The organism is Jeotgalicoccus sp. S0W5 (genome assembly GCF_011634875.1).
Taxonomy (GTDB): domain Bacteria; phylum Bacillota; class Bacilli; order Staphylococcales; family Salinicoccaceae; genus Jeotgalicoccus; species Jeotgalicoccus marinus.
On record NZ_SIRQ01000018.1, the window covers coordinates 1 to 57,671 of the forward strand.

Consider the following 57,671-nt stretch of genomic DNA (forward strand, 5'->3'; position numbering starts at 1 on the left):
GCATAGCGTGTGGTTTATTTGTTTCGCACGTCTACGTGCTCAACCGACTGAAGTCACTAAAAAAACCGGATGTCACTCAAATTGAGCAACATCCGGTTAAAAGTTCTTTTATATTTAACGACCTTTTAATTCAATTTCAGCAGATTTTACATGTTTTGCTGCAATGACTAATAGACCAATTGCTATAGATACACTTAAGAATGATGACCCACCGTAACTTAACAATGGTAATGGGACACCCGTCAGTGGAATAATCTTAGAAATACCACCGACGTTTATAAACACTTGCATGGTAATATACATCGCGACCCCAACACATACAATTTGGTAAAATGTGTCAGTTGACCGTCTAGCATAGGACATCGCTTTAATAATGATTACTAGATATAGACCGACAATCAGCAGTACACCGACCAATCCTAACTCTTCAGCAATTACAGCCATTATGAAGTCTGTGTGTGGTTCAGGTAAATAACCAAGTTTAATAACACCGCTACCGATACCTGTCCCAAAAATGCCACCGTTAGATATTGCCATCAATGAATTTGTCAGCTGATAGCCACTACCTGCTGGATCACTAAATGGATGTAAAAATGTTTCGATTCTCTGCATTTGATAATTAGACAGAATTTGCCCGTTAATCAAATACATTATCCCGCCACCAACTAATAAGGCACCGCCGATTGCAAGTCCAGCTCTAAAAATAAATTTAAACGGTATTCTTAAATACATAAATGTACTGATAATAATGGCTGCAATAACCAACCATGTTCCCGTATCATTGATGATGACAAGTCCAGAAATTGCTAATATAAAAATTAAGGGGCCAGTACTAGATTCATTCGCACTGCCTAAGCGTTTTTCACGTCTTGAATATATATACGCGAGATATAAAATAGAAATTACTTTAAAGAACTCAGATGACTGTAAACCGAATGGTCCAAATCGTATCCAATTTCGCTGTCCATTTACCTCAGTACCAATAACCATAGTTAGAAGTAGAAGTATAACAATTATTGTTATCATGAGTATTTGGACACCCTTCATTTTAAAGAAATTTCCACTCATAAAATACGTCATGAAAAATACAATAATAAAACCGAGTATTAAAAATGCGAGGTGCCTATAATAGTAAAAAGTTGAACTACCTTCATTCATCTCAGCAGGTACCATGCTTGCGCTATAGACCATCACCAGACCAATTAAAGATAGGGCAACATAAGCGATTATTATTAAAAAATCAACATACTTAGAATATGACTTCACGTAGTTGATAAAGTTTTTTATGTACTTCATCTGGGCTGGTCCCTCATTTAAAAAAGTCTAAAGAAATTTTCTTTAGACTTGGTTTTTTTCTCTTTCCATATATGCTTCGTGTACCTTAGATACTTCTACTTCTAGGTGATCTAAAATAGCACGTCCGTCTTGTGCGTCAACTAAGCCTAATCTAACAGCAAAGTTTATTTCTTTCGATAGGCCAAACATCTGAGTGTCAAGAACTTCTTCAAACACAGGACACTGCGGCATCGTTAAGTTTTCCATCTGAACTTCAATCAGCTGAAGAATTCTGTCGGCGTCCTTATCTAACTGGTCATAAGCATTTTTGCTCATTTGTTTTACTTCAGACACGCGGTTCCCCCCTCAATTACTCTTCATAAAAGTTTATCTCAAGACCTTAAAAAAATCAAGCAGATATGTAAGCGAGTATCATGATGTATACTATTCATTCTATAATTTTTCTACAATCTTTGCTATACTTTTTTAATAGAGGGAGCGATTAATTATGATTATTCAATTAAAGGGAAATATTAAGTTTCAAATTACACTAGATCCATCAACGTGGATTTTTGATGATAGAAAGATTAAGTTAGAAGAACTACTTAAAAATGATGCGGATAGTGAAGAAATCACCTTTCAGGATCAGACAGAATGGAACCGACAAATTATTGAAGGTGAAACGAAACCCCCAACTTTAAAATCAGAGAAAAAATATAAAAAAAGAGAATTATTGGATAGTTCTTTCGTCATTTGTCTTAAGCCTTTCCTTGAATACACTGAACCGCACAATGGAGAAGATGCAAAAATCAACTTCATACATAAAGACGGCACGACTCAGTTAGACTACAAGGATCGTCATAGCTTCTATGCTCATTTTTCAAACGAGGGGAAACGACTTTATGACGACAGTATGTTTGACCTACTAGTTGTAACTAATGGTAACCAACAGGCAAAACTATCACATGTTACAGGCATCGAATTCGAATAATAAAAGAAGCTCGGACAAATGTCCGAGCTTCTTTTATTGCCCTGGCGGGTTTTTTGGCGATGCAATTTTACCTGCTTTTCTTTCCTTATGCAGTCTGTAACGATAACCCGCTAGAATGATTGCAATCACAATCAGACATTCCGCTACCGGGTAAAAGGCACCGAAGAATGTTAAAAAGATGACACCAATAAACATCAAAATATAGATCACAATGGTTTGCCACCATTTTACTTTACGTGCGAAGCCTAAGTGATAAACAATCGCACAAAGTACAAATATTGTGATTAACAAGTACCACATTCCAGTATCAGGATTTGAATCCAGACCATATAATCTCCCGAAAAACGTTAATCTCTCTTGGACGTTACTAACATCCGATGCGTTTAGGAGAATGAGTTGGTTTAACAACTGCCTCACTCCACTTCAGATAATTAATTACTCTTCTTATTCGCTTTTTCACGTGCATTTTTTTCAAGAATTTTTTTACGCATACGGATTGATTCTGGTGTAACTTCAACAAGCTCATCGTCGTTAATATATTCTAGTGCTTCCTCAAGCGTTAAAGTTCTTGGTTTCTTCATTGTTGAAGTTTGTTCTTTAGTCGCTGAACGAATGTTATTCGCTGCTTTAACTTTAGTAATGTTTACTGCAAGATCATTTTCACGAGAGTTTTCCCCTACGATCATACCTTCATAAACTTCAGTTCCAGGTTCAGTAAAGTTTGTACCTCGACCTTCTAAAGCTAAGATTGCATAAGTACTTGCTGCACCTTTATCTATTGATACAAGTACACCATTTCTTCTACCACCGATGCGTCCTTTAACTGCTGGACGGTAATCCTCAAATGTATGGTTCATTATACCATATCCACTTGTCATAGACATAAATTCAGTTCTGTAACCAATTAAACCACGAGCAGGAATCATAAATACTAAGCGTGTCTGGCCGTTACCAGTTGACGCCATGTCTAACATTTCACCTTTTCTTTCACCCATGGACTCAATAATGCTACCTGTATTTGAATCTGGCACATCTATTTGTACACGTTCAAACGGTTCACATGTTACCCCATCTATTTCACGGTGAATGACTTCAGGTTTAGACACTTGTAATTCATAGCCTTCACGGCGAAGATTCTCAACTAAAATGGATAAGTGTAGTTCACCACGTCCCGAAACTCTCCATGAATCTGGACGATCAGTTGGATCAACGCGTAGTGAAACGTCAGTTTCTAATTCAAGTTCAAGACGTTCTTCAATTTTTCTAGCTGTAACATGTTTACCTTCTCTACCTGCAAATGGTGAGTTATTTACAGAGAAAGTCATTTGCAAGGTCGGTTCATCAATTCTTAAGACCGGCAATGCTTCTTGGGCATCTACAGGTGTAATTGTCTCACCAACGTTGATGTCTTCCATTCCACTGATTGCAATTAAATCACCAGCTTTGGCACTGTTAACCTCTACACGGTTTAAACCTAAGAAGCCAAAGATCTTAGTGACACGGAAGTTCTTAATCGAACCATCGATTTTAAGTAGTGATACGGTTTGGCCGACCTCAATTGTTCCCCTGAAAACTCTACCTACACCAATACGTCCAACATATTCGTTATAGTCCAGTAGCGCAACTTGGAATTGTAAGGGTTCATCACTATTGTCTATAGGCGCTGGTACATAATCGATAATTGTGTCATAGATAGATTGCATGTTTTCATCTTGCTTATCAGATTCAAGACTTGCAGTCCCGTTCATAGCTGATGCATATACAACTGGGAACTCCAACTGGTCGTCATTTGCATCAAGCTCGATAAATAGTTCTAACACATCGTCAACGACTTCATTCGGACGTGCACTCGGTTTATCAATTTTATTTACTACAACAACTGGTTTTAAGTTTTGTTCTAAAGCTTTTTTAAGTACGAAACGCGTCTGAGGCATTGTACCTTCATAAGCATCTACAACTAAAATGACACCATCAACCATCTTCATAATACGTTCAACTTCACCACCGAAATCGGCGTGTCCTGGGGTATCTAAGATGTTGATACGTGTACCGTTATAGTCAATTGCTGTATTCTTAGCAAGTATTGTGATTCCACGCTCACGCTCAATATCATTTGAGTCCATAGCGCGTTCTTCTACATGTTCATTTTCACGGAAGATTCCTGATTGTTTTAATAGCTGATCTACTAGAGTCGTTTTTCCGTGGTCTACGTGTGCGATAATTGCAATATTTCTTACATTTTCTCTCAGGTTCATCAAGAGGATTTTCCCTTCGTATATAGAGTTACTTTATAACCGTAACATTATATCATATAATTTACATATCTGAATATATTCTCATGCAATTTTTTTATGATATAATTTTAAATAAGACAAAAATTTAGGGGCTACGTTTCAAATGGAGAAAAAGAAATCTAAATCTATATTTTTTATACTTGCCTGCTTAGCAGTGGCAACCATGGTTGCATTTTCTGTTTTTATAGCTGAAGAAATGGTTATAATGGCAATCTTGTCAGTGCTGATTTTCATTGGTATTTTTGGCGTCGGCTTTACATTAAAAAAGAAATATCGTGAAAATGGTTGGTTTTAATACTAATTTTATAAAATTGTGTTCAAAACATAACAGTTTTAAGAATTTATACCGAAATTCTGCTAAAACTGTTATATTTTTTTGCATTTTTTAAATTATTGTCTTTTGACGACAATTTCTAAAAAATTAATAATGGCCTTATCATCAATAAGGAGACTATCTATGAAACCCAAAAATGAAAAATTGAAGGTTTACGAATTTCTTTATAACAGACTACCCTTTAACAACGACGAAACTGAAGAGTACGAAGCCTTGCAAAAAATGGAACTTCTTGAAGAACACTTCGATTTGTATTTAAGAAAGATTGATTTAACAAATATTGAGGTTCACTGGCACTCTGAAATCTACATTGGTTCACAACATGAACTTATAAATGTGCTACTCGCAACAGAATACTGCTATTACTTATTTATACTCCATGATTTCTCTGGTGAACATTATATTAATCCATTCAATATATTAGTTAATCAAGCCCACGAGCCAGTCTATGATCTTAACAGATCTATATCAATCTATGAGAAATTTAAGGAAACCTTAATTGATGAAGGCAATTATCAGCGTCCTATCATCGTTAAACATGTCGTATTAAATGAAACATTTAAGTTAAACAGACGCCCTAGTGAGAACTTCCTTTCCTTAAAAAACTTACCCTTCTATTTAAGAGCCATAGAACATAGTGCAGTCATTAGAAAAAAGCACTTGCAGCCGGATTTAACAAAGTAAAGACTCCCCTTAATCTACCGGCTGCACGCCATAGAGAATTCAAACATGGTTTAAAATGTACAGATTGCCACAACTTTAATCTCTCGACGCTCAGTAGCAAACTAGTAATCTGTTCAGCTTGCCATACAATTCATAATCTTAAAGCACTCATCGTTGACTATTTCACTACGCTTTCCACAACAAACATCTCACTCTCTTTTTCAAAAAAGGAGGTAAAGACTCATATCGGATTACCACTCAGTAAATACACGCTCTTAAAATACATTACGTCTTTGTTTTATAAGGAATCAAAATATGGACAACACTATCACTATAAGTTATGAAAGTTATCGTGATACTCATGGAGGGCCTTATCGTCTTTAAAATACTGTAAAATTTCCTCGTGAATTTTAGGGTTACCACTGATTACACTTGTTGAATTAAATAGCGGTAATGATGCGCCGTAAATATCACTTGAGATATAGCCTAGTTCATTAGTAAGAATAATGCCGCCTGCATAATCCCAAGGGTACAATCTAAAGAACAAGAGCGCTGAGATTTGTCCTTTGGCTAACATCGCAAATTCTAGAGCTGCAGAACCGTATGATCGTACACTTCTTGACTCCGCCATAATATTGAAAAATGAGTCTCTTGTTGCCTCTCCTAAGATTCGTTTAGGATTTACTGCTATCAAAGAACTGTTTAATGGTTCATTTTTTGCTCGGTGTAATGGTTCATCATTTAAATAAGCACCTTCACCGAATTTAGCATGATATAAGTCGTGTTTCATGCAATCATAGATCAATCCACAATAAGGTTTACCATCAATGAATACACCAATTGAAATGGCAAAATGCTCAGCTTGATGAACGAAATTTAAAGTGCCGTCGATCGGATCGACAATCCAAATAACCCCTTCATCATCGTTAATATCTTCACCATGTCCCTCTTCACCTACTATTCTGTGTTCTGGGAAATGTTCTAAAATTTGATTATATATAAAGTTCTCAGTTTCTTTATCAACATCGGTTACTAGGTCATTTGGATTTGATTTACTATCTATATGAAAGCTTTCCAACATATGTTTTTCGATAAAACTACCAGCTTCTACAATTAAGCCTTTACCAAAGTCATATATATCCATGAAAGACACCTCAATTATTTGATTGCCGTGCATCTTTATTTTATCATAAGAGAGACCTTTTGAAAGGAGAACACATATAGATGAAATACGCATTTACACAAGCTGACTTTGATGTATTTAAAATCGATGGCCTCGATAATCGAATGGGAGAACTAATCGAACAGACACGACCTAAATTAGAAAATTTAGGTGAGTATTTTGAAAATTATTTAACTGAATTAACTGGTGATGAAACAATCGCTCACGTCGCAAAACATGCACGGAGAACGACAAACCCACCAGATGACACTTGGGTTGCATTTAGTACCAATCCAAGAGGATATAAAATGATGCCACATTTTCAAATCGGACTTTATCAAGATCATGCATTTTGTATGTACGGTATTATATATGAATCTAAAGATAAGGAAAGTCTGGCTAAAAATTGGTTGAAAAATATAGATAAATTCGACAAACTTCCTAGAACATACCAGATATCACTCGATCATATGAAGCCAGAAAAAACGCCACTAAATAAGCTTAGCGAAGAAGAATTAGAAGCAGGACTCATTCGTCTAAGAGACGTTAAAAAAGGCGAATTCTTAGTCGGTAAAGTATATAAACCCGGTGACAAAGCATTTGAAAGTGATGAGGCCTTCATTAAAGACCTTGAAAAGGTAATGAAGCATTTACTACCTTTTTATAATGTAGATTAATCTTTATAGTTTTCATTTTAGACATATTAAAGCTTAAAAAGGGACAATCTCGATATCGAGATTGTCCCTTTTTAATAGATTCATAATTTAGGTCAATGAGATTCGTTCTTTTTCTACTGATGTGTGGTCACATGAAGCTGCTAAGGTTTGAATTTCAGCCATTTTAGCTAGGTCTAAATTTCCACCACTCACGATTACACCAGTGTGTGTTGAGTCAATCTTGTCTCCATATGCTAAGAGCGCTGCGAGTGCAGATGCACCTGCACCTTCAACCAATGATTTCGTACGCTCTAAGAGATAAATCATCGCATTCGCAATCTGACTTTCAGAAACGCAGTATATTTCATCAACATAGTCTCTTACAACTTGTTGGGTCAGCATTCCTGGGGCTTTAACTGCAATTCCTTCTGCAATAGTTGAAGCTGAGGAAAGCATGACATGATCATCTTTTGTGTAATAAGACTTAAACATTGAAGGTGCATTTGCTGCTTGTACACCAATGATTTTAATAGATGGCTTAATCGCTTTTGCCGCTACAGCAATCCCACTGATTAAACCACCACCACCAATCGGAACAACGATAGTATCGAGTTCTGGTATATCTTCTAAGAATTCAAAACCAATTGTGCCTTGCCCCGCCATAATGTCATAATCGTCGAAAGGGTGTATATAGGTCGCACCCGTTAATTTTTTATGCTCTAAAGAAGCTGTGTAGGCCTCTTGGAAACTTTGACCAACTAGGTTAACATCTGCACCGTAACCTTTTGTCGCCACTACTTTAGCACTTGGCGTGCCTTCTGGCATAAAGATTGTCGCTTTGGCACCGACTTTTTTAGCCGCTAATGCAACACCTTGGGCATGGTTTCCTGCTGAGGCAGTTACTACACCAGCTTCAATTTCAGCTAAGTTTAGTTTAGATATCTTATAAGATGCGCCGCGGAACTTAAACGCACCCGTTTTTTGATGATTCTCTAACTTCATATATACGTTTTTACCTGTCATTCTATTTGTCGTTTGTGACGTAATAACAGGTGTTTTGTGCACACTTCCTCGCAAGTATTCCATAGCATCTCTGACTAAGTAACCATTTAACGAATTCCCAAAGAACCACGCTCCTCATATTGATTTATTTTATCTTCATTTAGTAAAGTAAGTGAAATATCATCCCAACCATTAATTAATTTTTCTTTATGATAGGCTGGTATGTCGAATTCAATTACTTCACTATCTGAAGTTTTAATTGTTTGATTTTCTAAATCTACATCTAAAGTAAATGTTCCATCTAAAGCTTTACCTTGCCATTCGTTTACTTTTTCTTCCCCTAGCTTTATTAATATCATGCCGTTTTTAAAAGCGTTTGAATAAAAGATATCGGCAAAACTCGGTGCAATAATGACTTTATAGCCATAGTCCAACAATGCCCAAGGTGCATGTTCTCTTGAAGAACCACATCCAAAATTATCTCCTGCAATTAGTACAGAAGCACCGTCAAACTCTGGGTCATCCATATTGAAATCAGTTCTTTTAGTACCGTCATCGTGGAATCGCCAATTATGAAATACAAATTCTCCAAAACCTGTACGTTCAATACGTTTTAAAAACTGCTTTGGAATAATTTGATCGGTATCGACATTCGAACGATTTAGAGGATACACTTTCCCACTATGATATGAAATTGCCTCCATTATTCTCCTCCTCCTTACGCCATTACTTTATGTTGATATTGTCTGACATCTACAAAGCGTCCGTTAATCGCTGCTGCTGCTGCCATTTCAGGGCTGACAAGATGTGTTCTTGCACCATTACCCTGACGGCCTTCAAAGTTACGATTTGAACTAGAAGCACAACGACCACCAGCTGGGACTTGGTCATCATTCATTCCAAGGCAAGCACTACATCCTGCATTTCTCCATTCAAATCCCGCTTCAATAAATACCTTATCAATACCAAGTGCCTCTGCTTCTTGTTTAACAAGGAAGGATCCTGGTACCACAATCGCTTTGACACCTTCTTTAACTTTGTTTCCTTTGATGATGTCTGCTGCACGTTGTAGGTCAAGCACTCTAGAGTTAGTACAAGAACCGATGAAGACGTGGTCGATTTCTATGTCAGTAATCGCCGTATTTTCTTCAAGTCCCATATACTCCAGTGCACGCTTGGTACCATCTTGATCTTTTGACTCACTAATTGACGGTGTGGTTGCACTAATCGGTACAACCATGCTTGGGTTAGTCCCCCATGAGACTTGAGGTTCGATTTGACTGGCATCTATTTCAAGTGTCGTATCATATACTGCACCTTCGTCTGTTGCTAAACTTAACCAGTCTTTTGCAAGTAGATCAAACTCCGCTTCATCTTTTGGTACGTAGCGACGCCCTCTTAAAAAGTCAATTGTCGTCTGATCTGGTGAAATCAGACCCGCTCTTGCCCCACCTTCAATGGACATATTACATACAGTCATACGACCTTCCATTGTGAGGTTACGAACCGCTTGGCCAGTATACTCAACAACATGACCATTACCAAAATCGACACCAAATTTAGAGATGATTGCTAGAATTAAATCCTTAGCAGTTACGCCTACCCCAAGATCGCCAACCACTTTAACATTCATCGTTTTTGGTTTTGATTGATTTAATGTTTGGGTAGCAAATACGTGCTCTACTTCACTTGTACCAATACCAAAGGCTAAGGCACCAAAGGCACCATGTGTTGACGTATGAGAGTCTCCACAAACGATCGTTTTCCCTGGTTGTGTTAAACCAAGTTGTGGCCCAATGACATGAACAATCCCTTGATCTGGGTGATACATATCCGCCAATTTAATACCAAAATCAGCACAGTTTTTCTTTAAAGCATCCATTTGCTTTTGAGCGATTTCATCTTGGGGATTCTCTCTATCTTTTGTAGGCACGTTGTGATCCATAGTTGCAAAAGTAAGGTCCGGACGTCGTACTTTCCTATTATTTAGCCTTAACCCTTCAAAAGCTTGAGGTGAAGTCACTTCATGGATGAGATGTTGATCAATATATAATAAATCCGGCTTTCCTTCTTCTTCATGAACGATATGTCTTTCCCAGATTTTTTCGATGATTGTTTTCTGTTTTGCCATGTTAACCTTCTCCTTTACTTTATTTTAGGTAGCTAATTATTTTTTCTGTCATTTCCGTAGTGGATAAAACTGTCGCATCTTCAATTTTCAAATCTGTCGTTACATAACCATCGTTCAGCACTCTATCTACTGCGTCTTCTATATTTTTAGCCGGCTCATGTAAGCCAAAAGAATATTTAAGCATCATAGCAACAGAAAGAATCATGCCGATCGGATTTGCCTTATTTGTACCTGCAATATCCGGCGCTGAACCATGAATCGGTTCGTAAAGACCAAAGTCATTTTCATTTAAACTCGCCGATGGTAAAACCCCTAGAGAACCTGTAATGACAGAGGCTTCATCACTTAAAATATCACCAAATAAATTTTCTGTAACAATCACATCAAAGGATGTTGGATTAGTGATTAATTTCATTGCTGCTGCATCAACAAGTTCATGATGAACATCCACTTCAGGATAGTTCTGACTGACTTCTTCAACAATTTCTCTCCACATTCTACTCGATTCTAAAACATTCGCCTTATCCACGGATGTTAGTTTTTTTGATCTTGCCAAAGCAGTTTTAAAGGCGGTATCTATAATTCTAACCATCTCTTGTCTGGTGTACGTTAGAGAATCCACGACACTATTTCCACCATCGCGACGTTCACTAGGTTGACCAAAGTACAGTCCACCTGTCAGTTCTCTAACTATCATCAAATCACTATTAGTCACAATGCTTTCTTTTAGTGGTGAGGCATGTAATAGTGCATCAAAAATTGCAACGGGTCTGAGATTTGCATAGAGATTAAAATGTTTTCTGATTTGTAAAAGACCTTGTTCCGGCCTTAAAGTACTGTCGGCCCATTTAGGTCCACCAACCGCACCGAGTAGGATTGCGTCACTTTGTTCACAAGCATTAATTGTTGATTCTGGTAGTGGCGCGCCATGATTATCTATGGCGCTGCCTCCTATGTCATGTTCTGACGTTGTTAATTGAATTTGTTCTCTCTCTGATATTGCAGTTATGACCTTTTTCGCAGCTGCCATTATTTCTGGTCCAATACCATCGCCAGGAAGTAGTGCTATATGTTTTTTCACTTTATACGCTCCTTCTACGATTGAACCGTCTCAATTTGATTATTTGCTTTTTCACTCATTAAATAGCGATTTACTGCATTAAAGTAAGCATTTGCTGATGCTTCTAACACATCTTGAGCAGTCCCTCGACCAGAGAATCGGTTACCATTAACATTAATCTGAACTCTTGCCTCGGCGAGTGCATCTTTGCCTCCACCTACTGAAGACAATTGATAATCTAGGAGGTTAGTCTGTTCACTTAAAATGCCTTGTATTGCTTCATAAAGCACTTCAACGCTACCTTTTCCTGTAACTTCATGTGTCGTTTCTTCATTTTTAGGTGTCGTAACGACTATACTCGCTCTCGTCTGTCCATCCTGTTCATAGTTAACTTGAAAATTATTTAACGTGTAGCGTTCAAGATTTGCTGCATCAGTTTTAATCTCCATTATAATTGCATAGATATCATCATCTGTTACTTCTTTTTTATGGTCCGTTAGAACCTTGAAGTTATTAAAAGCTTCAGTAAGTTCATCTTCAGTCAATTCAATTTTGAACGACTTCACTTTATCTTTAAAAGCATGGCGTCCAGAATGTTTACCTAGGAAGAGCGTGTTTGCAGATTCTGCTGACACACCCACTAGAGCTGGTGAAATAATTTCATATGTTTCAGAATTCTTCAACATACCATCTTGGTGTATTCCAGCCTCATGTGCATAAGCATTTCGACCGATGATTGCTTTATTTGGCTGAACTGACATACCAGTTAATTTAGCAACAATATCGCTGGAACGTTTAATCTCATTTAATACAAGATTCGTCTTAAAATTGTATGCATCCGATCGAATATGAAGTGCGACTGCAATTTCCTCTAATGCTGCATTGCCTGCTCTTTCACCAATACCATTAATTGAAACTTCAATCTGACGTGCACCGTTTTCGATGCCTGCAATAGAATTTGCAACTGCCATACCTAAATCGTTATGACAATGCGTAGATAAAATAGCCTTTTCTATGTTCGGTACATTTTCACTCACGTATTTAAACATTTCGCCGTATTCTTTTGGAGTCGAATACCCAACTGTATCTGGTAAGTTAATGATTGTCGCACCCGCATCAATTACAGCTTCTATAATTTCAGCGAGGAACGGGAGTTCTGTTCTTGAAGCATCTTCTGCAGACCACTCCACTTCATCAAATAATGTCTTCGCATATTTTACCATCTCTACAGAGGTCTCAAGCACTTCTTGTTGTGTTTTTTTGAGTTTGAATTCCCTGTGAATGGGGCTTGTAGCCAAGAATACATGAAGCTTTGATCTCTCAGCATTCTTCAATGCCTCATAAGCTCGGTCGATGTCACTTTTCTTTGCTCTTGCAAGTGCGGTTACAGTAGAATTTTTTACTGTGTCGGCTATGAGTTTCACTGCTTGAAAATCACCTACTGAAGAGGCAGGAAAACCCGCTTCTATGACATCAACTCCGAGTCGTTCTAATTGTTTTGCAATCTCCAGTTTTTCTTCTTTATTTAAGTTCACTCCAGGAGATTGTTCTCCGTCTCTAAGTGTAGTATCAAAAATTTTAATGTCAGTAATATCAGTCATAACGAACTTCCTCTCTTCAGTGTTTTTTATCTAATTGGATTTTGGACAAATGGCATAAGTTCTCTTAGGTTTTGCCCTACTTCTGTAATTGGGTGCTTGTATTCACTATTGTTGATTGCGTTATATTGTGGTCTGCCTGCTTGGTTTTCTAAGATCCAACCTTTAGCAAATTGTCCATTTTGAATTTCTTTAAGCACTTCACCCATACGTTCTTTCGTTTCTTCATTGATTACTCTAGGTCCACTTACGAAGTCACCCCACTGCGCTGTATCAGAAATTGAATAACGCATATTTTCAAGACCACCTTCATACATAAGGTCAACAATTAGCTTTAATTCATGAAGACATTCAAAGTAAGCAACTTCAGGCTGATAGCCCGCTTCGGTTAGAGTTTCAAAACCCGCTTTTACTAATGATGTTAATCCTCCACATAATACAGCTTGTTCTCCGAATAGATCTGTCTCAGTTTCCTCTTGGAAAGAAGTTTCTAATACACCGGCTCTAGCGGCACCGATACCACTTGCATAAGCCTTAGCAACTTCACTCGCCTGACCTGTCACATCCTGGAATACACCGTATAAAGCTGGCACACCCGCTTCTTCTTGGAATGTACGGCGGACTAAGTGACCTGGTCCTTTCGGTGCAACTAAGAATACATCGATATTGTCTGGAGGTACGATTTGGTTAAAATGAATATTGAATCCATGAGCAAATGCCAAGGCACTATTTTCTTTTAAGTTATCTTTAATTTCATCTTCATATACTTTTGGTTGACCCTCATCTGGTAAAAGTACCATTGTGATATCTGCTTCTTTAACTGCTTCGCTAACAGCTTTTACGTCGAAACCATCTTCCTTAGCTCTTTCAAATGAGTTACCTTGACGAAGTCCGATAATTACATTATGACCACTGTCTCTAAGGTTTTGAGCGTGAGCATGTCCTTGTGATCCATAGCCCACAATCGCTACTGTTTTTCCTTGTAATACTTCATTGTTGATATCTTTGTCATAGTAAACTTTAGTCATAATAATAACTCCCTTTTATATATATAATTTATTTGATTAAACACTAAGTGTTTTTAAATCCTGAATATGCTTTTGCTGCCCACGTCTGAAGGCTGTGACACCTGTACGTGATAAATCTTTTAATCCATATGGTGTTAAGAGTTCAATTAAAGCATCCACCTTATCAGGCTTCCCGGTGACTTCGATGATTAATGAGTTTTTCGAGACATCAAGTACCCTGGCCCTAAAAGGCTCAATAATGCTTTGAATCTCTGCCCTTGAAGTATTATTTGTACCCACCTTGATTAAGGCAAGTTCTCTCGCAACTATTTTCGATTCAGTTATGTCATCAACTTTCAGTACATCAATTTGCTTGTGCAATTGTTTTGTTAATTGCTCTGCACTTTTATCATTTAGCATATCGACGACAATTGTCATTTTAGATATACCTTCACTTTCTGATGCACCTACAGTGATACTTTCGATGTTAAATCCTCTTTTTGATAACATGCCTGTAATTCTGTTTAAAACCCCACTGGAGTTTTGAACGGTTAAAGTGATCACTCTTCTCATTTTTTCACTCCTATCATTTCATGATTCCCTTTACCTGCAGGTACCATCGGGCAAACAAGATCCAGTTTTTCTACTCTTGCATCGATTAATACAGGTTCATCAGAGCTTAGAGCTTTATATAATTCATTTGATACTTCATCACTCTTAGTAAAGCGATAAGACTTTATTGAGAAGCTCTCACCAAGTTTTACAAAATCAGGATTAGTCTGCATCAATGACTCAGAATATCGCTCATCATAGAACGCTTCTTGCCACTGTCTAACCATTCCTAACGCTTCATTATTAACGATGACAACCTTAACTGGTAGATTGTATTGTTTTAAGGTTGCTAATTCTTGCATCGTCATCTGGAAACCACCGTCACCAACGATTGCAACTACTTTCTTATCTGGACGCGCGAGCTGAGCGCCAATTGCTGCGGGTAATCCGAAGCCCATCGTGCCAAGGCCACCCGAAGTAACAAAATGGTTTGGTTGATTAAACTGATAAAACTGTGCGCTCCACATTTGATGCTGTCCAACATCTGTTGTCACGATTGCTTGACCATTCGTCGCCTTATAAATATCTTCGATAAATTTTTGCGGTGATAGTAAATCTCTATCTTCGTCGTACCAGAGTGGATACTCACTCTTATTTCTAGCGATTAACTGCATCCAAGCATCTGTGTTTTTCATTTCAAAGGATTCTTTGTTCATCATCTCCAAAGCTTCCTTAGCATCTGCAACAACTGGTATTTGTGTTTCAATGTTTTTACCAATTTCAGCAGGATCTATATCAATATGTGCGACCTTGGCATGAGGGGCAAAGTCTGAAATCTTACCAGTTAACCTATCATCGAATCGGGCTCCGATGTTGATGAGTAAATCTGATTCATGGATTGCCATATTAGCAGTGTATGTTCCATGCATTCCTGCCATTCCAAGAAAGTGGTCATCATCTGCTTCAAACACTCCAAGACCGAGTAAAGTCGATACTACTGGTAAGTTGTACTGCTTAACGAATTCTTTCAATTGATCTGAGGCTTTAGCAAATTGAACACCTGCACCTGTTAAGACTACTGGCCTTTCAGCCTTTTCTAAGGCATCCATCAAACGGTTAATCTGTAAAGGGTTTGGCTTTGTTGTCGGTTGATAACCTGGTAAACGGATGTCACTTGGATAATCACTTTCTACAGCTGCTTCTGAAATATTTTTCGGTATATCTACAACTACTGGACCTGGTCTACCAGTAGATGCGATATGAAAGGCTTCTTTTACTGTCCGTTTTAAGTCTTTTACATCAGTTACTTGATAATTATGTTTAGTGATGGGTGTCGTTAAGCCGATGATATCCGCTTCTTGAAAGGCATCTGTACCGATTACTTTCGTTGATACTTGACCAGTGAAAACGACAATCGGTAATGAATCCATCATGGCATCCGTAATACCTGTTATAAGGTTAGTAGCACCTGGTCCACTCGTTGCGATAACAACACCAGGCTCACCACTTACTCTTGCATAACCTTCCGCTGCATGTATTAAGCCTTGTTCATGTCTACAAAGAATGTGTTTAAATGAACGCTCCTGGCGATATAAAGCATCGTAGATTGGTAAGACTGCACCACCAGGGTAACCAAACACTGTATCAACATTCTGTTCAGCGAGTGCTTCGACAAGTAGGTCTGCCCCTGTTTTTATATTCGTCATCACTTCTTCGGCACGTTCAACTTCAACTTTCATATTGTTTTCCTCCTTATAGCATAAACTTAAAATAAAAAATCTCTTTTCTCCTAAGAGTGTCATAACGACAATCTTGGGGAGAAAAGAGATTTCCACGGTACCACCCAACTTTACATATACCTTAAGATATATGCCTTTGAAACTAGCCAAAATGACTAGTTAAAATAAATAACGAGTTTTAACCCGTCCCAGCCTACTGCTTTTCAGCCGGGCACTCAGGGATGAGAATCAAAACTGCGGTATTTCGGATTTCCACCAACCATCCGATCTCTGTGAAGTACACTTCAGCTTCGACGTTCCCTTCAACGCTTTGTTTTTAATTTTGAATTATTAGACTATTTAAATTTCTTAATGAATGTATAATAACCCGTTAAATTAGTAAAAGCAACTGCTAAATCCAGATAATTTTAAATTATCTAACATTTCTGAAAATGAAATCGTTTACAACATTGTTATATCAATATTTTAAAATTTTAAAAGTTTTTGTGTATGTTTACACCAAATTATAATGCTCTGCTGGACTATAAAAAACTGCTACTAGACAACAAACGTCTAGTAGCAGTGATATTTTTTAAGTTTTATAAAATTAGTTTTTACCTGCTAGATCATCTCTATTAAAGAAGTCAGTAATTGCCCCTTTAGATGACGACGATACGATATGTGCATATTTACCTAGCACACCCTTAGAGAACAATGGTGGTAAAATTAAAGCTGCACGACGTTGACTCAGTTCTTCATCAGATACATCGAAGGACAGTTCTTTTTTATCTTGATCGATTGTTATGATGTCACCTGTTTTAATTAAAGCAACATTCCCTCCATCTTGTGCTTCTGGTGCAATATGTCCGACGACTAAGCCGTGGGTTCCTCCACTAAAGCGTCCGTCCGTTAAGAGCGCAACATCTTCGCCGAGTCCCTTACCAACAATTAAGCTAGATAATGAAAGCATTTCTGGCATACCTGGACCACCTTTAGGACCAACGTAGCGGACGATTACAACGTCACCTTTAACGACTTCATTGGCCATAACAGCTTCAATCGCCTCTTGTTCTGTATCGTAAACTTTTGCAGGGCCCACGTGACGTCGTACTTTTACCCCGGATACTTTGGCAACAGCACCTTCAGTTGCTAGGTTACCTTTTAGTACGATAAGTGGCCCGTCTTTACGCTTAGGATTCTCTAAAGGCATAATCACATCTTGACCAGGTGTTAGATCTTCTACTTCACTCAGGTTTTCAGCGACAGTCTTTCCAGTTACTGTTAAGCAATCACCGTGGATATATCCTCTATCATAAAGATATTTCATTACTCCATGAACACCACCGACTTTAAATAAGTCTTGGAATACATATTTGCCAGATGGTTTTAAGTCAGCAAGATGGGGAACTTTCTCTTGGAAAGTGTTGAAATCTTCAATTGTTAAATCTACTTCAGCAGCATGTGCAATCGCAAGTAAGTGAAGAATAGCGTTTGTAGAACCACCAAGTGCTAAAACGACAGTAATCGCATTTTCAAAAGCCTCACGCGTTAAGATATCTCTCGGGTAGATACCTTTTTCAAGTAAATTCATTACCGCCTTACCAGCTTCATATACATCTTGTTCCTTTTCTTTAGTTACCGCAGGATTTGAAGCAGACCCTGGTAAACTTAACCCCATAGCTTCAATTGCAGCTGCCATTGTGTTTGCAGTGTACATCCCACCACAAGCTCCTGGTCCAGGACAAGCAGAACATTCTACACGTTTTAACTGATCATCTGTGACGTCACCGTTATTCCATTTACCGATACCTTCAAACACAGATACTAAGTCTATATCTTTACCCTTATGACGTCCAGGTGCAATTGTACCACCATAGACAAAGACTGCTGGGATATTAGTATTCGCAATTGCAATTGCACAACCTGGCATATTTTTATCGCACCCTCCAATTGCAACAAAAGAATCAAAGTTCTGACCCTGAACCATTGTTTCAATTGAATCAGCAATAATGTCACGGGACGGTAGGGAGAAACGCATACCAGGTGTCCCCATTGCAATACCATCTGCGACTGTAATCGTATTAAATTGAATTGGCACACCGCCGGCTTCTGCAACACCCTCCTTGGCAAATTTCGCAAGATCATTCAAGTGAATGTTACACGGTGTCGTTTCTGCCCAATTACTAACGACACCAATTTGTGGTTTTTCAAAACTTTCATCAGTAAAACCAACTGCTCTTAACATCGCTCTGTTGGGTGCTTTTACATTACTTTCTGAATAAACATGTGATCTGATTCTGATATCTTTCTTATCTGTCATATTAGCCCCACCTTATTAATTCTTAATATTATTTAAGTTTTCTTCTGACATATTATTCTCCTGTTTACTATCTTGTGGATTCTGCTTCATCTTACTCATCCAGTTTGCTACGAGTGAACCTGATATATTGTGCCATACGCTAAATAGTGCACCCGGTACAGCTGAAATTGGAGAAAAGTGTGTTGTTGCAAGTGTCGCTGCTAATCCTGAGTTTTGCATGCCAACTTCTATAGATACAGTTTTAGTGTCACTTAAGTCAAAACGTAAAACTCTACCTAGTAGAAAGCCAACTAAATAACCTAATAAGTTATGCAAGATAACAACGCCAAAAATTAACAAGCCTGAGCTGATAATGTTTTCTACGTTGTTAGACACCACTGCTGATAACACTCCAATAATACCGATAACAGAAATCAGTGGGAGTATACCTATTGCTTTTTCTACTTTATTACCAAGTAGATACTGCACTAATATACCTAGGGCAATGGGTAGTAAGACAATTTGTATTATAGAAACAAACATTGAGGAAAATGACACTGGTAACCATGCACTCGCGAGTAAGAGAGTCAATGACGGTGTTATAATCGGCGCTAACAACGTAGAAACAGTTGTTGCAGTTACCGATAAAGCCATATTTCCTTTGGCAAGATATGTCATAACATTTGATGATGTTCCACCTGGTGAACAACCAACCAATATAACCCCAATCGCAATTTCAGCAGGTAATTGGAATAAATAGACAAGTCCAACTGCAATGAGTGGCATGATTGTATATTGTGCAACAACCAAAGTAATGACCTCTTTAGGTGCTGTGATGACTTGCTTGAAATCTTTAAATTTTAAGGTTAAACCCATACCAAACATAATGATACCAAGCAGGATATTTATGTACGGTGAAATCCATTGAAAACCACCAGGTACGACAAAAGCTAAGATTGCAAATATGATGACCCATACTGCAAAAGTATTTCCTATAAATGTGCTAAAACGAATTAATGTATTCAAATGATGACCTCCATGGCGATATGATTCAGTTATAAAAGGTATCATATCAGAAAATTATGAGTTTTAGAATGATAATAATTGATTATTTATTAAATTCTGATAACTATATTTACACTTTTATTTTTAAATCATTTGATTTTATAGCATTGTTATCGTTTACAATCCTCTTGCCTTTAAGTATAAATTTACACATAAAAATAACCAATCCCAGCACATACTAGGATTGGTTTTCTGTAAAATTCTATTCTCTATTTCTTCGATCTACATTATTTCGTCTTGTTTGTGACGGGTCTTCCCTATCGATATCATCAAAATCATCTAACTTACTTTCATTATTATAATCATACTCTTTATCTATCGTTGGATGTTCTCTTGTGTCATTTTGTTGATAATCTGACTCATCTATACGATCGAATTTACGAGTACTTTCAATATCATCATTTGAGGTTGTCTCATCGACATAGCCTGAGTTATCCGATTCATTTTCATAGCGTTTAACATCTTCATCTTCATGTCTGACAGCTTGACGATCTCGGTAGTTATTATCTAGCGCACTTTCTCTCTCTGGAGTAGCTTCATGTTTGATTACAGTATCTTTTCTAGCGAACAATAGAATAGCTGCAATTACAAAGAATAGTGATGAAATTAATGTAACAAATAATGGTGCTGCTAATATTGCTGCAATAAGTAAGAGAATACCAGCTAGAATTCTACGTTTCATATTCACTAGACCAAGAATAGCGACTATTAAAGGTAAGGCTAGATATAAAGCAATCGCCCAGAAATTACCTAGGGTATCAACAGTAGCATCAATTAATGCTTGTGGATCAGTCCCTTGTAAATCATAATTCGCTAACTCAGTTTCCATCTGTGATGTAAATTGATCAATTGTTGCCTGATCGTTCATATAAACTAAAGAAAAAAACAGTAGTCCTGCTGCAATAGCAAGTAAGATAAGCCATCCTAGCCATCCAAAAATTCTTTCAGCGATACGGCTAGCTGGTTTTACAGTTTGTACATACTCCTTTGCCATAGTAATCCTCCTAAAATGTCTTTGTATTGTTCATACCCACTAAAGACTAAAGTTAATCAAGCTTCATTTTAAATTCTAAAAAAAGTTCATTATAATAACTAATCATTTCAGAGCCTAAATCTCTGTACATCTCTAATGAGTCTAGGGCTGCTTCATCCGGATAAAAGCGCTCATCATTTTGTGTGTCATCATCCATCATTGCTAAAGCAGCTTCATTAGGCGTGGAGTAGCCCACCCACTCTGTATTAGTTGCCGCAATTTCTTCTTCTAAAAGAAAATCGATAAAACGATGTGCACCTTCAGGATTATTAGCATTTTTAGGAATTGCCATACCATCAAACCACAGATTAGAACCCTCGTCGGGTACTATATAATTTAAATTCTCATTTTCGGCCATGGTATCTTTAGCCATACCACTCCATACAACTGCTAAACTTGCTTCATCTTCAGCCATCATAGATGAAATTTCATCACCAACAACACCTCGAATGTTTGGTGCTAATTCAAAAAGTTTTTGCTGTGCCGAGTTAAGAACATCTCGGTCAGTTTCATTTAAAGACTGCCCCATACTATTTAAAGACATACCAATCGCTTCACGAGCCCCATCTATCATGAGTATGTCATTTTCTAAATCATCATCCCATAATGTGTTCCAAGTGGTTAAATCTAAATCAGACACAGCTTCTTCGTTATATAGAATACCTACAGTGCCATAAAAATAAGGAACAGTATAATCACTTAGACCGGGCGCTAATCGTTCAATAATATCTGGGTCAATATTGTCATCGTTATTTAGCTGTTCGTAATCTATCGGCATCAACATATCATCTTTAATCATTTTCTCTACTGCGTATTCACTTGGAAATACCACATCGTAATTTGTACCACCTTGATTGACCTTCACCATCATCGCTTCGTTGGAATCAAATGTTTCATAGATTACCTTTATACCTGTCTCTTCATAAAATTTATCTAATAGTTCAGGGTCGATGTACTCACCCCAGTTGTAAACATGAATAGTATTATTTGATGAACTATCGGCATCATCTGTAAAGTTCGTTGACACTAAAAGTAATAGCCCTATTGCAAGCGGTAAGATTATTAGCGTTATAAATGTTTTCATTAGACCCTACCTCTCAACTTTTCTTGTCTTTTACTGATTAAATAATAGATAAAGACACATGTGAAAACAACGACAAATACAATAGTAGAGATTGCATTAATTTCAAGCGTAATACCTCTACGTGCCATTGAGTATACCTCAACTGATAAGAGTGAAAATCCACTACCCGTTACAAAAAATGTAACTGCAAAATCATCTAAGGAATAAGTCAGTGCCATAAAAAATCCTGCAATAATACCGGGTTTAATATATGGAATGATAACCTTTATAATCGTCGTCTTTGTATCTGCACCAAGGTCTTTTGCTGCATCAACTAAAGATGGATTCATGCTATATAATTTCGGGAGAATTAATATAACTGTTATCGGTACTGAAAATGCAATATGCGCTAAAATTACACTCACTGAACCTAAACTCATCCCAGCTAATGTAAAAAGAATTAACAATGACGCACCAATAATAACGTCAGGCGATACAATCATGACATTATTAACAGCAAGTAGCATTTTCCTACTTTTTTCTTTTATATTGTACAGGTACAAAGCACCACATAGTCCGATTAAAGTCGCTATACTACTAGAGATTAAGGCAACAGCAATCGTATTTAGTATGATGACAAGCATCCTCGAATCTGTGAGTACTGATTTATAATAATTAAGCGTAAAGCCGTCAAAGTGACTCATATTACCTGCACTATTAAATGAGTAAAACATCAGGTAGAATATCGGAAAGTACAATAATAATATCGAGACAAGCAAGAAAATATTCGCAATCTTTTTCATAGTTTCATCACCCGATTATCAGACTTTCCACTCGTTATCACCATGATTAAGAGCATAAATATCACTAGAAATATACCGATTGTGGAACCCATTCCCCAATTCTCATTTGTTAAGAATTGTTGTTCAATTGCAGTTCCTAAAGTAATTACCTTGTTACCTGTAATTAGCCTTGTAATCATAAACAGACTCAAAGAAGGTATAAACACAACTTGTATGCCTGCTTTTATGCCATCAGCTGTTAACGGTAGGATAATTTTACTAAATACTTGTACACGTGTTGCACCGAGGTCTTTAGCGGCATTTAATAAATTATTATCGATACCACTTATTGCATTGAATAATGGTAGAAGCATAAAGGGTAAGAAAATATAAACACTGACAATAATAAATGCTGTGTCGCTAAATAGTAACTGTATTTCATCGATATTAAATACAGCAAAAATGTCATTTAAGATACCGTTTTTCCCAAAAATCCCGATGAATGCATAGGTCTTTAGTAGTAGGTTTATCCAGGTAGGTAAGATAATGATCAGCAGCCATATTGTCTTACGTTTTGTTGCATTTAAAGCTAGTGCAAGTGGATAACTTACGATCAGGGTGAATAACGTGATTAAAAATGCATACCAAAATGACGATAAGGTCATCTGTATATAATTACTTGAAAAAAAGGATGCATAGTTGTTCAAAGTGATATTGCCGGATAAATCTATAAAACTATAAGCAGCCATGAGCAACAAGGGAAAGACAACAAAAATTAGCATCCATAGCGCATATGGAATCAGCAATAACTTTTTCATTCGTCCTCACCTTGAAAAGATTCCAGTCTCTCTATAAAGTTCTCTTCATCTTCACCTGGAATCATAATATGGATATCTTCCTTAGCAAAATTTAAAGAAATCTTACTCCCTAATAAAGCATTCTTCGTGGAGTGCATCACCCACTCATAACCATCTTCGTCAAGGCAACAGATCTCATAGTGGACACCTTTAAAAAGTACTGAGTCTACCGTGACATTAAGTTTACCTTTATTGTGTTCTCCAAAGTAAATATCCTCAGGTCTAATCATGACATCTACACTTGTATTAGGTTTAATCCCACCATCAATGCAGTCATATGAGCGCCCATAAATACTTACCACTCTATCTCTAATCATCGTACCTCTTACTATATTGGATTCCCCAATAAAATCTGCAACATAACGATTGAGTGGTTCATCATATATATCTTTAGGTGAACCTGTTTGGACGATATTACCTCGGTCCATGACAATAATTTCATCACTCAGTCCAAGCGCTTCTTCTTGATCATGTGTTACAAAAATAAAAATTATACCTAGACGTTTTTGCATTTCTTTTAACTCATACTGCATATCGACCCTCAAGTTGTAATCCAGAGCACTCAGTGGTTCGTCGAGCAGTAAAATATCTGGCTCATTAATCACAGCACGCGCGATTGCAACTCGCTGTCTCTGACCGCCAGATAAATCACCGATATTTCTATTTTTAAATTCTTCTAGATTTGTTAATCTCAAGACTTCATCGAGTTTTTTATCCATTTCTTTTTTTGAAGTCTTTTTAATTTTAAGACCAAAAACAATGTTCTCTAAGACATTTAGATGCGGAAAAAGGGCATAGTCTTGAAAGACCGTATTCACCTTTCTATGATTAGCTGGAATCTTGTTCACCACCTTATCATCAAAGCGCACTTCCCCACTATTCGGTTCGATAAAACCCCCAATTAGTTTTAATATTGTCGTTTTGCCACAACCAGAAGGCCCGAGAATTGTATAAAATTTATTATCTTCAAATGTATAGTTTATATGTTTCAGAACTTGTGTATCTCCATATGTATAAGCGACGTTTTCTAGTTTAATTGTTGTCATATATACCTCCTCGTTAAAATTAGTACAATTCATTATATGCGAGAAGGTATTGATATGACAATCAAATTTTTATGGTTTTAAAATGTCTTTGGGGTCACTATCTTTTAGCTGTTTAATAATTTTAAATGGCACCATGCCACTCGCTTTTTCAAAATCTTTAAATAGTGTCTTTTCTTCAGCTTTCGACGGTACAATTTCTTTGAAATCATCATAGGCTTCTTGAAATTTACCAGCGAGAACACCTTCTGTATAAGCAATCTCAACAGCCTGGTAGAAAGACATAACGTGAAGAATTTCTTCAGTCGACCAATCATAGTCTAAGGGATATGTGTATTCTTTATTTTCCATCTAACCTCTCCTAAAAAAATAAAGATCAGAGTAAATACCCTGATCTTTAATGTTTATATATTACATAGAGTGAACTGGACGTCCTAGTGCAACTTCAGCTGCTTCCATAGGTACTTCACCTAGTGTTGGGTGAGCATGAATTGTCAGTGCAATATCTTCAAGTGTCATGCCTGTTTCAACTGCTAAACCAAGTTCAGAAATGATGTCTGAAGCACCGTTTCCTGCAACTTGTGCACCAAGTACTAAACCGTCTTCTTTACGGGCAACAACTTTAACGAAACCGTCAGTTTTGTTAAGTCCTAAAGCACGACCGTTTGCTTGGAACGGGAATTTACCTGTAGTAACTTCGAAACCTTTTTCTTTAGCTTGTGATTCGTTAAGTCCAACAGTTGCTAATTCAGGTTCTGTGAAGCATACTGCTGGCATCGCAATATAGTCCACTGCTGATTTTTCTCCTGCAATTGCTTCTGCAGCAACCTTACCTTCATAGCTTGCTTTGTGTGCAAGTGGTAATCCATCAACGATATCACCAATTGCATAGATGTTTGGAATATTTGTACGTGATTGTTCATCTACTTCAATGATTCCACGATCCGTCATCTTAATTCCAAGTTCTTCAAGACCAATTTCATCTGTATTCGGACGACGTCCGACTGTAACTAATACGTAGTCGGCTTCAACTTCATGAGTTTCATCTTTTGCCTCATATGTTACTTTAACGCCATTGTCAGTTTCTTCTGCTGATTTAGCCATGGCTTTTGTAACGATAGTCGCATTTTTAGATTTAAGATTTTTCTTAACTAACTGTGTCATTTGTTTTTCAAAGCCACCAAGAATATCTGCAGTACCTTCAAGGATTGTTACCTCTGTACCGAAGTTCGCATAAGCCGAACCTAACTCAGTACCGATGTAACCGCCACCGATAACGATAAGTTTCTCAGGTGCTTCTTCAAGTGCTAATGCACCTGTAGAATCTAATACTCTTCCACCAAATTTGAATCCAGGGATTTCAATTGGACGTGATCCTGTTGCGATGATAGCATTTTTAAATTCGTAAGTTTGAGATTGTTTTTCATCCATTACTTTAAGTTTATTGCTGTCTACAAAGTAAGCTTCACCATTAACAACGTTTACCTTGTTACCTTTAAGTAACATTTCAACGCCACCAACAAGTTTGTTAACTACGCTTTCCTTGAATGATTGCACTTTAGAGAAATCTAATTTTACACCTTCTGTAATGACACCCATATCTTCTGAATGTTGTGTTTCGTGGTAACGGTGTGCTGATGAAATCATTGCTTTAGATGGAATACATCCAACGTTTAAACAAACACCACCTACTTTATTTTTTTCTACTAATGTTACGTTTTGGCCAAGCTGTGCTGCTCTAATTGCAGCGACATACCCACCTGGTCCGCCACCGATTACAATTGTGTCTGTTTCAATAGGAAAATCTCCAACTACCATTTTACTATCCCTCCATAAGTAATAAATCCGGATTATTAAGCAGGCGCTTAATGTGATTCAATGCATTTTGAGCAGTTGCCCCGTCAATTTGTCTATGGTCGTAACTTAACGATAAGGCAAGTACACGCGCTGGTACAACTTCACCATCTTTAACAATTGCTTGCTCTTCAATACGTCCGATACCTAAAATCGCAACTTCAGGCTGGTTGATGACAGGTGTGAACCATTTACCACCCGCAGAACCAAGATTGGAAATAGTAACTGAACCGCCTTTCATTTCTTCAGACGTCAGTTTACCGTCACGTGCTTTTGTTGCTAAGTCGTTGATTTCATCTGAAATCTCAAACATAGATAACTTATCTGCATCTTTAACAACTGGCACAACTAATCCTCTTTCAGTATCTGCTGCAATACCTACATTATAGTAATATTTCTGAATGACTTCAAATGTTTCATTGTCAATAGAAGTATTAAGTACAGGATATTTTTTAAGAGCCGAAACTAGTGCTTTCACCACATAAGGTAAGAACGTTAATTTAACATTTTGTTCAGCTGCAATCTCTTTGAATTTCTTACGGTGTGCCCATAATTCATCCACAACAACTTCATCAATGTGCGTCACGTGTGGAGAAGTTTGCTTAGAATTCACCATTGCTTTAGCAATCGCTTTTCTCATTCCTGACATTTTCTCTCTAGACTCTAGATCACCAGTATTTTGAACTGGAGCAGAAACCTTGCTCTCTTCTTTAGCTTCAGAAGTTTGGTCAGCAGCAGTACTTTCTTCACTACCAAAGTTCTCAATGTCTTCTTTTAAGATACGGCCGTTTTTACCACTGCCTGAAACTTCCTTGATATTCACACCTTGTTCACGTGCAAATTTTCTTACAGCAGGCATAGCAATAACAATGGTATCATCTTTGTCTGATCTAGCTTTTGATTCTGTCTGAGTTGCTGCTTTATTTGGTGATTCTTCCGACACCTTATCTTCATCAGCAGGTTTGTTTGCATCGTCAGTGACTTCAGTACTTTCTTTAATTTCTTCTTTAGGTGCTTCTTTAGAAGATTCGCTTTCATCAGATGAATCTCCACTGTCTTCTGAACCGTCATCAATGGTTACAATAGTTGTACCAACAGTCGTTACTTCACCTTCAGCAACATGGATTTTTGAAATTGTGCCATCTACAGGAGATGGGATTTCAACCACAGCTTTATCATTTTGTATTTCAGCTAATACATCATCTTCACTAATTGAATCGCCTTCAGCTACTAACCACTTAGCAATTTCGCCTTCGTGAATACCTTCACCGATATCCGGCAATTTAAATTCATATGCCATAGTAATTCCTCCTGTTTAATAGAGTTTAGAAATCTAGAACTTCTTTTGCACGCTCGATAATAAGATCCTTATTTGGAAGCCAAACACTTTCTGCTTGAGTAAATGGATATACCGTATCCGGTGCTGTCACACGTAATATTGGTGATTCTAAGTGTAATATCGCACGCTCTGATAACTCAGAGACAACATTTGCTGCAACACCAGCTTGACGTTGTGCTTCTTGGATCATTACAGCACGGTTTGTTTTCTTCACTGATTCAACTAAAGTTTCATAGTCAACAGGAGAAACCGTACGTAAATCAATTACCTCAGCACTGATATTTTCCTCAGCAAGTTCGTCCGCTGCCTTAATTGCTTCTTGAACCATTGCACCGTAGGCGATTAATGTTACGTCTTCACCTTCACGTTTTACGCTCGCCTTACCAATTTCAACTTCATACTCCTCATCAGGTACTTCTTCACGGAATGAACGATAAAGTTTCATGTGCTCTAAAAAGATGACTGGATCTTCTGAGCGAATAGCTGAAATTAAAAGCCCTTTTGCGTCAATTGGATTAGATGGAATAACAACTTTTAATCCTGGTGTTTGTGCCATTAAACCTTCTAGTGAGTCAGCGTGTAATTCAGGTGTGTTAACACCGCCACCAAATGGTGCACGTACTACGATAGGTGTTGTTTTTGATGCACCAGAACGAATTCTGTGACGTGCAATTTGACCAGCAATACCATCCATTGCTTCGAATAGGAATCCGAAGAATTGAATTTCAATGACTGGACGATAGTTTTCTAGAGTCAAACCAAGACCGAGTGACACGATTGCACTCTCTGCTAATGGTGTGTCAAATACTCTATCTTCTCCGAACTCTTTTTGTAAGCCTTCTGTAGCTCGGAATACACCACCGTTAACACCAATGTCCTCACCGAAAACCAAAACATTTTCATCGTTTTTTAACTCTGTTGCCATAGCATTAGTGATCGCTTGAATCATTGTCATTTGTGCCATATTATTTTGACTCCTTCCCTTTGTAGTACTCGTACTGTTCACTTAGGTTAGATGGCATTTCATCGTACATTAATTCCATTAATCCTGTAACAGTTTGTTTTTCTGTTGCGTCTGCTTCTTTAATAGCAGCTTTAATTTCTTCTTTCGCACGTTCGATAACTTCGTCTTCTTTTTCTTTAGTCCATAAATCTTTACCTTCAAGATAGGTACGGAATCTTACTAATGGGTCTTTCTTCTCCCATTCAGAATCTTCGTCAGAAGTTCTATATTTAGTTGGATCATCACCAGCCATAGTATGTGGACCATAACGGTAAGTTAACATTTCAATTAATGTCGGGCCTTCACCGTTAACCGCACGGTCACGTGCTTCCTTAACCACTGAATAGACTGCAAGCGCATCCATACCGTCTACTAAGACTCCAGGGATACCTGCTGCTACTGATTTTTGAGCAAGTGTTTTTGCTTTAGACTGTAATTCTCTTGGTGTAGAAATCGCATAATTATTATTTTGTATTACGAATATTGCTGGTACATTATAGGCACCTGCAAAGTTGATACCTTCGTAGAAATCACCTTGTGAAGAACCACCGTCACCAGTGTAAGTAATCGCTACATTTTCTTTACCACGTTTTTTAAGGCCAAGTGCAACACCTGTCGTTTGCACAAACTGAGCACCGATAATAATCTGTGGGCTTAAGGCGTTCACGCCTTCAGGGAACTGGTTACCTTTATAGTGTCCACGTGAGAACAAGAAAGCTTTTGTCAACGGTAATCCATGCCAGATTAATTGTGGCACGTCACGATAGCCTGGTAATATATAATCCCCTTCAGATAATGCGTACTGACTTGCAATTTGTGATGCTTCTTGACCAGCTGTTGGTGCGAAGAATCCAAGGCGACCTTGGCGGTTTAAAGCAGTAGAACGTGCATCCAATACACGCGTCCAAACCATTCTAGTCATTAGCTCAACGAGTTGATCGTCAGATAAATCTGGAACTAAATCTTCGTTAACGACTTCCCCTTTTTCATTCAGAACTTGAAATGTTTCAAATTTAGCTTCAATATCTGATAGAACATCCACCGGGTTAAACTTTTCATTTGCTGCCATGTGTGTTCACAATCCCTTCTTGATATGATTAATTAATTTCATTCTAACATAAGGCTGTTATAACAGTAAAACTTATATAACTGTAACAGAATGATACAGGTCTTATATATCAAGGGTTGTAATAATGTAACAGTTAAATCTGTTATAGTAACACTCTGGAATTAGCCTTATTGCGCTTCTAAAATTTGCTCAATTTCTGTTTTAATCTGATTTACTTTCTCTGTTTCCTCCGTAAATGTAGACGATGCTTCGTTAATCGGTTCGCTGTACTCTGCAATCTGATTTAGGTGTTCATCGATCACATCTTGTGTCACTTCTTCTTCACCAAGGTATTCAAATAATTCCATCTCGCTAGCTAAAGCTTCTTTGTATGTATTATTTAGCGTTTCATGAGCTTCAAAACGTGCCGCCATAGACTGAACAAGTGATTCTGCTTCTTGTTTATATGATTCATCAGATATTTCTTCTACAGATGTTTTTGCGTCTTCAAATGCCTCTTTAGCACTTGCCATCATCTCTGATTCCTCATCTAATAATTCGAGACGTTGTTCAGTGTTCTCAATCAAGTCTGGACTAATATTATTAATTTCTTCTAAGTTTGCATCATTTAATTGTTCTTGAAGCTCTGACTTTTCACTTTCAAGCGTATTATATTCCTCGTTAATATCTGCTAAGTCTTTTTCTTCAGTTAAACTCTGAGTAAAATCATCGTAGAAATCATTTAATTCTGATTCCGCGTTGCTACATGCCGATAAAAATAGCAAAGCGCCTAATAGTAATATACTGAATTTTTTCACTGACTATATACCTCCAATGTTAGTATCATTTAAAATATATTAAATCTGACAATATCATTTTAACTTAAATATATTGTATAATAAACAAGTGTTTGAATTGAGGAGGTTATATCATGCTGACAATGGCAGACATTGTAAAAGACGGAGCGCCGATACTCCGCACTAAAACAGAACCGATTGAAATCATAGATGATGAAACAATTGCCGAGTTAAAAAGTATGAGAGAGTACCTGGTTAACTCACAAGATCCTGAGATGAGTGAAAAATATTCACTCAGACCTGGTGTTGGTCTTGCAGCACCTCAAATCGGTTTAAATAAGAGAATGTTGGCAATTTATGTTGAGGGTGAAGATGGTAAACCGGAATATGATTATATGCTAATCAATCCAAAAGTAAAAAGCCATTCAGTTACAGAAACTTTTCTACCAAATGGTGAAGGTTGCCTGAGTGTTGATAAGGAAATTGAAGGCATTGTGCAACGAAAAAAACGCATAAGAGTAGAAGCACAAACTATTGAAGGTGAAAAAATTGAGATTAAAGCAAAAGGCTTTTTAGCAGTCGTGCTCCAACACGAACTTGATCATCTAAATGGCGTTATGTTCTATGACCACATAGACGATGATGCACCGTTTGAAGCGAAAAATGGTGCTCAACCACTCGAATAACAAAGTACTTAATTTAAAACCGTCCGTTAATTCCCTTTAGGGAAAACGGACGGTTTAATTTTGGCCAATTATATAAATTCATCTTTTCTAATCGTATAAAAAATATTTTTATCTTTTAATTTATCTAGAAGTTCATTCATTTCATCTTCGTTCATAAAGACCGGATCACTATCATGTGGGATGATGAGGTCATCACCACTTCCCTGCTCTGTATTTTGATCTTGATCGTATACATAGTTCATTACAATAGTGTTGTCCCTTACGTTAAACTCCACACCAGTAAAAACCTTATCTGTACGTTCTTGTTGCCTTTCTACCCCTATCATAATCTGTTCTGCATTCATCTTTCATCCTCCTTTTGAGTCCATTATAAAGTCTTTGCAAGTACTCGGTCTATAAGGTAAAATGAAATTAAGTATATAAGGGTGTGATCGTATGCTGAAAAAGTTACTCGATAGGCTTAAGAAAAAGTTGAAAGGCATCCTAGGCAGGAAGGGTTTATTGCACAATGAATATATGAAATAATGTGCCTTAAAACATATAAAAAGGCACATATTTTTATTGTGTAGACGACATAAAATATACAATTATCTAATTTATAAAGGAGTCATCATTTATGACAGTATTTAAAGTATTATATCAAGAAGACAAAGATACGCGTATCATTAGAGAAGATACTCAGATCTTATATGTCGAAGCTGAAACAGAAGAACAAGTTAGAAAGTCACTTAAAGACACTAACAGCAACATAGAATTTGTCCAGGCACTTAGTCCCGCGCATCTGGAATATGAAAAAAACAATAATGAAGACTTCAAAGTAGAGTCTATCGACTAATGTCATTAGAAACAAATGAAGTTGGTGTATTTTCTCTCGGGGGACTCGGAGAAATCGGGAAGAATACTTACTGTATCGAATACAAAGATGAAATTATCATCATCGATGCGGGTGTTAAGTTCCCTACAGATGACGAACTTGGCGTAGACTATGTCATTCCTGATTACACTTACTTAAAAGAGAACGAACACAAAATTAGCGCATTAATCGTAACGCACGGTCACGAAGACCACATTGGTGGCATTCCTTTCCTACTGCGCCAAATTTCAGTACCCATCTACTCAGGCCCACTCGCTTTAGGCTTAATCAGAAATAAATTGGAAGAACATAACTTACTAAGTCGTACAGAGCTTATTCCTATTGATGAAGACAGTGTACTTAAGTTTGAACATATGGATGTTGAATTTTATTTAACGACACACTCTATACCAGAGGCTTACGGTGTTATTATCCGTACACCTGAAGGTAACATTGTGCACACAGGTGATTTCAAATTTGACTTTACTCCTGTTGGTGAACCTGCCAACTTATCTAAGATGGCACAGTTAGGTGAAGAAGGGGTACTATGCTTACTTTCCGATTCTACCAACGCAACAGTGCCTAACTTCACCATTAGTGAAAAGGAAGTAGGTCAGAACGTCGAAGACATCTTCAGAAAATGTAAAGGGCGTATCATTTTCGCGACATTCGCATCTAATATTTACCGTGTACAACAAGCAATTGAAGCTGCCGTGAAATTTGACCGTAAAATTTGCGTCTTTGGTCGTAGCATGGAAAATAACATCAAAATCGGTCAAGAACTCGGCTATATCACTGCACCACCTGAAACTTTTATAGAAGCAAAAATGATTAATAAGATTGATAAGCATAAGGTGATGATTTTGTGTACGGGTTCACAAGGTGAACCAATGGCTGCCCTATCACGAATTGCTAACGGTACACATAGACAGATTAGTATTATTCCAGAAGATACTGTAGTATTTAGTTCTTCACCAATTCCAGGTAATACCTTAAGTGTGAATAGAACAATTAATGCACTTTATAAGGCTGGTGCTGATGTAATTCATGGCAAACTTTCTAACATTCATACATCAGGCCATGGTTCACAAGAAGAACAGAAATTAATGTTGCGTCTAATGCAGCCGAAGTTCTTTATGCCAATCCACGGTGAATACCGAATGTTGGATCTCCACAGACAACTTGCTATTTCAACTGGAGTTAAAGAAGATAACATCTTCGTCTTTGAAATCGGAGATGTACTCGCACTCACTAAAGATAGCGCAAGATTTTCTCACCGCGTTCAGGCAGGTACTGTTTTCGTGGATGGAAATGGTATCGGAGATATTGGAAACATCGTCTTACGTGACCGTAAATCACTTTCCGAAGAAGGCCTGGCTGTTGTTGTCTTAACAATTGACTTCTCTACCGGCGATTTATTAAGTGGACCAGACATCATCTCACGTGGATTTGTATATATGAGAGAGTCTTACGGTTTAATTAGAAGTGCAGAGAAGAAAATTAAAGATGAAGTCAATAAATTACTTAGTACCAAAGACAATGTGGAATGGTATAATGTCAAACAACTAATCATTGAAGAATTAAGTGGCTTCTTATACAACAAAACGAAACGTCGTCCAATGATCTTACCAGTCATTATGCGTGTAAATGACGATAAATAGTAAAAAACCTGCGAATAATATTCGCAGGTTTTTGTTTATTTCAACCGATCCATCTTATCTTCAAATAGACCTAATTGTTCATCTGTACCGATTAATATTAATATGTCACCATCTAGTATCGTTGTATTTGCATCGGGGCTGACGATAATGTCGTGGTCTCTCTTTATAGCAATGATTGAAATCCCAAACTTCTCTCTTAATGTTAAATCCGAAATTTGTTTGTTTTCAAATTTTTGATTTGCACTAAATTCAATTATTGAATGGTTGTGAGAAACTTCTAGATACTCTACAACAGATGATGAGACCAACCTATGAGCAACACGTCTCCCCATATCTCTCTCCGGATGAATCACGGAGTCGGCACCAATTTTTTCTAACACTCTACCGTGATGGGCAGTTTGTGCTTTAGATGTTACTTTCTTTACACCCAAGTCTTTTAAAATTAAGGTCGTTAAAATACTTGCCTGGATATTGTCACCAATTGCTACAATGACATTATCATAATTATCAATACCAATATTTTTTAGCATTGCCTCATCTGTTGAATCTCCGATAATACCTTCAGTAGAGAATTCTTGATACTCATTGACCCTATTCTCGTCTGAGTCAATTACTAATACATCAACATCCATATCGTGAAGTTCCATAACAATACTTCCGCCAAATCTTCCTAGACCAATTACCGCAATTTCTTTTTTCATGCTTTCAACCTACTCTATTTACTAGTATTTTTTATTTCCTTTAACGTAGTCTTTATCGAATAAGAATAATTTCGCTAAGAGAACAAGTGAAGGAATCAATATTAGTAAACCTAAAACAAAGACGATTGTCAATGCAAAAGCCATGTTTTCATTTACGACTGCATCGTTTATATTGATGTAAGGATACAGGATATAAGGTAACTTACTTATGCCGTAACCGAAAAATGCAAAGGCAAATTGCAGCATGATTAAAATAAACGCTGTGCCGTAATTACGACGTCTCCATACTAAGAAGACCGCTAGGATCATTGATAGTAAACTTAAACCAAATAGATACCAATAGTTTTGTGCATTTTCAAAGTGTACCTGGTTGTGGTCTCTTAAGCCTAAGAATACAAACTGTGTGATGACCAAGGTAGGTAAACTCCATATTAAGAACCAAGTTCTTGTAAGCTCGCTCGCCTTTTCATCTTCTGCCTTGTTGGCATAGAATGTTAGGAAACCACTTGAAATATATAATACTGAAATAATCGCTAAGAAAACAACTGACCAACCATAAGTTGAAAATAGAAGTTCTTCTACATTTAACGTGAGACCTTCAGCAGTTTCTTCAATATAGCCACCCTCTGAAATTACAAGTGCAATTGACAATGAGGCAGGAATTAAAAGTCCTGTTAGACCATATAATGCATCCCAACTCAATTTACTCTCAGTATTATAAGAGTTAAAGGCATAATATGCCCCCCTGATCGATAACAGTATGAGTGCTAAGGATCCTGGTATTAATAAGGAAGTTCCTAAATAATAAGCAGTATCAGGATAAAAACCGACGATTCCAACGAAAAAGAAGACAAAGAAAACGTTGGTTGTTTCCCACACTGGGTTCAAATACCTTGAGATTATCGGGCTAATGATATTGTCATCACCAGTTAGTTTAGAATAAAAGTTAAAGAACCCCGCACCAAAATCTATGGAAGCAATGATTACATATAAATATAAAAAGCTCCAGAGCACCGTAATACCAATAATTTCATAATCTAAACTCATCATGGTAAACGACCTCCCGTCACATCTTCAGACTCGATGCCAGTTTCACCGTACCAATTTAGCTTCTCTTCTTCAGCGGACTTATCTTTAAACATCTTAATTAACACGTAGATTGACGTAATACCTAAGATGACATACAGCACTGCGAATGCAATAAGTGTAATACCGAGACCGTCTGCTTGTGTCACCGCGTCTGATACTCTCATATATCCTCTAACAATCCATGGCTGACGTCCCATTTCCGCTAGGAACCAGCCTGCTTCAATCGCTAAGAAACTAAGTGGTCCAGTTAAAGCGTAGAGATAGAGTAAGAGCGGGTGGTGTTCATTAATTTTAGTCCATCGTTTCGTCCATTTTACTAAGAAGTAAACGATCGCAACGCCAAGTCCGTACATACCGAAGAACACCATTAAGTCGAAGAAGTAGTGAATGATTAGAGGTGGGTGTTCATCTTCTGGTATATCGTTTAGACCTTTGACTTCAGTATCAAAAGAGTTACCTGCTAGGAAGCTAAGCACCCATGGAATCCTTAGCTCATATTTTACCTCTTGGGTCTCTTCATCTAAAATACCGAATAATACTAAGTCTGCTCTTTCCTCTGTTTCAAAATGCCATTCAAAAGCTGCTAGTTTTTCTGGTTGTTCTTCGTGTAAGAATTTCGCAGATAAATCTCCTGCAAGCATAGTTAGTAAAGCCATCACAACACCGATTGACATCATGACTTTTAGACCTTTTTTATGATAGGTTTTATCCTCTGTAAATTTAGCTTTTAGTAATTTAACTGCACTAATAGTTGCGAGTAAGAAAGCAATTGTCATATATGCTGTCACTACAACGTGGAATACTCTTACCCATGTTGATGGGTTGAACATTGCAGCAAGCGGATCAATATTTAGAAATTCTCCGTCGACAAAATCAAAACCGGCAGGCGTATTCATAAATGAATTCACCGTCGTAATAAACACTGCAGATAAACTCGATCCGAGCACGATCGGTATAGTTAATAACCAATGGTACCACTGATTCTTAAAACGATCCCATGTATATAAGTATATGCCTAAAAATATTGCTTCAAAGAAAAAGGCAAATGTTTCCATGAATAATGGTAGCGCGATAATCTGACCACCAAGTCTCATAAAATCAGGCCATATTAATGACAGTTGCAAACCTATAATCGTACCTGTCACAACACCAACAGCCACTGTTACTGTATAACCTTTGGCAATTCTTCTTGACATGGTTAAATAATGTGCATCTCTATTTCTAATTCCCAAAAATTCGAGAACCATAAATACAATTGGTACACCTACACCGATGGTGGCAAATATAATATGAAAACTTAACGTCATTCCCGTGAGTAAGCGACCAATTAAAACATCATCCATAATTTTCACCCCGTATTCATACTCTCCATTATAAACGCTTTTCCTTATTAACTTAAATGGAAAGCGAAAAGAAACATTGACATATTTGTGAAATTATTAACATTTAACTTCAACTATACTTTAGGAGTGGGTAATTTTACTTTACTATGGAAATAAAGTCCAACTAGTACCATGAGTAATAGACTCGTGATTGCTATTCTTGATGCAATGGTCCCGAAATCACTTAGTACTAAAGTGATACTTCCGTAAATAAATGGTCCAACGATAGCACTCATCTTGGCACTAAAAGCGAAAAGACCAAAAAATTGTCCTTCATGTCCATTTGGCGCTAGTTCTATAATAACCGTTCTTGATACGACCCAGACAGAACCCATGGCGATACCAAACATACTGGCAGCAATCCAGAAAGTCCACATCGGTAAAGGCAACGCTGCAATTAATATGGCTGTTGCTAAAATAATACCGATAATACTAAAGGTTGGTTTAGAGCCGTACTTTTGATTTATAAAGCCAAATACTAAGGCACCGATAATAGAAAATAAAGTTGCAACCATGAATACAATTAAGAAAGCTGATGATTCAAAACCGACAACAGTCGTTGCATAAGGCTGCATCATAGCAATTGCTGTAGCCAGTGCATCATTTATAAAGAAGTAAGCAATCATGAAAAAGAAAATAGATGGATGTTTTTTTGCCTCTTTAAATGATTGATAAATTTCTTTATAGCCTGTTAAAAACGACGCTTTTGTTTTAGCTTGCTTTTTAACACGGTCTTTATTTACAAAGAACAATGGCAGTGAAAATAACAAGAATAAGATTCCACTTAACCAAAATGCATTATGAATCGGTGCATCACCAACGATGATTAAGACGGAGAAAATACCAACAAGTGTCCCTAAATAACCTAAGGCAACACCGAAACCAGAAATTAATGGCACTTCCTTTTTACTCCCTAAGGAGGACAACATACCATCGTAAAAAACATTACCTGATCCATAAGTAAACTTAGCAAATACAAAGAATAAGATTGTTAAGAATAGGCCATTTGGTATTCCAAAAATTGTGCCACTATTTATACCACCAAAGAACCCCATAAGAATTGAAGCAACTACTGTAAGAATCGTAAATATAACAACATATTTTTGTCTTTTCTTTGTTCGGTCCATCAACACACCAAACAGCGGTGAGAATATGATTAAGAGAATTGCAGATGCTGCATTTGCATAGGCAATAACCGTAGAAGATATCTGTTCTAATCGTGCATTAGTCCCAACGATTTCTGTAATGTATTGCGGGAAGAAAAGCGTCACGATATTCGCTGAAAAAATAGTATTGGCAAAGTCATAAAGTGCCCATGCCAATATTGGCATTGAAAGAAATAAAGCGATTGGTTTTCTATTTCGTTCTTGCATATCGCACCTCGTTGTATAAATTTTTATGTTTTAAAAAAGACATGCAGTCTCCTCTGCATGTCCAGTTTACAATATAATATTTAATTTTAAGTTAAGTTTGTATATTCTTCTATTAAATAAAGTACATCCTCACCGCTATCTACGTTTAATACACGTTCAGCTAAATGCTCCATGTCAGTTTTTTTAACACCTGAAATATACTCACGAATCGATAATATTTTTTTTGAAGGAACGGATAATTCATCAATACCAAAACCAATTAATAATGCTATGGACTTATAGTCTGATGCCATTTCACCACAAAGACCAACCCATTTATCATACTTCTGACCACTATCAATCACCTTTTTAATTAAGCCTAAAACACTTGGGTGATAAGTTTGATACAAATCACTCACTTGGTGATTGAGACGGTCAGCTGCCATCGTATATTGAATTAAGTCATTTGATCCTATGCTAAAGAAATCAACATGTTTTGCAAGTTGGTCACTGATCATAGCAGCAGAAGGTGTTTCGACCATAATCCCAGTAGATATTGACTTTAGTGTTTCATCTGTTTCCTTCTCAAATCGTTCTTTCTCTTCTATTAGCAAGGCCTTCGCACGATTAAATTCGTCTAAAGTTGTAATCATTGGAAACATAACTTTTAAATCCCCATGAACACTGGCACGCACTAAAGCACGTAACTGTGTTCTAAAAATATCTTCATTTTTTAACAGGAAGCGAATAGAACGCTCACCTAAAAATGGATTTGCTTCTTTAGGTAGGTTTAAGTAGGCTAGCTCCTTGTCTCCACCGATGTCTAGTGTTCTTATGATAACTGGCTTATCTTCTGAAGATTCTAAAACCGTCTTATAAGCAGTGTATTGTTCTTCTTCGGTGGGTAGGTTCATACGGTTCATGTACAAAAATTCTGTACGATAAAGTCCGACACCTTCAGCATCGTTGTTACTTACATCAACGACATCCTCTGGTCCTTTAATATTGGCAAATAAATTCACTTTAATACCATCTAATGTTGTTGTTTCCTTGCCCACTAACCTCTGTAATTCTTTAATCTTTTTTTCTTCAGCTTTTTGCTTTTCACTGTAGGCAGCGAACTCAACTTCTGTCGGAGAGAGTACAACATCTCCACTGAAGCCATCTACAATAATGTCGTCACCTTCAGTAACCTTCTCTATTATATCTTCAATCCCTGAGACGAGTGGGATATTTAGACTTCTAGCAATAATCGCTGCATGACTCGTCATACCGCCTTTTGCAGTTACGATACCATTTACATATTTACTATCTAGTTGAGCGGAAGCTGAAGGTGTTAGCTCTTCAGCGATGATTACTACAGGTTCTGTCATATGCGTCAAATCTGTTACTTCAACACCTCGAATGTTATTGATCAGTCTGAGACATATATCTTTAACATCGAGTGCCCTAGCACGCATATATTCTGATTCAAGGGTTTCAAATTTCTCGACATATACTTTTCCTGCTGCCTCAATTGCACTTTCAGCATTATTCAGTGCATTGATATGTTCGATTATTTGTTCATTGAATCCCGGGTCATCCAACATCATAATGTGCGCATCAAAAATGGCGGCACTATCTTCGTCGAGATTTTCTCCTACATTTTCTCTCAATTTTCTTAGCTGGACGTGAGCTTTTTGAACACTATCTTTGTATGCTTTTATTTCAGTTTCAACCTGATTACTTGCTATTTTCTCTCTAGTAATTTCAACATCAACTTTATTTGAAATAATTATGCTTCCAAAGCCAATTCCTTCACTCAATTGATTCCCTGTAATAATTTCGGGCATTATTCAGTCAGTCCTTCACTTGATAAAGTTTCTGAAATTGCTTCAATTGCTTCTTCTTCATCTTTGCCATCAGTATAAATAGTCACTTCTGCACCTTTACCTACCCCTAATGACATGACACCCATAATTGATTTTAAATTAACTTTCTTACTGTTATATTCAAGTTCGATGTCCGACTCAAATTTAGTTGCTGTCTGGACCAGGATTGTAGCTGGACGTGCATGAATACCTGTTTCATCTATAATTAAAAAAGACCTGCTCTCCATTGACTTTTCTCCTTTAGGTGATATTTTATCTGTTGATTACATTCATTTTACAATATTTTTAAGATTCTTGCATTGAACTATCAACAATTTGTGCATTTAAATACGAAACGCATTTCTCAATGTGATCATCACCGAGTTTTTTCATTAGGAAATAAGAAATTAAAGCAGTCGTTCCTTGTGTAGCAATTGGAATAATACCAAACTGGCCGTTGGATTTTCGTTGTTTCTTGCTGATTTTATTCACAGCAAAACCGATGGATTTCCTTGCGACAAATTCACCGACTACACTCGAAGCCATAACAGCTGCACGTGTCTTCATATCGTCTGTATATTTTGTGATATCTTCATGTTCTATACCAAAAATTTCTTCAATATTATCATTGATTTCATTCATCATCTTCATATCCGTACCTACATCAAGTAATGGTATCGGTAAAGCAGCAGCAAGTGCAGAATATCTAGCCTTAGATCTAACTAATTCTCTTGCTTCTTCTGCACGATTATTTATTTCTTCTTTAGTTAACGTCGTAGACATACTTATCTTCTCCTTTAAAAGTTCTATTAAGTACTATACCCACTTTATAAAAGTTTGAACTTAATTGAACGGATTCACAGACAAAAATTTATAAATAATACTTGCCGCGAGTGCACTCGTTCGATCATTTTCATCTAGTGGTGGAGAAACTTCAGATATATCAAAGCTTTTCAAGTTGTCTAGCTTTGAGAATTTTGCAATCAAATTATGAATTTCGATGGCTGTATAACCATTTGGCGTCATTGCACTTACACCTGGTGCAGTTGCCGCTTCTACTGAATCCATACATAAGGTCATGATCACTGTATCGTAATCTCGAAGTTGTTTAAATACAGTATCAGCTGCCGCCGTTTCTCTGACATCATCAATAGAATAGTAGTTAACATTAAAGCGGTCAGCAGTATCATATAAAGTTTTTGTGTTTCCTTGTTTCTGAAGCCCTAATACATAATAATCCACATCATTATCAGCAGTTAGTATTTGATGAAACATTGTACCGGATGACGGTCTTTCATCTCGTAAATCAAAATGGGCATCGAAATTTAAGATGGCAAGTTTACCATCAAATATCTGCCTTATACCGAGATAGTGTCCGTACAAGGTTTCATGTCCACCACCGATGATAATCGGGCGACTACTCACCTCGTAGATCTCAGCTAATTTCTCAGCAAGAGATTTTTGAGAGGCTTCTAAATCTTCATCCCCAATAATTGTACCTGCATCATAGAGTGTATCGTTATAAGCATATGATGATAGTTTTTCTCTCACTTTAAACGGTGCTTCTTTTGCACCAAGGCGACCTTTGTTTCTTTTTATACCTTCTTCAGAACTAAAACCAATAATGACGGGCGCCTTAGTTTGACCATTAAAATCCTGAATTTGTTGGTGAATACGCTCATTTAAGTCTTCCGTGTCAACACGGCCAGAATATTTATACTTCCTTATCTCGTGCATCATTTCGACCTCCCTTAAATTCTTTAAAAATACTAATGATTAACAACGGTGTCAGAATCAATACCAAGAATACATTGAACGGTAAAATAAAGAGTGAAAGTTCTACGTCTTTAAATAATGTAATGTAGAGACTGACTGTCACATTTAACCAAAGTATGAAGATGGTGATCATCTGTCTATGGTAATGAGAATTTCTCAGTAAAACCAAGACCGTAAAGTAGATATATAGCACAATCAAAACAAGTGAGATTAAGAGATTTACCCATTCGTAAATTGTCTGCATATCACTTAGTTTGAAATACCCTTCAACAAAAACACCGTTACGATTGTTGAACTCTAAGAAAATAAAGAATAAGGACACGAAACCAAGAAGTAATTCTAAGTAAGACACCTTAAACCATGAAGGTAGATCTGTTTCAAAGAATTGTTTCAATTTATCGAGTAGTCGATTTCTAAAATCATATAATTTCTTAGAGAAGCCTAAGTACTTATCGACTTTAGACGTGTTAAGAGATGTACGATTTTTATTTAAGCGTGATAGCTGGTCTTCTTTTTCTATACCAGGTTTTTTTAGTATGTTCGTGGACTTCAATAAAAACACTCCGACCCATAAGGCCATATAAGATGACACCCAAACTAAGGCGAAGAATACATTTATCGATAAGACATCGGTTGGCGTGATAGTCGATTCTATATTTGAGTACACTGAGTTTTGTGTAAAGAAATATGCAATACCATAGAAGAACAAGATAATCATGTAATGTTCCTTACGGTGTGCTGGATTTAAGTACTCATTAAAAATACTAAATAATAGATGAATAATAAAAGCAAATAAGAATAGAAAGGCCCATAAGCCATATACTTCTGTCATCAATATAGTTGTAATGATAAATAATCCTAGAGATAATCCTAAATAGAAAAATGTCAGAGCAACATCGTATTTTGTCGTTGATTTTATCCAGGAAGCGACCTTAAACATAAAAATACCAAAGCCAATAATTAATATTCCTCCGATGATTGGAAAGCCTCCAATCATTGTTGAAAGCATGTTTAACACTTCAAGGAAGAAGGCATTGATTAAATCGAAGACTGTCTCTATGCTATTCTCATTGACTTCTTGCTCCTCACCGCGTAGTGCACCAGTGTTAAACAAAATAAAAATACCTAAAACTATAAAAAATACACCTAATACATAGCTGATTAATACTTCACTACTATTTCTTAATTTACTTATCATGTGGTCACCTCTAGACTTACAGTATATAAAATATCAACATAAATTTCATTTAATGCAATATTAGTGTTTAAAAGCTATAAAACTGGATATATATTAATTAACAGTAAATAATATAATTGATATCTACATATCAAAAAAGTTTTGCAAGAAAATATGAGCTATAATGATTACAATGTGTCATTATACCATTTTTGTACTCTATACTCATGTAAAAAGAAACTGAATTTACCTAGCATTCCTATAATTTATAGGGATGCTTTTTTTAACAAAAAAAGCATGTTCCCTTTGACTAGAAAACATGCCTTAAAATCAGGTCCTAATTTGATAATAATGCACGATGTGCAATATCGGTACGATAAAAGACCTCACCCTCATTAAATTTTATTTCTTTAATACTGTCATAGGCAGACTTGAAAGCATCTTCAATCGTATCCCCTGTTCCAGTAACAAGCATGATACGCCCACCTTTTGAAATATAGTCACCCTCTTCTGTTTGGGCAATACCACTAACATAGCTTCGTTCCATAATGCTATCGTCAAACTGAATGGCTAAGCCTTCCTTATACTCGTATGGATAACCTTCAGTTGCAAGCATGACTCCAACAGTGTATCCAGACTTCCATTTTATTGTAAAGGGCCGTTTAGCCTTTAAGTCCTCAAGTAGTGATGCAAAATCACTCTCGATCATATTAAGAAGCACTTGAGCCTCAGGATCTCCAAATCTTGCATTATATTCTAAAACTTTAACGCCATCATCGGTAATCATAGCACCTAGATATAACACTCCGAAATAGCTTAATCCCTCTTTTACCATAGCATCAACTGTTGGTTCGATTATCGTTTTGACAGTTTCTTCTCTTACCGTTTCACTAATATGTGTGACAGGTGCATAGGCGCCCATACCTCCAGTATTCGGTCCTTTATCCTTACCGAAAGCTTTTTTATGGTCTTGGGCAATAATTTCAAAGGCATGTGAAAAGTCTTCATTTACAAATACCATCAATGAGAATTCTTCACCTTCTAAATACTCCTCAATAATAAGTGGTTCGAATTGCTCGCTATCTTCAGAAGTCAACATTTCTAAAGCTTCTAAACCATCTTGAGTGTTCTTAACAATCATGACACCCTTACCTTCAGATAGACCATCCTTTTTTATTACAAACGGTGTTTCTCTCGATTCTATATGAGCTTTTACTTTTTCATAACTTGTAAATATTTCATAATCCGCAGTCGGTATATTGTATTTTTTTAACAAGTTTTTAGTGAAGCTTTTACTGGTTTCCATTCTAGCTTCTGACTTTCTCGGACCAAACACTGTCAAACCATATTCATCAATTAAAAAATCAGCAAGTCCTAATGATAATGGTTTAGCATCCCCTATGATGACCCAATCCACTTGTTTTTCTATGCAGATACCGGCAATCGCATCAAAATCATCTTCAGATACTCTGTACATGACTTCACAAATTTCTCTCATGCCAGCATTACCTGGAATCGCAAAAATTTGATCGACACTGTCTGATTTACTCAACATTTTGACAATGGCATGTTCTCTCCCGCCCTTGCCAATTACTGCAACGTTCATAGTGATTCCCCTTTCAATTCTGTTACAGACTCTTAATATGAACTTTACATCAGTATATCTTAAATCTTTGCACTCTACTAATTTCTTGTCATAAAACAATTAGTATTTTCATAGCTTTTTCTTATGACTTTAGAGATAATAAGATAGAGAAACTTTTTAGGAGGGTTTAAGAATGACTGCAGAATTACTAAACGGACGTGAAATCGCTAAAGATTATCGTGCCGGATTGCAAGAAGAAGTAGAAAAATTAAAAACACAAGGTGTTGTACCTAATCTTACGGTCGTCATCGTAGGGAATGACGGTGCTTCATTAAGTTATGTCCGTTCTAAAAATAAAGCGGCTGAAAAAATTGGTATGGAATCTGCAATTGTACATCTACCAGAAGAAACTTCGGAGGATGAAGTACTACAAAAAATTGATGAGTTAAATAATGATGACAGTGTGAGTGGCATCTTAGTCCAAGTACCCCTACCTGAACAGGTTGATGAAAACAAAGTACTTGAAGCAATTGCACCACATAAAGATGTTGACGGATTTAGTCCTGTTAATATTGGTAGACTTTATACTGGTCAACGTACATTCGTACCATGTACGCCACTTGGTATCATGGAATTATTAAAACACACAGGATCTTTAGAAGGTAAAACCGTGGCAGTAGTGGGTCGGTCACACATCGTTGGGCAACCAGTTGCTAAATTACTTACAAATGAAAACGCAACGGTTACTTTAATGCACTCACGTACCAAAGATATGGTCGCACAACTTAAAAACTTCGAAGTTGTCGTAAGTGCCGTAGGTAAACCAGGATTAATTTCAGGTAAAGACCTTAAAGAAGGAGCGATTGTCATCGACGTTGGTAACACAGTCGTTGACGATAAGCTTGTTGGTGATGTTGACTTTGAAAGTGCAAAAGAAGTTGCAAGTTACATTACTCCAGTTCCAGGTGGTGTGGGCCCATTAACAATCACAATGGTATTAAATAACACACTTCTTGCGGCTAAATGGCACAACGGATTTGAATAATATAAATAAATCGCCCGAGTGTTAGGCATTTGCCTAACACTCGGGCGTTATTATTTTAAAACGACTCATATAAATACTAACTTTTTAAGTATTAATCTCTTTAAATCTACCTGTTGAAAATTTCTCTGCAATTTCTCTTTGCATCAAAGTCAGCTCCTTAATTCACTAACCTCTTAAAATAATATAAGTGAGATATACTAAGTAGAATACTAGTAAAATTACGCCCTCTATCTTTGTAAGTTTCTTTCTCCACAAAGCTAAAACTAGGAGTAAGACTGTTGCTGCTATTAGTATCCATCCATCGATGATAAAGTCACCACTAACATTTAGTGGTTCAATCGTTGCTGTAAGTCCAGTAACGAAGAATATATTGAAGATATTACTTCCGACAATGTTACCTATTGCCATAGATGCCTCGCCCTTTAGTGCTGCAGTAATCGATGTCACAAGTTCTGGAAGTGACGTACCGATTGCTACTATAGTTAAACCAACGAGAGCTTGACTCATACCTAGACTGATTGCGATAGATGACGCATTAGATACAACCATTTCCCCACCAAGCACAATTCCTATTAAACCAATAACAAATAAGACGATGCTTTTTAGCCAAGACATATTCTGACTATCATCCGTACTACGTTCTTCTTTTAAATGTTTGGAGCGTTTTGTCTTAATAAGAATATAAAAAATAAATAGTACAATACCAACTAGTAGAATAATACCATCTACTCTACTGACAACGTTTGTGGCACTAGAAAATAGAATGGCATCTGACATTAGAATCAATAATAGACCTGCCGCGATTAAAGAGTAAGGTAACTCTCTTGTACTTGTCTGTCTATCAATAATTAAAGTAGACACTAAGGCAGTGATGCCGAGTAAAAGTGTGATATTGATGATGTTACTTCCAATTATATTCCCTAATACCATATCTCCATTTCCTTCTAATGCTGCAATGATACTTACTACAGCCTCAGGTGCACTAGTGCCAAATGCAACAATGGTTAAACCAACTACCATTGGTGAGATATGTAGCTTTTCTGCTATAGAAGAGGCGCCATCGACAAAAAAGTCAGCACCTTTTATCAAAAGTAAAAAGCCAATAACTAATAAAATCCATTCCATATACTTCACTCCTTTTTTGTTATTCTTGGTCGTCCCTATACCATTATGATAAAATTAAAACAATTCTATTACTAGCTCTGGAGGTATAATATATGAACTCTAAAAATCTTATAAAATTCATGATCGGTATCTTACCACTTGCTCCAGCAGTAAATACATACCTAGATCAAGATACTGAACAAAACACTTCCGAAGAAACGCCTGAAGATTACAACGGGCCAACCATGGAAGAAGAAATAAATAATCATACAGGTAATTTACCTGCCATTAAAAATGTTGAAAATGTTAATGTACAAAACGGTGATGATTTTGATCCGTTACAAGGTGTCTACGCTGTCGATAATACAGACGGTAACCTGACTGAGGAAATTGAGGTTACTGAAAACAATGTAAACACCTCACAAAATGGTACGTATAATGTATCTTACAGAGTAGAAAACTCAAATGGTGGTTATTACACCTATGTTCGTGTGATTACAGTTTCCGATGCTCCATCTGATAGTTTACCACAAGTACCACCAAGTGATGGTTCAAGTGAATCAGACAATGAAAATTCCAATGAAAGCAATAATGCTGAAGTCCTATTTGAAGGTGTAGATGACCTCACGATAACAGCAGGAGAAGAATTTGATGCTAAAAGTGGTGTTAGAGTCACTGATGTCGATGGTACTGATATTAGTGATCAGCTCTATATATCAGGTGAAGTTGACACACAAACACCGGGTGAATATACAATTGCCTATGCTGTTTTTGACATCTTTGGCAACCCAAATGCTGTCGGACGTACAGTTACAGTACAATAATAAAAGACTGCAGATAATCTGCAGTCTTTTTACTTACTGGGCTAATTGACGTTTGATTTCACCATTGAATTCATCCAAGTCAGCAGGTGTACGGCTTGTTACTAAATTACCGCAAACCTCAAGTGCCTTATCGTCCCAGTTTGCACCAGCATTAATTAAATCGTTTTTTACATTTTTCACGCTTGTTACATGTCTATCTTTTAATAGATTCGTATCTACTAATAATTGTGGACCATGGCAAATCGCAAATACGGGTTTGTCATTTTCTAAGAAATGTGCTGCAAATTTACCAAAACGGTCTTCTTTGTCCCCTCTTAAGCTATCAGGTGAGAATCCGCCTGGGATAAGAAGCGCATCATAATCACTCGCTGATACATCTCCAATAGCGTGATCTGATTCAAATTGACCACCCTTTTTACCTTCGACTGTTTTACCCTCTGGAGAGATAAGATCAACCTTATGTCCTTCCTGTTCCATCGTTTCTTTAGGGCTAGTATATTCAATATCTTCTACTAAGTCTGTCATAATTACAGCAATATTTTTAGTCATTGTAACATTCCTCCATTATGATTTCTTGCATTAGATAATATTCCCGTAGACAATATTTTTAAACATCTTTATAAGTATCAAAATACCCTAAAAATTTAAGATAAACTTTTAGGGTATTTACTCTATTCACTAGAAGTGACAAGTGAATCATCACTACTTTGTAACTCATTATTAACTTCTTCGACATGCTTTATGTATCTGTCACTATTTGAAATATGAACATCCATGAATGCCTTATGCGCTTCTTTTTTGTTGGCAATCATTGATTTAAATTCTAAGATAGCAAGTGTTCGATTCGATATTGCGAGCAAGAGATCTTCTTTCATCTTCGATAGGTGTTCTCTTTCATTATCAGCGAGTTCTGTAGGAATTGATATTTTTGAAATCTCAGTTTCTAATTCACTATAACGTTCGTTTAAATCTGTTATCATTTCTGCAGCTTCATCAATTTCTAATAAATTGTAGTTATATTCAGTATACATCGGAATAAAATTTTCATTCCAAATCGATGATATACTCGCACCTGTCTCATAAAGTTGCGCGCTGACATACTTCAAAGATGGCATCTGAATATTTTGTAATTCGATATCTGACAATCCATCGACGGTAAAGACATCTTTACGATCAACTATGTCTGTATTTGCATCTTCTCCCACTGGATCAATAACGAGATGATTAATCGTGGTGTGCGACTTAGTGACAAGTGGCAAATTTTCAGTTCTTGATAATTTGTCTGTTGTACTGCACCCTGTTAGAAGTATGACAAATACTATTAAAAGTATTTGTTTCAAAAGAAAGGACCTCACAAATTAAAGTTTTGGTTGATTCTCTTTCGTATTGTAACACAGCTGTAATTTAATTGAAACATCTCATTAAAAATCTATTAATACCATACAAAATAAATGATAAAACAAGCAACTACCATAACAATTAACGACAATGGTGTACCGACTTTTAGATAATCACTAAATTTGTAACCACCTGGTCCGTATACTATTAGGTTGGTTTGGTAACCAATCGGTGTCATGAAACTTGCAGATGCTGCGATGGCAATTGTAACAACTAAGCCCATATAATCGACATTAATCGCATTTGCCATCTCTAAAGCAATTGGAAACATTAACACTGATGCTGCACTATTTGTAATCACTTCTGTAAAAGTATTCGTAACAAAATATATAATAAAGATAACACCAAGAACACCAAAAGGAGTAGCCAAGTACGTTAAACCACTTGCAACATATTGTGCAAGACCCGACTCAGTCATCGCTGCACCAACACCAAAGGCGCTGGCAATGAGTAGAATGACATCAAACTGAATGAAACTTGTTATCTCTGTCGGGTTAATAAATCTAAACCCAACCAATAAGACAACAAGTACTAACATTGCTTCTAGCATTGATAACCAGCCCATAGTGACAACTAAAATCATCAGCAAGAGGGCAACCAGCCCAATCCAGCCTTTAGTCATATCTTGTTTTAGTTTCTCAGGCGGTTGCACAGGCGTAATGACATAAAAATCTGACGAATGTTTGTTTCTATCTATAAATGTTTGATCTGCAATAAGTAGTAAGGTGTCACCTGTCTTTAATACGATATCGCCAACACGACTTTTGATGCGCTGATTATTTCTATGTATAGCAATAACTCCAGCATTGTACCTATTTTTAAAATTCACTTGCTTAATTGTTCTATTTAAAAGTGATGAATTATGAGAAACGACTGTTTCAACTAACACATTATCATCATTTTTAAGATCTTCTAAAGTAAGTTCTGTACCCGTTTTAACAGTGACTCCCTTTTCCTTTTGAATCTTGGCAATGGTATTTAAGGAACCAGAAAAAATAATATGGTCTCCTTCTTCTACTACTGTCAGACCATTTATAGGAAATACTCTCTTATTATTTCTTAGAATCTCGATTATATAAATGCCATCAAATACTTCTTTTCCTAGCTCTGTCACCGTGTTCCCTGCAAGTTCAAATTCATCTTCTATAACCGCTTCAGCTAAAAATTCTTTTGTTTCTTGGCTAATTTGCTGTTTGGCTCCTAAGTGTTCGGGTAATAAACGGTAACCAATGGTTAATAAGAAAATTAGCCCCACTATAGTAATGGGTATTCCGACAACTGAGAGTGTAAAGAAACTAAAACCCTCAAGACCTGCACTTAGTAATAAGCCATGTACAACTAGATTCGTCGATGTACCAATCATGGTAATGGTCCCACCGAGAATTGTCATATAAGATAAGGGCATTAAAAATTTTGAAGGGCTGTAATTATTATCTATTGCCCAGTTTTTCAAGATTGGGGTTAAGGCAACGACAATTGGAGTATTGTTTAAAAAACCAGACGATAGCCCTAAAGGTAATAATACTTTTAACATACTTGCTTTGATATTTTTACCTTTACCTAAAAGACGATATACTACAAGTTCTATAATACCGTGCTTCTGGATTGCACCAGCAACTATAAATAACAGGAGTATAGTGAGCATCCCTTCGTTTGCAAAGCCATTAAGCGCCTCTGTATTGGAAATGACTCCACTTAATAGAAATACAACTAAGGTGAGAAATATCAAAAAGTCCGCTCTCATCACTTCAAATAACAAACCAAGCAACATCAATACGATGATGATAGCAACAAAAATCATCTCTCCAGTCAAAGTCGTCACCCCCTATCAATATTTTCTAAATCTTAAAGGTATCTTATCATATTTACAGATATCTCTATATAAAAAAAGAGCATATAAACTGCTCTTTAATTTTCAGATATAAAATTCACCAGCTCATCTGACATAGCTGGGGTCACTTCTTCAAGTAGTAATTCGAGACGAGGCTCACCAGCAGCCGGACTTGCGATTTCTTCTTGGTCAAAATTAAAAATAACACTTTCCTTCGATATGTCTACATTACTAAAGGTATTGGCTTCATTGTGTACCCAGTCAGATAACTTGTCTCGGTCGATATACGCACTGTATATTTCCATTTCAGCTAAGTTTCGGTTCAACACTTCAAATAGGTAATCTCTTTTTTCTGAAGATTGATCGAACAAACGATCTTCAATTAAGGTCGACGTTTCTTCGATATCGACGAACATAAAGGCTACACGGTTAATATCGTTGGTTTGATTCAACTTACTGTTTATATTAAATCTCAAGGCAAACACATCCTCATTTAACTGAGTCGGTGTAACTTGAATGTTTAAACTTGCCTTAAATTCTTCATCACCCTCATCTGCACTGATAAGATTATTGAACACTTCTATTTGTTCGTTATTAAAATTATTTATACTCTCATCAATAGACGCTATTTCAAACTTTGGGTATTCCACAGACACAATTTTATTGTCGTCTTCATCAGCCTCAGTTACTATTTTTAAACCCTCTTCATCTGATTCCGTCAATTGTTTATCGTTAGCAGGTGCATCTTTGTCTTTCTTTTCATATTGCCCATTTTCTAGCATTCCGAGCGCTTCTTCATTACCTCTTGGTTCGTTTTCTTCAGTGCTACAGGCTTGAAGCATTAAAACCATCATGCCAATCATCATTAAAACTATCTTTACTTTCATCGAATATGCTCCTACTATATTTGTAGTTAACGTATGCCATCTCGTGATGATCTTGATTTTGTTTTAGAAAAACCTAATTTTTTCATAATCCATTTAATACCGGGTGTGTGTAATAACATAAACTCCAACACTTTCATATCTCGTTTCAAACGATTGGGTTCTTTTAATAATCGGTATAGCCATTCGAGTTGAAACTTTATCCAAATTTCTGGTGCTCTTTTGATGTGACCACTTAAAACATCAAAGCTACCCCCTACACCTATAAAAATGCCCTTATCGAACGACTCTATATTATGGTATATCCATCCTTCTTGACGTTTGGCACCAAGTGCAACAAAAACGATATCTGGATTTGAGTCCAGCACTAACTTTGAAACCTCTTCATCAAAACGGTTAAAATAACCATCTCTTCTACCCGCGATAACAACACCTGGAAAATCCCTTTCAACAATTTTAACGACATCTTTGTTTACAAGTTCACTTGCCCCTAAAAAGAATACACGTTTTTTATAGTCATTCGCGTATTGCAACAAGTCATACATGATGTCTACACCAGTCACACGTTCTTTTAACGGTGTACCTTTAAACTTCGATGCATTCACTACACCAATTCCGTCAGCGACAACGTAATCCGCACTTTGAACAATTGCTTTAAAATCAGGATCATCTCTTGTTTCGATAACGACTTCTGGGTTTGCAGTCACTATGAAACATTTTTTATTTTCTTCTATTGCTGGATAGACGATTTTCTTTAGCAAAGAATACCTGGAAATATTAATAAATTCTATATCCATTAGTGTCACTGTTTTCTTTATCTCTCCCATGTCGTTACCTCCTTTTCAAAAGAAATCTTTACAATTTATATACATTAAAATGTTACACTATTTTTAGAATTAATATTTGTTTGGAGTGTGTTGTATGATTAAAGTATTTGCCCATAGAGGTGCTGAGTCCAGTCGACCTGAAAACACTAAAGATGCTTTTTTATACGCCTTAGAAGTTGGTGCTAAGGCAATCGAACTCGATGTTCAACTGACTAAGGATAATGTACCTGTTGTCATTCATGATTATACCTTAACGCGTTATAATAAAGATTACACACTACCAGTAGATAATTATACATATGAGGCATTAAGCCAAATTGATGTCGGTTCGTATTTTTCAACTAATTATAGTTATTCAAGAGTACCAACCTTATCCTCAATCTTAGAAATCATACCACAAAATGTCTTATTAAATATCGAGATTAAAAATACTCCTAAAAGACATCAGGGCATTGAAAAAAAAGTTGCTGATTTAATCTCAGAATACCGTGCGATCGATAATACAATCGTATCTTCATTTGATCATATTGCTCTAAAGACAATCAGTAAAATTAATCCAAATTTGAAGCTCGGCTTTTTAATTCACTATCCAATGATTAATCCAGGTCAATACGTTCATAGCACGGGCTTAAATGCTGTCAGCATTCATCCTAATAAAAATATAGTCAATGAAACATTTATTCAAGAATGTAAACAATATGGTTACAAAATATATCCATACACTGTAAAAGATGAAACTGACTACACCCGACTAACTGATCTCGGTGTCGATGGCTTTTTTACTTCTACAACAGACTATTATTAAGAAAAGAAGAGGTACCTAGGGCACCTCTTTTTTAAAGTGTATCTAGTTCTTCTGTCGAGGTTACAACATTATTACTATGGATCCAAACTAAGTCTGAACCCTTGTCAATCGTCCCTCTATACCAAGTATTGTTTCCGACCAGTACCGTCTCAACAACGTTAAATTCTAATCCCGCATGATGTTCTAAAGTTTCATGGACATATTGTTTTTTACCACCCCATGGCTCAGTTGACGCAAAGCCACGACCAAGTAAATAAAATGTCTTTTTGTCGAAATCAACCACAGTGTGAACGTGTGAGGATGTTTCAATTCCTCTAATCCATCCTATAACGCCGTCCACACCACTTGGTTCAGTGCTCAGTAAGTAATAGTTCTCAAACTGATAAGTCGCTTCTCGTTTTACATAGTACACTTTATTTTTTAATATTTGTGCATCTCTTTTATTTTCATCACTATTCGGTGCTTCAAAAATATAAGTAGTATAGGCTTTTAAGTGTGCAAGTCTACTCACTGGACGAATGGAATAGGTATGTGATTCTTCCAATTCTTCTTCATTATCTAAAACCATTAACTTGCCCATTTTTTTATATTTGATATTTTTCGGATCCATCGCCATTACTTTAGAACGATATAAGTCCTTTTCTTCCTTTTGCATGTTCTGCCACTTGTTTAAGAAGGCTTCATACAGAGGTAGAACATCCTTCACATCACCGTAGGCTTTGACTCTTCCAAACTCAAGCCATAATATTTTATCACAGAAAGTCTTCATTTGACCAATGGAATGGCTGACAAAAATCATCGTCTTTCCTTGATCCTTGAATTCCATCATTTTTTTTAAACTTTTATCCGCAAATGCTCTATCCCCAACGGATAAGGCCTCATCAATAATTAAAATATCCGGATCAACCTTTACACTTATAGCAAAACCCAGTCTAGATTTCATCCCACTAGAATATGATTTTACAGGTTGATCTATAAAGTTTTCCAACTCTGAAAACTCTATAATTTCTGGCTCAAGCGCCTTAATTTCTTCCTTAGAAAAACCGAGCATCAGACATTTTAATTCAATATTGTCCCTACCAGTTAAGTCATCATTTAAGCCTGCCGCAACTGCGATTAAGGCAGGTTGGCCGTTGACTTGTACATCACCGCTCGTTTCTGGCACTATACCAGCAATGATATTGGATAAGGTAGATTTACCAGAACCATTGATTCCGATAAAACCAACGACATCGCCTTTGTCAGCTTCAAAGGATACTCCATTCAAGGCATAAAAGTTATCCCCATGTTCTTTTGGACTAATTAAGTCCAACATGCGTTCTTTAGAGCTCTCATACAATTTATATTTTTTTACGACATCTTTTGTTACTATAGCTTTTGTCATAGTACGACCCCATTATAAGTAATCAATAAAATTACGTCTGAATTTCATATGCAGTACTGAACCAATTAGCAGCATTACGAACATTAATACCCAATAATAAATAGTGTATTCCCAGTTTTCAATGAAGAACCATTCTGTTCCAAAGAATGATGCACGATAACCTTCAATTAGGTACACCAATGGATTCAACTTCATAATAATCATCAAAGTCGGAAAATCTGACAACATCGATAATGGCCAAAGTACACCTGATAGATATAGGGCCATACGTAACAATGAATTCAAAAGTAAGTGTACGTCTCTAATCAACGTCGATAAGGTCGATGTAATCAATGCAAATGAATAGATTAATACGTAAGTTGCAAAGATATAATAGAACAACTGCACAAAGTAAAAGCTCACATAATAGCCAGCAATTTGAAATACAATAAATGCTAATACCAACATAATGATATGCGTATAAAACTTTGAAAATATAGGAATATTCGGTATTACACTTAAAGGAAAATTCATTTTTGATAGCATCTTAAGCCTCGTATATATAGACTTAGATGCCTCAATACTTGCTTGGTAGAAAAATGTCCACACAATAAAACCAATGAACAGCCAATAGAAGAACGGTACTTCCATTCCGTTCATTTCAATCGGCGCTCTTTGTCTTAAGGTGCCGAAGACGAACCAGTAAATCATAATTGAAATTACAGGTGTTAAAACTTCCCAGACAATGCCTAAGTAGTTGTTTTGATTCTTACTCTTTACATCATAGGTCGATAATCGTCTCACTAAGTAGAAGTGAGCGATTTGTTCTTTTAGTACATTAAGCATGGATTTCATCTTAGTCACAACCTCAATTTTTCATCAATGGTGCATTATACAATCTTATTTCTTAGATGACAAATAACTTCCTCTGCCACTCTTTCAGAAGCATGTCCATCTTCTAATGAACAGAACTTGTCTCTAAACGCTTTAGTATTATAGGTTTCATTAAAATCTGATGATTCGCTTTCTTTGATCGTATCGATTAAAGCATCTGTTGTTTTTACGAGTGGTCCCGGTGCTTGATTTTCAAAATCAAAGTAGAATCCACGCAGTTTGTCACGATAATTATCAATGTCATAAACATAGAAAATCATCGGACGTTCTAAGTTCGCATAATCGAAGAAAACAGATGAATAATCTGTTATCAGTAGATCTGAAATAGAATATAGTCCTCTGATATCTTCATACATAGAAAAGTCATATATAAAGTCTTCATATCCTGATATATCTAAGTTTTCACTGACGAGATAATGTAGACGAAGTACGATAACATAATCCTCACCCAAAGCTTCATACATTTTTTTCAAATCAAATTCTAAATTGAATTTGTAACGTCCTTTAGCATGATAGGAATCGTCTCTCCAAGTCGGTGCGTAGAGAATAACTTTCTTATCTTCTGGTAGGTTAATTTCTTTTTTAAGATTACTAACGGCCGCTTCGTCACTATTTGTGTATAAGAAATCATTTCTTGGATAACCAGTCTCTAATACTGTCTTATCAAATTGAAAGGCACGTCTAAATATTTCCGTTGAATATTCATTGGGAGATATTAAAAAGTCCCACTTAGCCGACTCTTTTGTAAAGTTACGCTTATACTTTTCTGTATTTGTCCCAGGCATGTATACTTCATCCATATCTGTTGCTAATTTTTTTAGTGGAGTCCCGTGCCAAGTTTGAACATAAGTCGTCGTCTTAGGTTTAGGTATCCAGAGCGGTAGTCGACTATTTGTAATCCAAAGTGTCGCCTTATTCATATAGATCATCCAGTTCAATGAAAATCTCTTAATGTAGGGTAGGTCATAGTGTTCAAATGTTTCAGCATAACGCTTATCAACGCTCCATAAGAGTCTGTATTCTGGATGATGTATAGACATATATTCATACAGCGCTCTTGGATTGTCACTATACTGCTTGCCGAGAAAACTCTCAAAGATAATCAAAGAGTGATCCTTATTAAATAATTTACCACATAACCAAAATGATGCTTTATATAATTTTAAGCCTAAACTTTTTAATTTTTTCATTTTCACCACACCTGAATCATATTCAATATAATATTATGCTATAATTCATAATACTACAAAATAGATTAACATTGCCTTAATTGGAGGAAATTTATCATGAAAAAAGTCATAACATATGGAACGTTCGACCTATTACATACAGGTCACATTAATATTTTAAAAAGAGCAAAGGCTTTAGGGGACTATTTAGTTGTTGCTGTATCTACAGACGAATTTAATATGCTTAAACATAAAGAAGCGTATCATTCATTTGAAGAAAGAAAGCAGATCTTAGAAGCCATCCGCTATGTTGATGAAGTCATTGGAGAAGATAATTGGGATCAAAAGAAAAATGATGTTAAAAAACATAATATCGATGTCTTCGTCATGGGAAATGATTGGGAAGGTGAATTTGACTTCTTAAAAGATCAATGTGAAGTCGTTTACTTACCAAGAACAAGTGGAATTTCAACAACCAAAATTAAAGAAGAACTAAAGGGTTCTAATGATTAAAGAATCTATCTTAAAGGTGTATCTAACAGTGTTTAAAACTATTTTTTCTATCTTTAACACTCGACCTTTAAAAAATCGTACCGTCATGCTCGCATCGTTTGGGGATAATATCCAACATGTCATCACTCAACTTAACAAAGAGACACAACAGCACATCGTTGTCCTTAAAGATCCAACTTGTCATTTCAGCTTTAAGCAAGCTGATCAGTCACTCAACTTTTCTTTAAGACAGCCAATTCAATTTCTAAAAGGTATATATTATCTTGCAACGAGCAG

General features: G+C 36.6%; 57 protein-coding genes, 1 pseudogene and 1 other annotated feature (1 of these 59 running past the window's edge). Of the genes and pseudogenes, 12 read left to right on the top strand and 46 right to left on the bottom strand.

What is annotated here, in order from left to right; all coding sequences use genetic code 11:
* Positions 1-114: 114 nt before the first annotated feature.
* On the bottom strand, positions 115-1,296 hold the full coding sequence (locus EYB29_RS09895; protein ID WP_026867507.1) for an FtsW/RodA/SpoVE family cell cycle protein: 1,182 nt from the start codon (positions 1,294-1,296) through the stop codon (positions 115-117).
* 42 nt (positions 1,297-1,338) lie between these two features.
* Positions 1,339-1,611 carry an Fpa/YlaN family protein gene (locus EYB29_RS09900; RefSeq protein ID WP_370545415.1) on the bottom strand — a complete coding sequence of 91 codons (273 nt, stop codon included), beginning with the start codon at positions 1,609-1,611 and terminating at the stop codon, positions 1,339-1,341.
* 172 nt (positions 1,612-1,783) lie between these two features.
* Between EYB29_RS09900 and EYB29_RS09905 the strand changes: the two genes are divergently transcribed.
* Complete coding sequence (locus EYB29_RS09905; RefSeq protein WP_166627155.1) at positions 1,784-2,266, top strand: hypothetical protein; 483 nt, start codon at positions 1,784-1,786, stop codon at positions 2,264-2,266.
* A 33-nt stretch (positions 2,267-2,299) separates the two neighbouring features.
* Here the strand turns inward: EYB29_RS09905 and EYB29_RS09910 are convergent, their stop codons facing one another.
* Both EYB29_RS09910 and typA read right to left on the bottom strand, forming a co-directional pair.
* A complete protein-coding gene (locus EYB29_RS09910) occupies positions 2,300-2,674 on the bottom strand; it encodes a YlaH-like family protein (protein WP_235678920.1) in 375 nt (124 codons plus the stop codon).
* A gap of 23 nt (positions 2,675-2,697) precedes the next feature.
* Positions 2,698-4,524, bottom strand: coding sequence for a translational GTPase TypA (gene typA / locus EYB29_RS09915; protein ID WP_026867504.1), 1,827 nt, complete (start codon positions 4,522-4,524; stop codon positions 2,698-2,700).
* 139 nt (positions 4,525-4,663) lie between these two features.
* Here typA and EYB29_RS09920 point away from each other — a divergent pair, with 139 nt between their 5' ends.
* Both EYB29_RS09920 and EYB29_RS09925 read left to right on the top strand, forming a co-directional pair.
* Entirely contained in the window at positions 4,664-4,855 is a 192-nt protein-coding gene (locus tag EYB29_RS09920; protein ID WP_026867503.1) for a DUF5325 family protein, read from the top strand.
* Positions 4,856-5,017: 162 nt separating this feature from the next.
* Positions 5,018-5,578 carry a hypothetical protein gene (locus EYB29_RS09925; protein ID WP_026867502.1) on the top strand — a complete coding sequence of 187 codons (561 nt, stop codon included), beginning with the start codon at positions 5,018-5,020 and terminating at the stop codon, positions 5,576-5,578.
* A 310-nt stretch (positions 5,579-5,888) separates the two neighbouring features.
* Here the strand turns inward: EYB29_RS09925 and EYB29_RS09930 are convergent, their stop codons facing one another.
* Positions 5,889-6,701: an inositol monophosphatase family protein gene (locus tag EYB29_RS09930; protein ID WP_166627156.1), complete on the bottom strand. Its 813-nt coding sequence runs from the start codon at positions 6,699-6,701 to the stop codon at positions 5,889-5,891.
* Between the two features lie 80 nt (positions 6,702-6,781).
* Between EYB29_RS09930 and EYB29_RS09935 the strand changes: the two genes are divergently transcribed.
* Positions 6,782-7,396, top strand: coding sequence for a YktB family protein (locus EYB29_RS09935; protein WP_166627157.1), 615 nt, complete (start codon positions 6,782-6,784; stop codon positions 7,394-7,396).
* Positions 7,397-7,483: 87 nt separating this feature from the next.
* Here the strand turns inward: EYB29_RS09935 and EYB29_RS09940 are convergent, their stop codons facing one another.
* The 21 genes from EYB29_RS09940 to EYB29_RS10040 form a co-directional block, all read right to left on the bottom strand.
* Positions 7,484-8,461, bottom strand: a complete 978-nt coding sequence (locus EYB29_RS09940) for a threonine ammonia-lyase (protein WP_051220568.1) — start codon at positions 8,459-8,461, stop codon at positions 7,484-7,486.
* Positions 8,462-8,484: 23 nt separating this feature from the next.
* Entirely contained in the window at positions 8,485-9,081 is a 597-nt protein-coding gene (gene leuD, locus EYB29_RS09945; RefSeq protein ID WP_166627158.1) for a 3-isopropylmalate dehydratase small subunit, read from the bottom strand.
* A gap of 14 nt (positions 9,082-9,095) precedes the next feature.
* Positions 9,096-10,508 carry a 3-isopropylmalate dehydratase large subunit gene (gene leuC, locus EYB29_RS09950; RefSeq protein WP_166627159.1) on the bottom strand — a complete coding sequence of 471 codons (1,413 nt, stop codon included), beginning with the start codon at positions 10,506-10,508 and terminating at the stop codon, positions 9,096-9,098.
* Between the two features lie 19 nt (positions 10,509-10,527).
* The gene (gene leuB / locus EYB29_RS09955) at positions 10,528-11,589 is read right to left on the bottom strand and encodes a 3-isopropylmalate dehydrogenase (protein ID WP_166627160.1); all 1,062 of its coding nucleotides are present in this window, start codon (positions 11,587-11,589) and stop codon (positions 10,528-10,530) included.
* Positions 11,590-11,603: 14 nt separating this feature from the next.
* Entirely contained in the window at positions 11,604-13,160 is a 1,557-nt protein-coding gene (locus EYB29_RS09960) for a 2-isopropylmalate synthase (RefSeq protein ID WP_026867496.1), read from the bottom strand.
* Positions 13,161-13,195: 35 nt separating this feature from the next.
* On the bottom strand, positions 13,196-14,194 hold the full coding sequence (gene ilvC, locus EYB29_RS09965) for a ketol-acid reductoisomerase (protein WP_166627161.1): 999 nt from the start codon (positions 14,192-14,194) through the stop codon (positions 13,196-13,198).
* A gap of 36 nt (positions 14,195-14,230) precedes the next feature.
* Positions 14,231-14,746, bottom strand: coding sequence for an acetolactate synthase small subunit (ilvN, locus tag EYB29_RS09970; RefSeq protein WP_166627162.1), 516 nt, complete (start codon positions 14,744-14,746; stop codon positions 14,231-14,233).
* The gene (ilvB, locus tag EYB29_RS09975; protein ID WP_166627163.1) at positions 14,743-16,464 is read right to left on the bottom strand and encodes a biosynthetic-type acetolactate synthase large subunit; all 1,722 of its coding nucleotides are present in this window, start codon (positions 16,462-16,464) and stop codon (positions 14,743-14,745) included. Before ilvB ends, ilvN begins: the two co-directional genes overlap by 4 nt.
* A gap of 71 nt (positions 16,465-16,535) precedes the next feature.
* Positions 16,536-16,779, bottom strand: a binding site (T-box leader).
* A 271-nt stretch (positions 16,780-17,050) separates the two neighbouring features.
* Positions 17,051-18,763, bottom strand: coding sequence for a dihydroxy-acid dehydratase (gene ilvD / locus EYB29_RS09980; RefSeq protein ID WP_166627164.1), 1,713 nt, complete (start codon positions 18,761-18,763; stop codon positions 17,051-17,053).
* Between the two features lie 15 nt (positions 18,764-18,778).
* Positions 18,779-19,768: a bile acid:sodium symporter family protein gene (locus EYB29_RS09985; protein WP_166627165.1), complete on the bottom strand. Its 990-nt coding sequence runs from the start codon at positions 19,766-19,768 to the stop codon at positions 18,779-18,781.
* Positions 19,769-20,009: 241 nt separating this feature from the next.
* On the bottom strand, positions 20,010-20,801 hold the full coding sequence (locus EYB29_RS09990; protein WP_166627166.1) for a DUF4064 domain-containing protein: 792 nt from the start codon (positions 20,799-20,801) through the stop codon (positions 20,010-20,012).
* 52 nt (positions 20,802-20,853) lie between these two features.
* Entirely contained in the window at positions 20,854-21,924 is a 1,071-nt protein-coding gene (locus EYB29_RS09995) for an ABC transporter substrate-binding protein (RefSeq protein WP_026867489.1), read from the bottom strand.
* Complete coding sequence (locus EYB29_RS10000; protein WP_026867488.1) at positions 21,924-22,706, bottom strand: ABC transporter permease; 783 nt, start codon at positions 22,704-22,706, stop codon at positions 21,924-21,926. Before EYB29_RS10000 ends, EYB29_RS09995 begins: the two co-directional genes overlap by 1 nt.
* The gene (locus EYB29_RS10005) at positions 22,703-23,503 is read right to left on the bottom strand and encodes an ABC transporter permease (RefSeq protein ID WP_026867487.1); all 801 of its coding nucleotides are present in this window, start codon (positions 23,501-23,503) and stop codon (positions 22,703-22,705) included. Before EYB29_RS10005 ends, EYB29_RS10000 begins: the two co-directional genes overlap by 4 nt.
* The gene (locus EYB29_RS10010; RefSeq protein ID WP_166627167.1) at positions 23,500-24,588 is read right to left on the bottom strand and encodes an ABC transporter ATP-binding protein; all 1,089 of its coding nucleotides are present in this window, start codon (positions 24,586-24,588) and stop codon (positions 23,500-23,502) included. The genes EYB29_RS10005 and EYB29_RS10010 overlap by 4 nt, the downstream gene beginning before the upstream one ends.
* A 69-nt stretch (positions 24,589-24,657) precedes the next feature.
* Positions 24,658-24,936 carry a UPF0223 family protein gene (locus tag EYB29_RS10015; protein WP_166627168.1) on the bottom strand — a complete coding sequence of 93 codons (279 nt, stop codon included), beginning with the start codon at positions 24,934-24,936 and terminating at the stop codon, positions 24,658-24,660.
* Between the two features lie 60 nt (positions 24,937-24,996).
* The gene (lpdA, locus tag EYB29_RS10020) at positions 24,997-26,403 is read right to left on the bottom strand and encodes a dihydrolipoyl dehydrogenase (RefSeq protein WP_166627169.1); all 1,407 of its coding nucleotides are present in this window, start codon (positions 26,401-26,403) and stop codon (positions 24,997-24,999) included.
* A gap of 4 nt (positions 26,404-26,407) precedes the next feature.
* Positions 26,408-27,739, bottom strand: coding sequence for a dihydrolipoamide acetyltransferase family protein (locus tag EYB29_RS10025; RefSeq protein WP_166627170.1), 1,332 nt, complete (start codon positions 27,737-27,739; stop codon positions 26,408-26,410).
* A 25-nt stretch (positions 27,740-27,764) separates the two neighbouring features.
* A complete protein-coding gene (locus EYB29_RS10030) occupies positions 27,765-28,742 on the bottom strand; it encodes an alpha-ketoacid dehydrogenase subunit beta (RefSeq protein ID WP_026867482.1) in 978 nt (325 codons plus the stop codon).
* A gap of 1 nt (position 28,743) precedes the next feature.
* Positions 28,744-29,850: a pyruvate dehydrogenase (acetyl-transferring) E1 component subunit alpha gene (pdhA, locus tag EYB29_RS10035; protein ID WP_026867481.1), complete on the bottom strand. Its 1,107-nt coding sequence runs from the start codon at positions 29,848-29,850 to the stop codon at positions 28,744-28,746.
* Between the two features lie 167 nt (positions 29,851-30,017).
* Positions 30,018-30,647 (bottom strand): YkyA family protein, encoded by a 630-nt coding sequence (locus EYB29_RS10040; protein ID WP_166627171.1) that lies wholly within the window; start codon positions 30,645-30,647, stop codon positions 30,018-30,020.
* Positions 30,648-30,760: 113 nt separating this feature from the next.
* Between EYB29_RS10040 and def the strand changes: the two genes are divergently transcribed.
* A complete protein-coding gene (gene def / locus EYB29_RS10045; RefSeq protein ID WP_026867479.1) occupies positions 30,761-31,312 on the top strand; it encodes a peptide deformylase in 552 nt (183 codons plus the stop codon).
* Positions 31,313-31,380: 68 nt separating this feature from the next.
* On the opposite strand, the gene EYB29_RS10050 is transcribed toward def, so the two are convergent.
* Positions 31,381-31,656, bottom strand: a complete 276-nt coding sequence (locus tag EYB29_RS10050) for a hypothetical protein (protein ID WP_026867478.1) — start codon at positions 31,654-31,656, stop codon at positions 31,381-31,383.
* Positions 31,657-31,928: 272 nt separating this feature from the next.
* Here EYB29_RS10050 and EYB29_RS10055 point away from each other — a divergent pair, with 272 nt between their 5' ends.
* A complete protein-coding gene (locus EYB29_RS10055; RefSeq protein WP_026867477.1) occupies positions 31,929-32,147 on the top strand; it encodes a DNA-dependent RNA polymerase subunit epsilon in 219 nt (72 codons plus the stop codon).
* Positions 32,147-33,826, top strand: a complete 1,680-nt coding sequence (rnjA, locus tag EYB29_RS10060) for a ribonuclease J1 (RefSeq protein WP_026867476.1) — start codon at positions 32,147-32,149, stop codon at positions 33,824-33,826. Before EYB29_RS10055 ends, rnjA begins: the two co-directional genes overlap by 1 nt.
* Positions 33,827-33,861: 35 nt before the next feature.
* On the opposite strand, the gene EYB29_RS10065 is transcribed toward rnjA, so the two are convergent.
* The 10 genes from EYB29_RS10065 to purD form a co-directional block, all read right to left on the bottom strand.
* Positions 33,862-34,527, bottom strand: a complete 666-nt coding sequence (locus EYB29_RS10065; RefSeq protein ID WP_026867475.1) for a potassium channel family protein — start codon at positions 34,525-34,527, stop codon at positions 33,862-33,864.
* 21 nt (positions 34,528-34,548) lie between these two features.
* Positions 34,549-35,577, bottom strand: a complete 1,029-nt coding sequence (locus tag EYB29_RS10070) for a cytochrome d ubiquinol oxidase subunit II (protein ID WP_026867474.1) — start codon at positions 35,575-35,577, stop codon at positions 34,549-34,551.
* Positions 35,574-36,959, bottom strand: coding sequence for a cytochrome ubiquinol oxidase subunit I (locus EYB29_RS10075; RefSeq protein ID WP_035857242.1), 1,386 nt, complete (start codon positions 36,957-36,959; stop codon positions 35,574-35,576). Before EYB29_RS10075 ends, EYB29_RS10070 begins: the two co-directional genes overlap by 4 nt.
* Before the next feature lie 113 nt (positions 36,960-37,072).
* Complete coding sequence (locus EYB29_RS10080) at positions 37,073-38,371, bottom strand: MFS transporter (RefSeq protein ID WP_166627172.1); 1,299 nt, start codon at positions 38,369-38,371, stop codon at positions 37,073-37,075.
* 86 nt (positions 38,372-38,457) lie between these two features.
* Positions 38,458-40,182: a phosphoenolpyruvate--protein phosphotransferase gene (gene ptsP / locus EYB29_RS10085; RefSeq protein WP_166627173.1), complete on the bottom strand. Its 1,725-nt coding sequence runs from the start codon at positions 40,180-40,182 to the stop codon at positions 38,458-38,460.
* The gene (locus EYB29_RS10090; RefSeq protein ID WP_026867471.1) at positions 40,182-40,448 is read right to left on the bottom strand and encodes a phosphocarrier protein HPr; all 267 of its coding nucleotides are present in this window, start codon (positions 40,446-40,448) and stop codon (positions 40,182-40,184) included. The genes ptsP and EYB29_RS10090 overlap by 1 nt, the downstream gene beginning before the upstream one ends.
* A 58-nt stretch (positions 40,449-40,506) precedes the next feature.
* A complete protein-coding gene (locus tag EYB29_RS10095; RefSeq protein ID WP_166627174.1) occupies positions 40,507-40,983 on the bottom strand; it encodes a hypothetical protein in 477 nt (158 codons plus the stop codon).
* Positions 40,984-41,043: 60 nt separating this feature from the next.
* A complete protein-coding gene (locus EYB29_RS10100) occupies positions 41,044-41,940 on the bottom strand; it encodes a formimidoylglutamase (protein WP_240921863.1) in 897 nt (298 codons plus the stop codon).
* Positions 41,915-43,174, bottom strand: a complete 1,260-nt coding sequence (auxA, locus tag EYB29_RS10105; RefSeq protein WP_240921864.1) for a lipoteichoic acid stability factor AuxA — start codon at positions 43,172-43,174, stop codon at positions 41,915-41,917. The genes EYB29_RS10100 and auxA overlap by 26 nt, the downstream gene beginning before the upstream one ends.
* Before the next feature lie 316 nt (positions 43,175-43,490).
* Positions 43,491-44,759 carry a phosphoribosylamine--glycine ligase gene (purD, locus tag EYB29_RS10110; RefSeq protein WP_026867467.1) on the bottom strand — a complete coding sequence of 423 codons (1,269 nt, stop codon included), beginning with the start codon at positions 44,757-44,759 and terminating at the stop codon, positions 43,491-43,493.
* Positions 44,760-44,931: 172 nt separating this feature from the next.
* Here purD and EYB29_RS10115 point away from each other — a divergent pair, with 172 nt between their 5' ends.
* Positions 44,932-45,783, top strand: coding sequence for a bifunctional 5,10-methylenetetrahydrofolate dehydrogenase/5,10-methenyltetrahydrofolate cyclohydrolase (locus tag EYB29_RS10115; protein WP_166627175.1), 852 nt, complete (start codon positions 44,932-44,934; stop codon positions 45,781-45,783).
* Positions 45,784-45,948: 165 nt separating this feature from the next.
* Here EYB29_RS10115 and EYB29_RS10120 read toward each other — a convergent pair whose 3' ends face one another.
* Positions 45,949-46,908: a calcium/sodium antiporter gene (locus tag EYB29_RS10120; protein ID WP_166627176.1), complete on the bottom strand. Its 960-nt coding sequence runs from the start codon at positions 46,906-46,908 to the stop codon at positions 45,949-45,951.
* 92 nt (positions 46,909-47,000) lie between these two features.
* Between EYB29_RS10120 and EYB29_RS10125 the strand changes: the two genes are divergently transcribed.
* Entirely contained in the window at positions 47,001-47,711 is a 711-nt protein-coding gene (locus tag EYB29_RS10125; protein ID WP_166627177.1) for an immunoglobulin-like domain-containing protein, read from the top strand.
* 33 nt (positions 47,712-47,744) lie between these two features.
* Here EYB29_RS10125 and EYB29_RS10130 read toward each other — a convergent pair whose 3' ends face one another.
* The 5 genes from EYB29_RS10130 to EYB29_RS10150 form a co-directional block, all read right to left on the bottom strand.
* Positions 47,745-48,260, bottom strand: a complete 516-nt coding sequence (locus EYB29_RS10130) for a type 1 glutamine amidotransferase domain-containing protein (RefSeq protein WP_166627178.1) — start codon at positions 48,258-48,260, stop codon at positions 47,745-47,747.
* A gap of 122 nt (positions 48,261-48,382) precedes the next feature.
* Entirely contained in the window at positions 48,383-49,051 is a 669-nt protein-coding gene (locus EYB29_RS10135) for a hypothetical protein (RefSeq protein WP_166627179.1), read from the bottom strand.
* Between the two features lie 92 nt (positions 49,052-49,143).
* Positions 49,144-50,931: an SLC13 family permease gene (locus EYB29_RS10140; RefSeq protein ID WP_342664969.1), complete on the bottom strand. Its 1,788-nt coding sequence runs from the start codon at positions 50,929-50,931 to the stop codon at positions 49,144-49,146.
* Positions 50,932-51,017: 86 nt separating this feature from the next.
* Positions 51,018-51,827, bottom strand: a complete 810-nt coding sequence (locus EYB29_RS10145; RefSeq protein ID WP_166627180.1) for a hypothetical protein — start codon at positions 51,825-51,827, stop codon at positions 51,018-51,020.
* Positions 51,828-51,853: 26 nt separating this feature from the next.
* Positions 51,854-52,651 carry a WecB/TagA/CpsF family glycosyltransferase gene (locus tag EYB29_RS10150; protein ID WP_026867459.1) on the bottom strand — a complete coding sequence of 266 codons (798 nt, stop codon included), beginning with the start codon at positions 52,649-52,651 and terminating at the stop codon, positions 51,854-51,856.
* 94 nt (positions 52,652-52,745) lie between these two features.
* On the opposite strand from EYB29_RS10150, the gene EYB29_RS10155 reads away from it, so the two are divergent.
* Positions 52,746-53,456 carry a glycerophosphodiester phosphodiesterase gene (locus tag EYB29_RS10155; protein WP_166627181.1) on the top strand — a complete coding sequence of 237 codons (711 nt, stop codon included), beginning with the start codon at positions 52,746-52,748 and terminating at the stop codon, positions 53,454-53,456.
* 31 nt (positions 53,457-53,487) lie between these two features.
* On the opposite strand, the gene tagH is transcribed toward EYB29_RS10155, so the two are convergent.
* The 3 genes and pseudogenes from tagH to EYB29_RS10170 form a co-directional block, all read right to left on the bottom strand.
* Positions 53,488-54,840 (bottom strand): teichoic acids export ABC transporter ATP-binding subunit TagH, encoded by a 1,353-nt coding sequence (gene tagH, locus EYB29_RS11720; protein WP_026867457.1) that lies wholly within the window; start codon positions 54,838-54,840, stop codon positions 53,488-53,490.
* A 12-nt stretch (positions 54,841-54,852) separates the two neighbouring features.
* Complete coding sequence (locus tag EYB29_RS10165; protein ID WP_166627289.1) at positions 54,853-55,674, bottom strand: ABC transporter permease; 822 nt, start codon at positions 55,672-55,674, stop codon at positions 54,853-54,855.
* Positions 55,675-55,709: 35 nt separating this feature from the next.
* Positions 55,710-56,900, bottom strand: a pseudogene (locus EYB29_RS10170) (CDP-glycerol glycerophosphotransferase family protein); the annotation flags it as partial.
* 99 nt (positions 56,901-56,999) lie between these two features.
* Here EYB29_RS10170 and tagD point away from each other — a divergent pair.
* Both tagD and EYB29_RS10180 read left to right on the top strand, forming a co-directional pair.
* Positions 57,000-57,395, top strand: a complete 396-nt coding sequence (gene tagD, locus EYB29_RS10175) for a glycerol-3-phosphate cytidylyltransferase (protein ID WP_166627183.1) — start codon at positions 57,000-57,002, stop codon at positions 57,393-57,395.
* Positions 57,388-57,671: the 5' portion of a CDP-glycerol glycerophosphotransferase family protein gene (locus tag EYB29_RS10180; RefSeq protein ID WP_166627184.1), read on the top strand. It continues 856 nt past the right edge of the window; 284 of the gene's 1,140 nt are visible here — the first part of the coding sequence; the start codon lies at positions 57,388-57,390; the stop codon falls past the right edge of the window. The genes tagD and EYB29_RS10180 overlap by 8 nt, the downstream gene beginning before the upstream one ends.

Excerpts from the sequence above, each read along its gene's own strand:
- EYB29_RS09895 (WP_026867507.1), bottom strand. The coding sequence starts at position 1,296 with ATGAAGTACATAAAAAACTTTATCAACTACGTGAAGTCATATTCTAAG.
- EYB29_RS09900 (WP_370545415.1), bottom strand. The coding sequence starts at position 1,611 with ATGAGCAAAAATGCTTATGACCAGTTAGATAAGGACGCCGACAGAATT.
- EYB29_RS09905 (WP_166627155.1), top strand. The coding sequence starts at position 1,784 with ATGATTATTCAATTAAAGGGAAATATTAAGTTTCAAATTACACTAGAT.
- EYB29_RS09920 (WP_026867503.1), top strand. The coding sequence starts at position 4,664 with ATGGAGAAAAAGAAATCTAAATCTATATTTTTTATACTTGCCTGCTTA.
- EYB29_RS09925 (WP_026867502.1), top strand. The coding sequence starts at position 5,018 with ATGAAACCCAAAAATGAAAAATTGAAGGTTTACGAATTTCTTTATAAC.
- EYB29_RS09930 (WP_166627156.1), bottom strand. The coding sequence starts at position 6,701 with ATGGATATATATGACTTTGGTAAAGGCTTAATTGTAGAAGCTGGTAGT.
- EYB29_RS09935 (WP_166627157.1), top strand. The coding sequence starts at position 6,782 with ATGAAATACGCATTTACACAAGCTGACTTTGATGTATTTAAAATCGAT.
- EYB29_RS09940 (WP_051220568.1), bottom strand. The coding sequence starts at position 8,461 with ATGGAATACTTGCGAGGAAGTGTGCACAAAACACCTGTTATTACGTCA.
- leuD (WP_166627158.1), bottom strand. The coding sequence starts at position 9,081 with ATGGAGGCAATTTCATATCATAGTGGGAAAGTGTATCCTCTAAATCGT.
- leuC (WP_166627159.1), bottom strand. The coding sequence starts at position 10,508 with ATGGCAAAACAGAAAACAATCATCGAAAAAATCTGGGAAAGACATATC.
- ilvC (WP_166627161.1), bottom strand. The coding sequence starts at position 14,194 with ATGACTAAAGTTTACTATGACAAAGATATCAACAATGAAGTATTACAA.
- ilvN (WP_166627162.1), bottom strand. The coding sequence starts at position 14,746 with ATGAGAAGAGTGATCACTTTAACCGTTCAAAACTCCAGTGGGGTTTTA.
- ilvB (WP_166627163.1), bottom strand. The coding sequence starts at position 16,464 with ATGAAAGTTGAAGTTGAACGTGCCGAAGAAGTGATGACGAATATAAAA.
- ilvD (WP_166627164.1), bottom strand. The coding sequence starts at position 18,763 with ATGACAGATAAGAAAGATATCAGAATCAGATCACATGTTTATTCAGAA.
- EYB29_RS09990 (WP_166627166.1), bottom strand. The coding sequence starts at position 20,801 with ATGGCAAAGGAGTATGTACAAACTGTAAAACCAGCTAGCCGTATCGCT.
- EYB29_RS09995 (WP_026867489.1), bottom strand. The coding sequence starts at position 21,924 with ATGAAAACATTTATAACGCTAATAATCTTACCGCTTGCAATAGGGCTA.
- EYB29_RS10000 (WP_026867488.1), bottom strand. The coding sequence starts at position 22,706 with ATGAAAAAGATTGCGAATATTTTCTTGCTTGTCTCGATATTATTATTG.
- EYB29_RS10005 (WP_026867487.1), bottom strand. The coding sequence starts at position 23,503 with ATGAAAAAGTTATTGCTGATTCCATATGCGCTATGGATGCTAATTTTT.
- EYB29_RS10010 (WP_166627167.1), bottom strand. The coding sequence starts at position 24,588 with ATGACAACAATTAAACTAGAAAACGTCGCTTATACATATGGAGATACA.
- EYB29_RS10015 (WP_166627168.1), bottom strand. The coding sequence starts at position 24,936 with ATGGAAAATAAAGAATACACATATCCCTTAGACTATGATTGGTCGACT.
- lpdA (WP_166627169.1), bottom strand. The coding sequence starts at position 26,403 with ATGGTAGTTGGAGATTTTCCTATTGAAACAGACACAATTGTAATCGGT.
- EYB29_RS10025 (WP_166627170.1), bottom strand. The coding sequence starts at position 27,739 with ATGGCATATGAATTTAAATTGCCGGATATCGGTGAAGGTATTCACGAA.
- EYB29_RS10030 (WP_026867482.1), bottom strand. The coding sequence starts at position 28,742 with ATGGCACAAATGACAATGATTCAAGCGATCACTAATGCTATGGCAACA.
- pdhA (WP_026867481.1), bottom strand. The coding sequence starts at position 29,850 with ATGGCAGCAAATGAAAAGTTTAACCCGGTGGATGTTCTATCAGATATT.
- def (WP_026867479.1), top strand. The coding sequence starts at position 30,761 with ATGCTGACAATGGCAGACATTGTAAAAGACGGAGCGCCGATACTCCGC.
- EYB29_RS10050 (WP_026867478.1), bottom strand. The coding sequence starts at position 31,656 with ATGAATGCAGAACAGATTATGATAGGGGTAGAAAGGCAACAAGAACGT.
- EYB29_RS10055 (WP_026867477.1), top strand. The coding sequence starts at position 31,929 with ATGACAGTATTTAAAGTATTATATCAAGAAGACAAAGATACGCGTATC.
- rnjA (WP_026867476.1), top strand. The coding sequence starts at position 32,147 with ATGTCATTAGAAACAAATGAAGTTGGTGTATTTTCTCTCGGGGGACTC.
- EYB29_RS10065 (WP_026867475.1), bottom strand. The coding sequence starts at position 34,527 with ATGAAAAAAGAAATTGCGGTAATTGGTCTAGGAAGATTTGGCGGAAGT.
- EYB29_RS10070 (WP_026867474.1), bottom strand. The coding sequence starts at position 35,577 with ATGATGAGTTTAGATTATGAAATTATTGGTATTACGGTGCTCTGGAGC.
- EYB29_RS10075 (WP_035857242.1), bottom strand. The coding sequence starts at position 36,959 with ATGGATGATGTTTTAATTGGTCGCTTACTCACGGGAATGACGTTAAGT.
- EYB29_RS10080 (WP_166627172.1), bottom strand. The coding sequence starts at position 38,371 with ATGCAAGAACGAAATAGAAAACCAATCGCTTTATTTCTTTCAATGCCA.
- ptsP (WP_166627173.1), bottom strand. The coding sequence starts at position 40,182 with ATGCCCGAAATTATTACAGGGAATCAATTGAGTGAAGGAATTGGCTTT.
- EYB29_RS10090 (WP_026867471.1), bottom strand. The coding sequence starts at position 40,448 with ATGGAGAGCAGGTCTTTTTTAATTATAGATGAAACAGGTATTCATGCA.
- EYB29_RS10095 (WP_166627174.1), bottom strand. The coding sequence starts at position 40,983 with ATGTCTACGACGTTAACTAAAGAAGAAATAAATAATCGTGCAGAAGAA.
- EYB29_RS10100 (WP_240921863.1), bottom strand. The coding sequence starts at position 41,940 with ATGATGCACGAGATAAGGAAGTATAAATATTCTGGCCGTGTTGACACG.
- auxA (WP_240921864.1), bottom strand. The coding sequence starts at position 43,174 with ATGATAAGTAAATTAAGAAATAGTAGTGAAGTATTAATCAGCTATGTA.
- purD (WP_026867467.1), bottom strand. The coding sequence starts at position 44,759 with ATGAACGTTGCAGTAATTGGCAAGGGCGGGAGAGAACATGCCATTGTC.
- EYB29_RS10115 (WP_166627175.1), top strand. The coding sequence starts at position 44,932 with ATGACTGCAGAATTACTAAACGGACGTGAAATCGCTAAAGATTATCGT.
- EYB29_RS10120 (WP_166627176.1), bottom strand. The coding sequence starts at position 46,908 with ATGGAATGGATTTTATTAGTTATTGGCTTTTTACTTTTGATAAAAGGT.
- EYB29_RS10125 (WP_166627177.1), top strand. The coding sequence starts at position 47,001 with ATGAACTCTAAAAATCTTATAAAATTCATGATCGGTATCTTACCACTT.
- EYB29_RS10130 (WP_166627178.1), bottom strand. The coding sequence starts at position 48,260 with ATGACTAAAAATATTGCTGTAATTATGACAGACTTAGTAGAAGATATT.
- EYB29_RS10145 (WP_166627180.1), bottom strand. The coding sequence starts at position 51,827 with ATGAAAGTAAAGATAGTTTTAATGATGATTGGCATGATGGTTTTAATG.
- EYB29_RS10150 (WP_026867459.1), bottom strand. The coding sequence starts at position 52,651 with ATGGGAGAGATAAAGAAAACAGTGACACTAATGGATATAGAATTTATT.
- EYB29_RS10155 (WP_166627181.1), top strand. The coding sequence starts at position 52,746 with ATGATTAAAGTATTTGCCCATAGAGGTGCTGAGTCCAGTCGACCTGAA.
- tagH (WP_026867457.1), bottom strand. The coding sequence starts at position 54,840 with ATGACAAAAGCTATAGTAACAAAAGATGTCGTAAAAAAATATAAATTG.
- EYB29_RS10165 (WP_166627289.1), bottom strand. The coding sequence starts at position 55,674 with ATGAAATCCATGCTTAATGTACTAAAAGAACAAATCGCTCACTTCTAC.
- tagD (WP_166627183.1), top strand. The coding sequence starts at position 57,000 with ATGAAAAAAGTCATAACATATGGAACGTTCGACCTATTACATACAGGT.